This window comes from Variovorax sp. IB41 (assembly GCF_016405905.1).
Lineage (GTDB): Bacteria > Pseudomonadota > Gammaproteobacteria > Burkholderiales > Burkholderiaceae_C > Variovorax.
The window spans coordinates 1-53,193 of the sequence record NZ_JAEFCB010000032.1; the positions used below are offsets into that span (position 1 = coordinate 1).

General features: G+C 60.6%; 38 protein-coding genes, 2 tRNA genes and 1 pseudogene. 31 read left to right on the forward strand and 10 right to left on the reverse strand.

The features are described from left to right. The first annotated feature begins 72 nt into the window (after positions 1-72). From JC881_RS31000 to JC881_RS31100, 21 genes and pseudogenes are all read left to right on the forward strand, one after another. A tRNA-Trp gene (locus JC881_RS31000) sits at positions 73-148 on the forward strand. A gap of 104 nt (positions 149-252) precedes the next feature. After that, the gene (secE, locus tag JC881_RS31005) at positions 253-636 is read left to right on the forward strand and encodes a preprotein translocase subunit SecE (RefSeq protein ID WP_007831049.1); all 384 of its coding nucleotides are present in this window, start codon (positions 253-255) and stop codon (positions 634-636) included. Between the two features lie 3 nt (positions 637-639). Continuing rightward, positions 640-1,242: a transcription termination/antitermination protein NusG gene (gene nusG, locus JC881_RS31010; RefSeq protein WP_042579443.1), complete on the forward strand. Its 603-nt coding sequence runs from the start codon at positions 640-642 to the stop codon at positions 1,240-1,242. Positions 1,243-1,377: 135 nt separating this feature from the next. Next, a complete protein-coding gene (gene rplK, locus JC881_RS31015; RefSeq protein ID WP_013539105.1) occupies positions 1,378-1,809 on the forward strand; it encodes a 50S ribosomal protein L11 in 432 nt (143 codons plus the stop codon). Continuing rightward, positions 1,810-2,508, forward strand: coding sequence for a 50S ribosomal protein L1 (gene rplA, locus JC881_RS31020; RefSeq protein ID WP_198789612.1), 699 nt, complete (start codon positions 1,810-1,812; stop codon positions 2,506-2,508). A 251-nt stretch (positions 2,509-2,759) separates the two neighbouring features. Beyond that, positions 2,760-3,302, forward strand: coding sequence for a 50S ribosomal protein L10 (gene rplJ / locus JC881_RS31025; RefSeq protein WP_198789613.1), 543 nt, complete (start codon positions 2,760-2,762; stop codon positions 3,300-3,302). Positions 3,303-3,348: 46 nt separating this feature from the next. Beyond that, entirely contained in the window at positions 3,349-3,720 is a 372-nt protein-coding gene (rplL, locus tag JC881_RS31030; RefSeq protein ID WP_198789614.1) for a 50S ribosomal protein L7/L12, read from the forward strand. Positions 3,721-3,976: 256 nt separating this feature from the next. After that, a complete protein-coding gene (gene rpoB, locus JC881_RS31035; RefSeq protein WP_198789615.1) occupies positions 3,977-8,101 on the forward strand; it encodes a DNA-directed RNA polymerase subunit beta in 4,125 nt (1,374 codons plus the stop codon). 21 nt (positions 8,102-8,122) lie between these two features. Then, entirely contained in the window at positions 8,123-12,352 is a 4,230-nt protein-coding gene (gene rpoC / locus JC881_RS31040) for a DNA-directed RNA polymerase subunit beta' (protein WP_198789616.1), read from the forward strand. Between the two features lie 98 nt (positions 12,353-12,450). Then, positions 12,451-13,053 carry a lema family protein gene (locus JC881_RS31045; RefSeq protein ID WP_198789617.1) on the forward strand — a complete coding sequence of 201 codons (603 nt, stop codon included), beginning with the start codon at positions 12,451-12,453 and terminating at the stop codon, positions 13,051-13,053. 124 nt (positions 13,054-13,177) lie between these two features. Beyond that, entirely contained in the window at positions 13,178-14,503 is a 1,326-nt protein-coding gene (gene rsmB, locus JC881_RS31050) for a 16S rRNA (cytosine(967)-C(5))-methyltransferase RsmB (RefSeq protein ID WP_198789642.1), read from the forward strand. A gap of 28 nt (positions 14,504-14,531) precedes the next feature. Further along, a complete protein-coding gene (locus tag JC881_RS31055; protein ID WP_198789618.1) occupies positions 14,532-15,131 on the forward strand; it encodes a DUF4390 domain-containing protein in 600 nt (199 codons plus the stop codon). Continuing rightward, the gene (locus tag JC881_RS31060) at positions 15,128-17,458 is read left to right on the forward strand and encodes a sensor histidine kinase (protein WP_198789619.1); all 2,331 of its coding nucleotides are present in this window, start codon (positions 15,128-15,130) and stop codon (positions 17,456-17,458) included. Before JC881_RS31055 ends, JC881_RS31060 begins: the two co-directional genes overlap by 4 nt. 79 nt (positions 17,459-17,537) lie before the next feature. Then, entirely contained in the window at positions 17,538-18,239 is a 702-nt protein-coding gene (locus tag JC881_RS31065) for a response regulator (RefSeq protein WP_093441973.1), read from the forward strand. Between the two features lie 18 nt (positions 18,240-18,257). Further along, positions 18,258-18,333: transfer RNA gene (locus tag JC881_RS31070), tRNA-Phe, on the forward strand. Between the two features lie 172 nt (positions 18,334-18,505). Continuing rightward, complete coding sequence (locus JC881_RS31075) at positions 18,506-19,924, forward strand: tyrosine-type recombinase/integrase (protein WP_198789620.1); 1,419 nt, start codon at positions 18,506-18,508, stop codon at positions 19,922-19,924. Then, positions 19,921-21,125: pseudogene (locus JC881_RS31080) on the forward strand (PDDEXK nuclease domain-containing protein). The gene JC881_RS31075 and the pseudogene JC881_RS31080 overlap by 4 nt, the downstream one beginning before the upstream one ends. Positions 21,126-21,137: 12 nt before the next feature. After that, positions 21,138-21,392, forward strand: coding sequence for a type II toxin-antitoxin system Phd/YefM family antitoxin (locus JC881_RS31085; RefSeq protein ID WP_198789621.1), 255 nt, complete (start codon positions 21,138-21,140; stop codon positions 21,390-21,392). Between the two features lie 446 nt (positions 21,393-21,838). After that, entirely contained in the window at positions 21,839-25,498 is a 3,660-nt protein-coding gene (locus JC881_RS31090; protein WP_198789622.1) for a Druantia anti-phage system protein DruA, read from the forward strand. Between the two features lie 8 nt (positions 25,499-25,506). Next, positions 25,507-26,994 carry a hypothetical protein gene (locus JC881_RS31095; protein WP_198789623.1) on the forward strand — a complete coding sequence of 496 codons (1,488 nt, stop codon included), beginning with the start codon at positions 25,507-25,509 and terminating at the stop codon, positions 26,992-26,994. Further along, positions 26,987-31,678: an ATP-binding protein gene (locus JC881_RS31100; RefSeq protein WP_198789624.1), complete on the forward strand. Its 4,692-nt coding sequence runs from the start codon at positions 26,987-26,989 to the stop codon at positions 31,676-31,678. The genes JC881_RS31095 and JC881_RS31100 overlap by 8 nt, the downstream gene beginning before the upstream one ends. Positions 31,679-32,191: 513 nt before the next feature. Here the strand turns inward: JC881_RS31100 and JC881_RS31105 are convergent. Beyond that, positions 32,192-32,887, reverse strand: a complete 696-nt coding sequence (locus JC881_RS31105; RefSeq protein WP_198789625.1) for a hypothetical protein — start codon at positions 32,885-32,887, stop codon at positions 32,192-32,194. After that, positions 32,884-34,215: an FAD-dependent oxidoreductase gene (locus JC881_RS31110; RefSeq protein ID WP_198789626.1), complete on the reverse strand. Its 1,332-nt coding sequence runs from the start codon at positions 34,213-34,215 to the stop codon at positions 32,884-32,886. The genes JC881_RS31105 and JC881_RS31110 overlap by 4 nt, the downstream gene beginning before the upstream one ends. A gap of 104 nt (positions 34,216-34,319) precedes the next feature. On the opposite strand from JC881_RS31110, the gene JC881_RS31115 reads away from it, so the two are divergent. Then, positions 34,320-34,760, forward strand: a complete 441-nt coding sequence (locus JC881_RS31115; protein WP_198789627.1) for a YunG family protein — start codon at positions 34,320-34,322, stop codon at positions 34,758-34,760. A gap of 598 nt (positions 34,761-35,358) precedes the next feature. Continuing rightward, complete coding sequence (locus JC881_RS31120; RefSeq protein WP_198789628.1) at positions 35,359-36,462, forward strand: restriction endonuclease; 1,104 nt, start codon at positions 35,359-35,361, stop codon at positions 36,460-36,462. A gap of 282 nt (positions 36,463-36,744) precedes the next feature. Here JC881_RS31120 and JC881_RS31125 read toward each other — a convergent pair whose 3' ends face one another. Both JC881_RS31125 and JC881_RS31130 read right to left on the reverse strand, forming a co-directional pair. Then, positions 36,745-36,987: a hypothetical protein gene (locus JC881_RS31125; protein ID WP_198789629.1), complete on the reverse strand. Its 243-nt coding sequence runs from the start codon at positions 36,985-36,987 to the stop codon at positions 36,745-36,747. Between the two features lie 37 nt (positions 36,988-37,024). After that, complete coding sequence (locus JC881_RS31130; RefSeq protein WP_198789643.1) at positions 37,025-37,387, reverse strand: helix-turn-helix domain-containing protein; 363 nt, start codon at positions 37,385-37,387, stop codon at positions 37,025-37,027. A 278-nt stretch (positions 37,388-37,665) separates the two neighbouring features. Between JC881_RS31130 and JC881_RS31135 the strand changes: the two genes are divergently transcribed. The 4 genes from JC881_RS31135 (at position 37,666) to JC881_RS31150 (ending at position 42,139) form a co-directional block, all read left to right on the forward strand. Continuing rightward, positions 37,666-38,238 carry a helix-turn-helix domain-containing protein gene (locus JC881_RS31135; RefSeq protein ID WP_332875319.1) on the forward strand — a complete coding sequence of 191 codons (573 nt, stop codon included), beginning with the start codon at positions 37,666-37,668 and terminating at the stop codon, positions 38,236-38,238. 425 nt (positions 38,239-38,663) lie between these two features. After that, the gene (locus JC881_RS32505; RefSeq protein WP_233102146.1) at positions 38,664-39,245 is read left to right on the forward strand and encodes a hypothetical protein; all 582 of its coding nucleotides are present in this window, start codon (positions 38,664-38,666) and stop codon (positions 39,243-39,245) included. Between the two features lie 55 nt (positions 39,246-39,300). Beyond that, on the forward strand, positions 39,301-40,344 hold the full coding sequence (locus tag JC881_RS31145; protein ID WP_198789631.1) for a relaxase/mobilization nuclease domain-containing protein: 1,044 nt from the start codon (positions 39,301-39,303) through the stop codon (positions 40,342-40,344). 799 nt (positions 40,345-41,143) lie between these two features. Next, positions 41,144-42,139: an HNH endonuclease signature motif containing protein gene (locus tag JC881_RS31150; protein ID WP_198789632.1), complete on the forward strand. Its 996-nt coding sequence runs from the start codon at positions 41,144-41,146 to the stop codon at positions 42,137-42,139. A gap of 202 nt (positions 42,140-42,341) precedes the next feature. Here the strand turns inward: JC881_RS31150 and JC881_RS31155 are convergent, their stop codons facing one another. From JC881_RS31155 to JC881_RS31170, 4 genes are all read right to left on the reverse strand, one after another. Next, positions 42,342-43,508, reverse strand: a complete 1,167-nt coding sequence (locus JC881_RS31155) for a Shedu immune nuclease family protein (RefSeq protein ID WP_198789633.1) — start codon at positions 43,506-43,508, stop codon at positions 42,342-42,344. 9 nt (positions 43,509-43,517) lie between these two features. Next, the gene (locus tag JC881_RS31160) at positions 43,518-44,099 is read right to left on the reverse strand and encodes an RDD family protein (protein ID WP_198789634.1); all 582 of its coding nucleotides are present in this window, start codon (positions 44,097-44,099) and stop codon (positions 43,518-43,520) included. 328 nt (positions 44,100-44,427) lie between these two features. Then, positions 44,428-45,309, reverse strand: coding sequence for a DUF4238 domain-containing protein (locus JC881_RS31165; protein WP_198789635.1), 882 nt, complete (start codon positions 45,307-45,309; stop codon positions 44,428-44,430). Positions 45,310-46,117: 808 nt separating this feature from the next. After that, complete coding sequence (locus tag JC881_RS31170; protein WP_198789636.1) at positions 46,118-47,173, reverse strand: alpha/beta fold hydrolase; 1,056 nt, start codon at positions 47,171-47,173, stop codon at positions 46,118-46,120. 417 nt (positions 47,174-47,590) lie between these two features. Here JC881_RS31170 and JC881_RS31175 point away from each other — a divergent pair, with 417 nt between their 5' ends. The 3 genes from JC881_RS31175 to JC881_RS31185 all read left to right on the forward strand — a co-directional run bounded on the left by JC881_RS31175 (position 47,591) and on the right by JC881_RS31185 (position 51,076). Beyond that, entirely contained in the window at positions 47,591-49,474 is a 1,884-nt protein-coding gene (locus tag JC881_RS31175; protein ID WP_198789637.1) for a CocE/NonD family hydrolase, read from the forward strand. Positions 49,475-49,484: 10 nt separating this feature from the next. Beyond that, positions 49,485-50,486, forward strand: a complete 1,002-nt coding sequence (locus JC881_RS31180) for an acyltransferase family protein (protein ID WP_198789638.1) — start codon at positions 49,485-49,487, stop codon at positions 50,484-50,486. A gap of 161 nt (positions 50,487-50,647) precedes the next feature. Then, the gene (locus JC881_RS31185) at positions 50,648-51,076 is read left to right on the forward strand and encodes a hypothetical protein (RefSeq protein WP_198789639.1); all 429 of its coding nucleotides are present in this window, start codon (positions 50,648-50,650) and stop codon (positions 51,074-51,076) included. A 35-nt stretch (positions 51,077-51,111) separates the two neighbouring features. On the opposite strand, the gene JC881_RS31190 is transcribed toward JC881_RS31185, so the two are convergent. After that, the gene (locus JC881_RS31190) at positions 51,112-51,861 is read right to left on the reverse strand and encodes an SDR family NAD(P)-dependent oxidoreductase (protein ID WP_198789640.1); all 750 of its coding nucleotides are present in this window, start codon (positions 51,859-51,861) and stop codon (positions 51,112-51,114) included. Positions 51,862-51,965: 104 nt separating this feature from the next. On the opposite strand from JC881_RS31190, the gene JC881_RS31195 reads away from it, so the two are divergent. Further along, entirely contained in the window at positions 51,966-52,853 is an 888-nt protein-coding gene (locus JC881_RS31195; protein ID WP_198789641.1) for a LysR family transcriptional regulator, read from the forward strand. A gap of 18 nt (positions 52,854-52,871) precedes the next feature. On the opposite strand, the gene JC881_RS31200 is transcribed toward JC881_RS31195, so the two are convergent. Continuing rightward, positions 52,872-53,193: catalase-related domain-containing protein (locus JC881_RS31200; protein WP_332875318.1), on the reverse strand; the 322-nt coding region annotated here is incomplete at its 5' end.

Genomic DNA, 53,193 nt, shown 5'->3' on the forward strand with positions numbered 1-53,193 from the left:
GGCGGCCGTACCGTGGGTTCGGGCGTCGTGGCAAAGATCCTCGACATCTAAGCCGAGCGAAAAGAGTACCGGAGGGGTATAGCTCAATTGGCAGAGCGTCGGTCTCCAAAACCGAAGGTTGTAGGTTCGATTCCTACTGCCCCTGCCACCTAGGTGGCACTCCGAAAAAAGCCCGTCGTGTCCCGACGGGCTTCGGCGTCTCAAGAGACGCATTGAATTGAAGGTCGAAAGACCACAGGAAATCAGCCAAACATGGCCACTTCTCAAATCGAAACCGTGAGCACGGGCGCCGACAAGGCCAAATTGGCCGCGGCCGTGGTGCTGGCAGTGGGCGCCATCGTGGCGTTCTACCTGCTGTCGCGCCAGGGCTCGCTGGTGCAATGGGCTGCGCTGCTGGTCGGCCTGGCCGCGGCCGTGGGTGCCTTCGGCAGCTCGGAGAATGGCCGTCAGTTGTGGGCCTTCGGCCGCGACTCGTGGCGCGAGGTCAAGAAGGTCGTCTGGCCGACCCGCAAGGAAGCGATGCAGATGACGGCTTATGTGTTCGCTTTCGTGGCGATCATGTCCGTCTTCCTCTGGCTCACCGACAAGACGCTCGAATGGGTGTTTTTCGACCTCATTCTGGGCTGGAGAAAATAAGCAATGACCGACGACGTAGTTGAAACCACGCCGGAAGAGGAGAACACTCCGATCCTGGCTCCCGCCGCCAACCCCGATCTGCGTTGGTACGTGGTGCATGCCTATTCGGGCATGGAGAAGGCCGTCGAGCGCAACATCACCGAGCGCATCAACCGCGCCGGCATGCAGGACAAGTTCGGCCGCATCCTGGTCCCGACCGAAGAAGTGGTCGAGATCAAGAATGGCCAGAAGCGCACCACCGAGCGCCGCTTCTTCCCCGGTTACGTGCTGGTCGAAATGATCATGGACGACGAGAGCTGGCACCTGGTGAAGCACACCAACAAGGTGACGGGTTTCGTGGGCGGCGCCAAGAACCGTCCGGCCCCGATCTCGCAGAAAGAGGTCGAGGACATCGTCAGCCAGATGCAGCAGGGCACCGAGAAGCCGCGTCACAAGGTCGAGTTCACCGTCGGCGAATTCGTGCGCGTCAAGGAAGGCCCGTTCACCGACTTCAATGGCACGGTGGAAGACGTCAACTACGAGAAGAGCAAGGTCAGTGTGTCGGTCATGATTTTCGGCCGCTCCACGCCCGTCGAACTCGAATTCAGCCAGGTCGAGAAGACCTGAGCCCCAGGCCGAAAGGCCTGAACGATTTCCGGCTGCGCGCTATCCGACTCGGTGCGCGGCCTTGAGCAGAAGAGTCGTCTAACCCCGGGGAGCTGCGGCGAAAGCCAAGGCGATATCACCCGCAAGGAGCAAAAAATGGCGAAAAAAATCGTCGGCTTCGTCAAGCTGCAAGTGCCAGCTGGTAAGGCCAACCCATCACCACCGATCGGTCCCGCATTGGGCCAACGTGGTTTGAACATCATGGAGTTCTGCAAGGCGTTCAATGCGCAGACGCAGAGCTACGAGCCGGGTCTGGCGCTGCCGGTGGTCATCACCGCGTTCGCCGACAAGAGCTTCACCTTCATCATCAAGTCGCCGCCCGCCGGCGTGCTGATCAAGAAGGCAATCAAGCTGGACAAGGGTTCGGCCCGTCCGCACCTGGACAAGGTCGGCAAGATCACGCGCGCTCAGCTCGAAGAAATCGCCAAGACCAAGATGAAGGACCTGACGGCCGCCGACATGGACGCCGCGGTTCGCACCATCGCCGGTACTGCCCGCTCGATGGGCGTGAATGTGGAGGGCGTGTAAATGTCCAAGATCACCAAGAAGCAAAAAGCGCTCGAAGGCAAGGTCGACAGCAACAAGCTGTACGCCCTGGCTGAAGCCATCGGCCTCGTCAAGGAAGCCGCCACTGCCAAGTTCGACGAATCGATCGACGTGGCCGTGCAGTTGGGCATCGACGCGAAGAAGTCGGACCAGGTCGTGCGTGGCGCCGTCGTGCTGCCCAACGGCACGGGCAAGACCAAGCGCGTGGCTGTGTTCGCCCAAGGCGCCAAGGCTGAAGAAGCCAAGGCCGCCGGCGCCGACATCGTCGGCATGGACGACCTCGCCGCGATGGTCAAGGCTGGCGACATGCCTTTCGACGTCGTGATCGCTGCCCCCGATGCCATGCGCGTCGTCGGTACGCTCGGCCAGATCCTCGGCCCGCGCGGTCTGATGCCCAACCCCAAGGTTGGCACCGTGACCCCGGACGTCGCCACGGCCGTGAAGAACGCCAAGGCTGGCCAGGTCCAGTTCCGCGTCGACAAGGCCGGCATCATCCACGGCACGATCGGCCGTCGTTCGTTCGACACCGACAAGCTGCAAGGCAATCTGGTTGCGCTGATCGACGCGCTGGTCAAGGCCAAGCCGGCCACCAGCAAGGGCGTGTTCCTGCGCAAGGTGGCAGTTTCGTCGACGATGGGTCTGGGTGTCCGCGTGGACACGCAAACCATCTCGGCAAGCTAAGAGAAGAGATTGGCCCGGCGCCGAAAGGCGCAGGGCGAATGTGGTGGGTCGCGGCAGCTTCGGTTGCCGTGAGCCATCCAAGACCGCTGGTGTGCAGGGTGCCTGCACTTAATTGCCGGACCTTTTGTCCGGCCATCAGCGCAGATGGCGACCCCGCTGCAAGGAATTTGTTTTTGTTCCGAAACAGTTGGTCGCTGCATGAAAGCGCGATCCGAGGCCCCGGCCGACGGTCGCATTAAAAGGAGTAGACCTTGAGTCTGAATCGCAGTGAGAAAGAAGCGGTCATCAGTGATGTGACCAGCCTCGCCGCAAAAGCTCAAACGCTCGTGCTGGCGGAATACCGTGGCATCACGGTTGCCGATATGACCAAACTGCGTACTGAAGCACGCAGCAAGGGTGTGACTCTCAGCGTGTTCAAGAACACGCTGGCACGCCGTGCTGTGGTTGGTAGCGCATTCGAAGTCATTGGCGACCAGATGACCGGCCCGCTGATCTACGGCTTTTCCGAAGACGCAGTGGCCGCCGCCAAGGTGGTGGCCGACTTCGCGAAGACCAACGACAAGTTGGTGATTCGCGGCGGTGCGTTTGGCGGCAAGGTCCTGGACGTGAACGGCGTGAAGCAACTCGCAAGCATCCCTTCGAAGGAAGTGCTGCTGGCGCAATTGCTGGGCTTGATGCAATCCCCGATTTCCCGTACGGCACGCGTTCTCGCGGCGCTGGCCGCGAAGCGTGGCGAAGGCGAAGCAGCACCCGCAGCCGATGCACCGGCAGAAGCCGAGGCGCAGCCCGCATAAGCCGGCTTGCGTTTGAAATATTCAACCCAATTGTTAGGAAACAAAAATGGCATTCGATAAAGACGCATTTCTGACCGCGCTCGACAGCATGACGGTCCTGGAACTCAACGAACTGGTGAAAGCCATCGAAGAGAAGTTTGGCGTGAGCGCTGCCGCCATGGCAGGTCCCGCAGCTGCCGGCCCCGCCGCCGCAGTGGCCGAAGAACAAACCGAATTCAACGTCGTGCTGGCCGATGTCGGCGCGAACAAGGTGTCGGTCATCAAGGCCGTGCGCGAAATCACCGGCCTGGGCCTCAAGGAAGCCAAGGACCTGGTGGAAGCCGCTCCCAAGGCTGTCAAGGAAGCCCTGTCCAAGGCTGACGCTGAAGCCGCCAAGAAGAAGCTGGAAGAAGCCGGCGCCAAGGTGGAACTGAAGTAATTCAGACCCCCTAGAGGGCTGGAGGCGCCTGAAAAGGCCCTCCAGCCTTTGCCGCTTTCAGAGCGCACCCGAAAGACGCCATGCCGATGCGTTTTTCGAGTGTCTTCTGACCCCGACTGCAGAAGACCCCTTGGTTCGGGCGATGTGCAACGCATCGCTGTCCGCCAACGGCTGGTAGTGGCCAGCCGCCAAGCAGTGGTGCCGTTCGTCCGGCATTGCTGACAAGTCGCTGAAGATCTCAAGCTCCGGAGCTCTCATGGCCCAATCGTCCGCGTACAGTTACACCGAACGCAAGCGCATCCGAAAAAGTTTCGGTAATCGCGACAGCGTCGTCGAAATCCCCTACCTGCTGCAGATGCAGAAAGACGCGTACACCGCGTTCCTGCAAGCCGGCATCGCCCCCAAACAACGCACCGTCGAAGGCCTGCAGGCCGCGTTCGACGCCGCCTTCCCGATCGTCTCGCACAACGGTTTCGTCGAGATGAAGTTCCTCGAGTACAACCTGGCGAAGCCGGCGTTCGACGTGCGCGAGTGCCAGACCCGCGGTCTGACCTTCGCCTCGGCCGTGCGCGCCAAGGTGCAGCTCATCATCTATGACCGCGAGTCGTCGACGTCGCAGTCCAAGGTGGTCAAGGAAGTGAAGGAACAAGAGGTCTACATGGGCGAAGTGCCGCTCATGACCGAGAAGGGTTCGTTCATCATCAACGGCACCGAACGCGTGATCGTGTCCCAGCTGCACCGCTCGCCCGGCGTGTTCTTCGAACACGACAAGGGCAAGACGCACAGCTCGGGCAAGCTCCTGTTCTCGGCCCGCGTGATTCCTTACCGCGGCTCGTGGCTGGACTTCGAGTTCGACCCGAAGGACATGCTGTACTTCCGCGTGGACCGTCGCCGCAAGATGCCGGTCACGATCCTGCTCAAGGCCATCGGCCTGAACCCGGAATCGATCCTCGCGAACTTCTTCGTGAACGACAACTTCCGCCTGATGGACAGCGGCGCGCAGATGGAGTTCGTCTCCGAGCGCCTGCGCGGCGAAGTCGCGCGCTTCGACATCACCGACAAGTCGGGCAAGGTCGTGGTCGCCAAGGACAAGCGCGTCACCGCGCGCCACACGCGTGAACTGGAGCAGTCGAACACCACGCACATCAGCGTGCCGGAAGACTTCCTGGTCGGCCGCGTGATCGCCCGCAACATCGTGGACGCCGACTCCGGCGAAATCCTGGCCAAGGCCAACGACGAGCTGACCGAAGCGCTGCTCAAGAAGCTGCGCACGGCCGGCGTGCAGGACATCCAGGTCATCTACACGAACGAACTGGACCAGGGCGCGTACATCTCGCAGACGCTGCGCATCGACGAAACCGTCGACGAATTCGCAGCCCGCGTGGCCATCTACCGCATGATGCGCCCCGGCGAGCCGCCGACGGAAGACGCGGTGCAGGCTCTGTTCCAACGCCTGTTCTACAACCCAGACACGTACGACCTGTCGCGCGTGGGCCGCATGAAGTTCAACGCCAAGGTCGGCCGCGACGAATCCACCGGCCCGATGGTGCTGACCAACGAAGACATCCTGGCTGTCGTCAAGATCCTCGTGGACCTGCGCAACGGCAACGGCGAAGTCGACGACATCGACCACCTGGGCAACCGCCGCGTGCGTTGCGTGGGCGAACTGGCCGAGAACCAGTACCGCACGGGTCTCGCACGTATCGAGAAGGCCGTGAAGGAACGTCTGGGCCAGGCCGAGCAAGAGCCGTTGATGCCGCACGACCTGATCAACAGCAAGCCGATCTCGGCCGCGCTGAAGGAATTCTTCGGCGCCTCGCAGCTGTCGCAGTTCATGGACCAGACGAACCCGCTGTCCGAAATCACCCACAAGCGCCGCGTGTCGGCCCTTGGCCCGGGTGGTCTGACGCGTGAACGTGCAGGCTTCGAAGTGCGCGACGTGCACGTGACCCATTACGGCCGCGTGTGCCCGATCGAAACGCCTGAAGGCCCGAACATCGGCCTGATCAACTCGCTGGCCCTGTACGCCCGCCTCAACGAATACGGCTTCATCGAGACGCCGTACCGTCGTGTGGCCGACAGCAAGGTCACCAACGAGATCGACTACCTCTCGGCCATCGAGGAAGGCAAGTACGTCATCGCCCAGGCCAATGCGGCCCTGGACAAGGACGGCGTGCTGACCGGCGACCTGGTCTCGGCGCGTGAAGCCGGCGAATCGATCTTGGTCGGTGCCGAACGCATCCAGTACATGGACGTGTCGCCCGCGCAGATCGTGTCGGTGGCTGCCTCGCTCGTGCCGTTCCTGGAGCACGACGATGCGAACCGCGCGCTGATGGGCGCCAACATGCAGCGTCAGGCCGTGCCCGTGCTGCGCCCCGAAAAGCCGATGGTCGGTACCGGTATCGAGCGCGTCTCCGCGGTCGACTCGGGCACCGTGGTCACGGCCACCCGCGGCGGCATCGTCGACTACGTCGATGCAACGCGCGTCGTGGTGCGCGTGAACGACGCCGAAGCGGCTGCCGGTGAAGTCGGTGTGGACATCTACAACCTGATCAAGTATCAGCGTTCGAACCAGAACACCAACATCCACCAGCGTCCGATCGTCAAGCGCGGCGACAAGATCGCCAAGGGCGACGTGATCGCCGACGGCGCATCGACCGACCTGGGTGAGCTGGCCCTCGGCCAGAACATGCTGATCGCGTTCATGCCCTGGAACGGCTACAACTTCGAAGACTCGATCCTGATCTCCGAACGCGTCGTTGCCGAAGACCGCTACACCTCGATCCACATCGAGGAACTGGTGGTGATGGCCCGCGACACGAAGCTGGGCGCCGAAGAAATCACGCGCGACATCCCGAACCTGGCCGAGCAGCAGCTCAACCGCCTGGACGAATCCGGCATCATTTATGTCGGCGCCGAAGTGCAACCGGGCGACACGCTGGTGGGCAAGGTCACGCCGAAGGGCGAGACCACCCTCACGCCTGAAGAGAAGCTGCTTCGCGCCATCTTCGGCGAGAAGGCTTCCGACGTGAAGGACACGTCGCTGCGCGTGGACCAGGGCTCGCAAGGCACCGTGATCGACGTGCAGGTGTTCACCCGCGAAGGCATCACGCGCGACAAGCGCGCGCAGCAGATCATCGACGATGAACTCAAGCGCTTCCGCCTCGACCTGAACGACCAGCTGCGCATCGTCGAAGCCGACGCGTTCGACCGTATCGAGAAGCTCCTGACCGGCAAGGTCGCCAACGGCGGCCCCAACAAGCTGGCCAAGGGCACCAAGCTGGACAAGGCTTATCTCGCGTCGGTCGAGAAGTTCCACTGGTTCGACATCCGCCCGGCGGACGACGAAGTGGCCACGCAGCTCGAGTCGATCAAGAACTCGCTGGAGCAGACGCGCCACAGCTTCGACCTCGCGTTCGAAGAAAAGCGCAAGAAGCTCACGCAGGGCGACGAGCTGCCCGCGGGCGTGCTCAAGATGGTCAAGGTCTACCTGGCCGTCAAGCGCCGCCTGCAGCCGGGCGACAAGATGGCCGGCCGTCACGGCAACAAGGGCGTGGTGTCCAAGATCGTTCCGGTCGAAGACATGCCCCACATGGCCGACGGCACGCCGTGCGACATCTGCCTGAACCCGCTGGGCGTGCCTTCGCGGATGAACGTGGGCCAGGTGCTCGAAGTGCATCTGGGCTGGGCCGGCAAGGGCATCGGCCAGCGCATCGGCGACCTGCTGCAGCAAGAGGCCAAGGTGGCCGAAGTGCGCAAGTTCATGGAGCAGCTGTACAACGGCTCGGGCCGTCCGGAAGACCTCGCCCAGCTGAGCGACAGCGACGTGCTCGCCATGGCGGCCAACCTGCAAAGCGGCGCGACCTTCGCCACGCCGGTGTTCGACGGTGCCTCGGAAGAAGAAATCCGCGGCATGTTGAAGCTCGCCTACCCGGACGACATCGCCAAGCTCAAGGGCCTGACCGATACGCGCACCCAGGCGTACCTGTACGACGGCCGCAGCGGCGACCAGTTCGAGCGTCCCGTCACCATCGGCTACATGCACTTCTTGAAGCTGCACCACCTGGTCGACGACAAGATGCACGCCCGTTCGACCGGCCCGTACTCGCTCGTCACGCAGCAACCGCTGGGCGGCAAGGCGCAGTTCGGCGGCCAGCGTTTCGGGGAAATGGAAGTGTGGGCGCTGGAAGCTTACGGCGCCGCCTACGTCCTGCAGGAAATGCTGACCGTGAAGTCCGACGACGTGCAAGGCCGTACCAAGGTGTACGAAAGCATCGTCAAGGGCGAACACTCGATCGAAGCCGGCATGCCGGAATCGTTCAACGTGCTGGTCAAGGAAATTCGTTCGCTGGGGCTCGACATCGAGCTCGAGCGTTCTTAATTTGAAAAGGGAAAGAGTCTTATGAAATCGCTACTCGACCTGTTCAAGCAATTCACGCCCGATGAGCATTTCGATGCCATCAAGATCGGCATGGCTTCGCCCGAGAAGATCCGCTCGTGGTCTTTCGGTGAAGTGAAGAAGCCCGAGACGATCAACTACCGCACGTTCAAGCCCGAGCGCGACGGTCTCTTCTGCGCCAAGATCTTCGGCCCCATCAAGGACTACGAGTGCCTGTGCGGCAAGTACAAGCGCCTGAAGCACCGCGGCGTGATCTGCGAGAAGTGCGGCGTTGAAGTCACGCAGACCAAGGTGCGTCGCGAGCGCATGGGTCACATCGACCTGGCCGCGCCCTGCGCCCACATCTGGTTCCTGAAGTCGCTGCCGTCGCGCCTGGGCCTCGTGCTCGACATGACGCTGCGCGACATCGAACGCGTGCTGTACTTCGAAGCCTACGTGATCACCGACCCCGGCATGACCCCGCTGAAGAAGTTCGGCATCATGTCCGAGGACGACTACGACGCCAAGCGCAAGGAATTCGGCGACGAATTCGTGGCCAAGATGGGCGCCGAAGGCATCAAGGACCTGCTGGAAGGCATCGAGCTCGACAGCGAGATCGAGCGCCTGCGCGGTGACCTGACCGGCTCCGAAGTCAAGGTCAAGAAGAACTCCAAGCGCCTGAAGGTGCTGGAAGCCTTCCGCAAGTCGGGCATCAAGCCCCAGTGGATGGTGCTCGAGGTGCTGCCCGTGCTGCCGCCGGACCTGCGTCCGCTGGTGCCGCTGGACGGCGGCCGCTTCGCGACCTCCGATCTGAACGACCTGTACCGCCGCGTCATCAACCGCAATTCGCGTCTGCGCCGCCTGCTGGAGCTGAAGGCTCCGGAAATCATCGCGCGCAACGAAAAGCGGATGCTGCAGGAAGCGGTCGACTCGCTGCTGGACAACGGCCGTCGCGGCAAGGCCATGACGGGCGCCAACAAGCGCGCGCTCAAGTCGCTGGCCGACATGATCAAGGGCAAGAGCGGTCGTTTCCGCCAGAACTTGCTGGGCAAGCGCGTGGACTACTCGGGCCGTTCGGTCATCGTGGTGGGCCCGACGCTCAAGCTGCACCAGTGCGGCCTGCCCAAGCTGATGGCGCTCGAGCTGTTCAAGCCCTTCATCTTCTCGCGCCTGGAAGCCATGGGCATCGCGACGACGATCAAGGCTGCCAAGAAGGAAGTCGAATCGGGCACGCCGGTGGTCTGGGACATCCTGGAAGAAGTGATCAAGGAACACCCGGTCATGCTGAACCGTGCGCCCACGCTGCACCGGTTGGGCATCCAGGCGTTCGAGCCGATCCTGATCGAAGGCAAGGCGATCCAGCTGCACCCGCTGGTTTGCGCGGCCTTCAACGCCGACTTCGACGGCGACCAGATGGCCGTTCACGTGCCGCTGTCGGTGGAAGCGCAGATGGAAGCCCGCACGCTGATGCTGGCCTCCAACAACGTGCTGTTCCCGGCGTCGGGCGAACCGTCGATCGTTCCTTCGCAGGACGTGGTGCTGGGTCTGTACTACACGACCCGCGACCGCATCAACGGCAAGGGCGAGGGCCTGATCTTCTCCGACATCGGTGAAGTGCAGCGCGCGCTGGACGCCAACGAGGTCGAGCTCACCGCCAAGGTGGCAGTGCGCATCACGGAATACACCAAGGACAAGGAAACCGGCGTCTTCACGCCGTCGACCTCGCTCGTGGACACCACCGTGGGCCGCGCGCTGCTGTCCGAGATCCTGCCCAAGGGCCTGCCGTTCTCGAACATCAACAAGGCGCTGAAGAAGAAGGAAATTTCCAAGCTCATCAACGTCTCGTTCCGCAAGTGCGGCCTGAAAGAGACCGTCGTGTTCGCCGACAAGCTGCTGCAAAACGGCTTCCGCCTGGCGACCAAGGCCGGTATCTCGATCGCGATCGACGACATGCTGGTGCCCGCCGAGAAGCACGGCATCATCGAGCGCTCGGCCAAGGAAGTGAAGGAGATCGAACAGCAGTACGTCTCCGGTCTCGTGACCTCCGGCGAGCGCTACAACAAGGTGGTGGACATCTGGGGCAAGGCCGGCGACGAAGTGTCCAAGGTCATGATGGCCAAGCTGTCCAAGCAGAAGGTCATCGACCGTCACGGCAAGGAAGTCGAGCAGGAGTCGTTCAACTCCATCTACATGATGGCCGACTCCGGCGCCCGCGGTTCCGCAGCGCAGATTCGCCAGGTGGCCGGTATGCGGGGCCTGATGGCCAAGCCGGACGGCTCGATCATCGAGACGCCCATTACCGCGAACTTCCGCGAAGGCCTGAACGTGCTGGAGTACTTCATCTCCACCCACGGTGCCCGCAAGGGTCTGGCCGACACGGCGCTGAAGACGGCGAACTCGGGTTACCTCACCCGTCGTCTGGTCGACGTGACGCAAGACTTGGTCGTGACCGAGCAGGACTGCGGCACGCACGGCGGCTACCTGATGCGCGCCATCGTCGAAGGCGGTGAAGTGATCGAGTCGCTGCGCGACCGAATCCTGGGCCGCTCGGCTGCGGACGACGTGCTGCATCCGGAAAACCGTTCGGTGCTGCTGAAGGCCGGCGAGATGTTCGACGAAGACAACATCGAAGTCCTGGAAGCCCAGGGCGTCGACGAAGTCAAGGTCCGCACCGCGCTGACCTGCGAAACCCGCTTCGGCATCTGCGCGACCTGCTACGGCCGCGACCTGGGCCGCGGCGGCCTGATCAACATCGGCGAAGCCGTCGGTGTGATCGCGGCGCAGTCGATCGGCGAACCCGGCACGCAGCTGACGATGCGTACGTTCCACATCGGTGGCGCGGCATCGCGTGCAGCGGTGGCCTCGAGCGTCGAAGCCAAGTCCAACGGCGTGATCGGCTTCAACGCCACGATGCGCTATGTGACCAACAGCAAGAACGAGCTGGTGGTGATTGCACGTTCGGGCGAGATCGTCATCCATGACGAACACGGCCGCGAGCGCGAACGCCACAAGGTGCCGTACGGCGCGATCCTGGCGGTCAAGGCCGACCAGCAGATCAAGGCCGGCCACGTGCTCGCCAACTGGGATCCGCTGACGCGCCCGATCATCACCGAGTTCGCCGGCAAGACGCAGTTCGAGAACGTCGAGGAAGGCCTCACGGTTGCCAAGCAGGTGGACGAAGTGACCGGTCTGTCGACCCTGGTCGTGATCGACCCGAAGCGCCGCGGCGCTGCCAAGGTCGTGCGCCCGCAGGTCAAGCTCATCGACGCCTCGGGCGCCGAAGTGAAGATCCCGGGCACCGACCACTCGGTGACGATCGGCTTCCCGATCGGCTCGCTGGTGCAGATCCGCGACGGCCAGGACGTGGGCCCCGGCGAAGTGCTGGCGCGTATTCCGGTCGAAGGCCAGAAGACCCGCGACATCACCGGCGGTCTGCCGCGTGTTGCCGAGCTGTTCGAAGCCCGTTCGCCGAAGGACAAGGGCATGCTGGCCGAAATGACCGGTACCGTGTCGTTCGGCAAGGAGACCAAGGGCAAGATCCGCCTGCAGATCACCGATCCCGAAGGCGGCGTCTACGAAGACCTCGTGCCGAAGGAAAAGAACATCCTGGTGCACGAAGGCCAGGTGGTGAACAAGGGCGAGTCCGTGGTCGACGGTCCGGCGGACCCGCAGGACATCCTGCGCCTCCTGGGTTCGGAAGAACTGGCGCGCTACATCGTGGACGAAGTGCAGGACGTGTACCGCTTGCAGGGTGTGAAGATCAACGACAAGCACATCGAGGTGATCGTTCGCCAGATGCTGCGCCGCGTCGTGGTCGACAACATCGGCGAGACCAGCTACATCTCCGGCGAACAGGTCGAACGCAGCGAAATGCTCAACACCAACGACGCCCTGCGCGCCGAAGGCAAGATCCCCGCGACGTTCACGAACCTGCTGCTGGGTATCACGAAGGCGTCGCTGTCGACCGACTCGTTCATCTCGGCTGCTTCGTTCCAGGAAACGACGCGCGTGCTGACCGAAGCCGCGATCATGGGCAAGCGCGACGAGCTGCGCGGTCTGAAGGAAAACGTCATCGTCGGCCGCCTGATTCCCGCAGGCACCGGCATGGCCTACCACCAGGCACGCAGGGCCAAGGACGCGATGGACGACGCCGAGCGCCGCGCCATTGCCGAATCCGAAGCCGCCGAACTGGCGGGTTCCTCGAGCGATGCGACGAGCACGGCCGACGCCAGCGAAGGCGCAGCGACCGAATAAGCGGCTAGCATCACCGGCCATGACCGGTACCCCACGCCCCCCGACCGCCCCCGGTTGGGGGGCGTTTTTCTTTGTGCTTGGATGAGGTGTCGTTTCCGATGAGCGTGTTGCCCGAATCGCTGGCCAGCTGGATCGTCATTGCGGTGCTGCTGTTCTGGTTTGTCGGCGCCTACAACCGGCTGGTGCGCCTGCGCGCGGCGGTGCTGCAGGCCTATGCGACGCTGGACGCGGCGCTGGGCAGGCAGTTGGATTTCGTGCAGGCCAGCATCACCGCGGCGCCGCAAGCCAATCCACCGTCGCAGGAGCTCCTGTCGTCAATCGCGCCGCTGCAGGCGGCCACCACCCAGCTGGCGACCCTTTTGGGCGCAACACGGCTGCACCCGCTCGATGCCGGCGGCATGGCCGCGCTGGGCACCGCGCTGCAGGTTCTGGTCTCCGCCTGGCAGCGCCAGCATCCGGATGCGGTGACGGTCTTCGATGCCGACGGGACGCTGTCGCGCCCGATGCCGGCGCAGCCCGGTGCCGTTGCCGCGCCGAACGCGGCCGAGCCGATCGCCTGGCCCGAACCCTCGGCGGCCGCGGAAATCGCGCGCAGCCAGTTCAACATGGCGGTGGGGCACTACAACGACGCGATCGTCCAGTTTCCGGCGCTGCTGGTGGCATGGGCCGTGCGTCTGCGTCCCGCCGCGCCCCTGCGCTGACAGGACGCCTGGACGCCTTTTCCTTCTTTACATTGCACGGCGTAGTGCCTTTGGCCCGCCCGTTACCATCCGCCCCAACTTGTCAGAACTACCTTCCGTTTCCCCCGGCAACGCAGCGCCCTCGCTGCAGCCGCCGCTCTGGCGCCAGCTGCAACTGACGGCGGGCGCGCTCGCGTCGATCCGCGCCGGCACCTCGGGCTCCGTCGCATTCGAGGCCGTCGAGCCCGCGCTGCGGCCCGGCGTGCAGGCGCTCGGCTTCCAGGTGCTGCGCTGGCTCGGCCGCGCCGAGGCGCTGCGCCGCCATCTGGCCAAGCGCACGCCGCCGCCGTTGCCCGACGCCTTGCTCTGCACCGCGCTGGGTCTCGCCTGGGACGCCGAACGCGCGCCCTACGAACCCTTCACGCTGGTCGACCAGGCCGTCGAGGCGGCCAAGCGCAATCCGGCGACCCGGGCGCAGGCCAGCTTCATCAACGCGTGCCTGCGCCGGTTCCTGCGCGAGCGCGACGAACTCGTCGCCATCACTGACCAGGAGCCGGTCGCGCAATGGAACCATCCGCGCTGGTGGATCGAGAAGCTCAAGCGCGACCACCCCCGCGACTGGCAGCGGATCCTGAACGCGGACAACGCGCAGGCGCCGATGACTTTGCGCGTCAACACCCAGAAATCCACGGCCGCTGCTTATCTGCTGGCGCTGGAAGCCGCAGGGCTCCCGGCCACGCGCGTCGGCGCCAGCGGCCTCCAGCTCGGACGCGCGCGGCCCGTGCAGCAGTTGCCCGGTTTCGCGGAGGGCGCCTCTTCGGTGCAGGACGCGGCCGCGCAGATGGCGGCGCCCCTGCTGCTGGATGGCCTGCTCCCGGTGAAGCCCGGCGCCGCGCCGCTGCGCGTGCTCGACGCCTGCGCCGCCCCCGGCGGCAAGACCGCGCACCTGCTCGAACTGGCCGGCCCCGGCGCCGCCGAGGTGATCGCCCTGGAGGTCGACGCCTTGCGCAGCCGCCGGATCGACGAAACCCTGAGCCGTCTCGGCCTGCAGGCCAAGGTGGTGGTGGCCGATGCGGCGCGCCCCGCCGACTGGTGGGACGGCACGCCGTTCGACGCCATCCTGCTCGATGCACCGTGCACCGCTTCGGGGATCGTGCGCCGCCATCCCGACGTTCGCTGGCTGCGCCGCGAGAGCGACACCGCCCAGTTGGCGGCCCAGCAGGCCGCGCTCCTGGCGGCGCTCTGGCCGCTCGTGCGGCCCGGCGGTCGGCTCCTTTACTGCACCTGTTCCGTCTTCCGGGAAGAGGGCTCGCAACAAATTGATGCGTTCCTTGCACACAACACTGACGCACGATTGCAACCGTCCCCGGGCCATTTGCTGCCCCAAAGCGGGGGGAATGTCCGTGGCGTCCCGGACAATCCCTCAGGTGACCACGACGGCTTCTTCTACGCCCTGCTTGAAAAACGCTGAGTCCGCTCGGCCGCGCCGAACGGTCCTGATGGCCGTGTTCCTGCTGGTCTGGGCGCTGCTGCTGGCGTGGCTTCCGGCCCCGGCGGCTGCGCAGAACCGGCCGGGCGCGGCGATCACCCAGATGCGACTGGAGCAGGCCGACGACGGCGTGTATCTCAGCGCCGGCGTGCAGTTCGAGCTGCCCTCGCTGGTCGAGGAGGTGCTCGACAAGGGCATCGCCATCTACTTCGTGGCCGAGGCCGAGATGTACCAGGAGCGCTGGTACTGGACCGACCGCAAGGTCGCCCAGGTCACGCGCCACATGCGGCTCGCCTACCAGCCGCTCACCCGCCGCTGGCGCCTGAACGTGTCGCCGGTGCCGATCACCGGCGCCGCGGGCTTCGGCATCTCCCTGAACCAGAATTTCGACAGCCTGGGCGACGCGCTCGAAGCCATCAAGCGCATCGGCCGCCTGCGCATGGGCGACGCCGCCGAGATCGGCGACGACCCGCTGCACCAGGTGACGTTCCGCTTCCGCCTGGACACCTCGCAGCTGCCGCGGCCGTTCCAGATCGGCGTGGTCGGGCAGGCCGACTGGAACATCTCGGCCGAGCGCACCGCCAAGCTCGCGCTGGAGAAGCAGCGGTGAGCAGCAAACCGCGCAGCGGCGCAGCGGCCACACCCGCCGCACGCCGCTCGCGCGCGATGCGCTGGGCCGTGGGTGTCGGCGCGGCGATGGTCACGGCCATCGGCCTGGTGCTGATGTTCCTGCTGGCCCAGGCCACCAACAACCGGGAGCTGTACGAGCGCTATTACGTGCGCCTGTTCGGCATCAACGTCGTGGTGGCGGTGCTGCTGGTGCTGGTGATCGGCTGGGTCGCCTTCCGGCTGCTGCGGCGGTTGCGCCAGGGCAAGTTCGGCAGCCGCCTGCTGATCAAGCTGGCGGCCATCTTCGCGCTGGTGGGCGTGGTGCCGGGCGCGCTGGTGTACGTCGTGTCCTATCAGTTCGTCGAGCGCTCCATCGAGAGCTGGTTCGACGTCAAGGTCGAGGGCGCGCTGGACGCCGGCCTGAACCTGGGGCGCGCCACGCTCGATTCGCTGTCCGACGACCTCGCGGCCAAGACCCGCGTGGCGAGCGCGCAGCTGTCGTCGGTGTCCGATGCGAGCGCCGGTCTCGCGCTGGAGCGCATCCGCGACCAGCTCGAGGCGAGCGACGTGGTGCTGTGGACGGGCACCGGACAGCTCATCGCCGGCGCGGGCACCTCGCGCTTCCAGCTCAACCCCGATCGGCCGACCGCGCAGCAGTTCCGCCAGGTGCGCCCGGACCGGCCGCTCGCGCACGTCGAGGGCCTGGACGAAACCGCCGCGCCCGGCGCGACGCCGCCCGTGGCGAGCGTGCGCGCGCTGGCCATGGTGCAGCGGCCCGGCTTCGACTTCGACACCGCGCCGCGCTACCTGCAGGTCACGCGGCCGCTGCCGCCGGCCGTGGTCAAGAACGCGCTGGACGTGCAGGAAGCCAATCGCGAATACCAGGAGCGGGCGCTTGCGCGCGGCGGCCTTCGCCGCATGTACATCGGCACGCTCACGCTGAGCCTGTTCCTCGCGGTGTTCGGCGCGGTGCTGCTGGCCGTGCTGTTCGGCAACCAGCTCGCGCGTCCGCTGCTCGTGCTGGCCGACGGCGTGCGCCAGGTGGCCGCCGGCGACCTGCGGCCCACCGCCGTGCTGCAGGGCAAGGACGAGCTGGGCGGCCTCACGCGCTCGTTCGCCGTCATGACGCAGCAGCTGGCCGACGCGCGCGGCGCGGTCGAAAAGACCATGGGCCAGCTCGACGCGGCCCGCGCCAACCTGCAGACCATCCTGGACAACCTGACCTCGGGCGTGATCGTGCTCGACGCCAAGGGCACCGTGCTCTCGACCAACCCGGGCGCCACCCGCGTGCTGCGCGCGCCGCTGGCCGCCTACGAAGGCCAGGCGCTCATCGACGTGCCGGGCCTGGCCGACTTCGGCGCCAAGGTGCAGCAGCAGTTCGACGAGTTCCAGGTCGAGCGCATGCAGCACGGCCTGGACCACTGGCAGCACGCCTTCGAGCTGCACGCCACCGGCATGGACCTGCCGCAGCAGGACGGCGCGATCAACATCGTGGCGCGCGGCGCGGAGCTGCCCGGCGCGGCGCGCCTCCTGGTGTTCGACGACATCTCCGAGATCGTCTCGGCCCAGCGCGCGCAGGCCTGGGGCGAGGTGGCGCGGCGCCTGGCGCACGAGATCAAGAACCCGCTCACGCCGATCCAGCTTTCGGCCGAGCGCCTGGAGATGAAGCTCTCGGGCAAGGTGGCGGCGCCCGAGCAGGCGATCCTGGTGAAGTCGGTCAAGACCATCGTTGACCAGGTCGATGCGATGAAGCGGCTGGTGAACGAATTCCGCGACTACGCGCGGCTGCCCGCGGCCGACCTGAAGCCCGTCGACCTGAACGCGCTGCTGGCCGACGTGCTGCAGCTCTATCACGCGGAGAACCTGCCGATCGTGCTGCGCTCGGAGCTCGACGTGCGCTGCCCGCCCATCCGCGGCGACGAGCAGCAGATCCGCCAGGTCATCCACAACCTGCTGCAGAACGCGCAGGACGCCGCCGAGGCCGCCGCCAGCAGCACGGGGCGGGCGGGCGAGGTCGTCATCCGCACCCGGCTGGGCGATTCGGGCCAGCGCGTGCGCCTCACGGTGCAGGACAGCGGCCCGGGCTTTGCAGAAAATATCCTGAAGCGCGCGTTCGAGCCCTACGTCACGACGAAAACAAAAGGTACCGGTTTGGGGCTCGCGGTGGTGAAGAAGATCGCCGATGAGCACGGCGCGCGCATCGAGCTTTCCAACCGCGTTGTCGACGGGGCTGTGGCAGGGGCGCAAGTCTCGCTATCATTCGCGCTGGCAGGCGAGCCGCGGGCAGCGGCCGCTCACACCGAAGACTCGAAGTCTTCCACCGCCTGAGCGCCAACAAAATCCAGCGCGAGGGCGCTGGACGGGCCAGCGGACCAACACCTACCAGCGCATACAACAAGCAGCACTCATGGCAAACATTCTCGTGGTCGATGACGAGCTGGGCATCCGGGACCTGCTCTTCGAAATTCTCAATGACGAAGGCCACAACGTGGAGCTCGCGGAAAACGCCGCCGAGGCACGCGCCGCGCGGCAACGCGCGCGGCCCGATCTCGTATTGCTCGACATCTGGATGCCCGACACCGACGGCGTCACGCTGCTCAAGGAGTGGTCCACCGCCGGCCTCCTGAGCATGCCCGTCATCATGATGAGCGGCCACGCCACCATCGACACCGCGGTCGACGCGACGCGCATCGGCGCCTTCGCCTTCCTCGAAAAACCGATCACGTTGCAGAAGCTGCTCAAGGCCGTGGAGCAGGGCCTGGCGCGCGAGAGCGCACGGCGCGCCGCGGCGGGCGTGGTGCCCGCGCCGGCCGGCGGCCACCAGGCAGCGGCGATTACCACCACGGGCGACAGCCTGCTGATGGCATCGCTGGCCTCGGTGCCGGTGCCCGATGCCGGTCCGCAATCGACCCAGAGCTTCGACCTCGACCGCCCGCTGCGCGACGCACGCGACGGCTTCGAGAAAGCGTACTTCGAATTCCACCTGGCGATGGAGAACGGCTCGATGACCCGCGTCGCCGAGAAAACCGGGCTGGAACGCACCCATCTTTATCGCAAGCTCAAACAACTTGGCGTCGATCTTTCAAGAGGGCGCAGAAGCGCTGTATAATCTAGGGCTGCACACAATGGCCCGGTAGCTCAGTTGGTAGAGCAGCGGATTGAAAATCCGCGTGTCGGTGGTTCGATTCCGCCCCAGGCCACCATTTTTCTTTCTCGGTAGATCCCAAGACAGCTCAAAAGCCCTTGTACATCAAGGACTTAGCCTCAAAAAGGCGGCTCAAGCGGCATCACCGAATCTCACAAAGTCCCGTTCTTGCGCGTACCCCACGGTGTACCCCAGACTGCTTTTCAATTGCAGTCGATTTTGGGTACACCATGGGGCAACTCAACGAGCTTCTGATCAAGGCGGCAGCGCCGCGGGACAAGGAATATTTGCTGGCGGACGGCGACGGTCTGTACCTTCGCGTACGGCCGACCGGCAAGGCGTGGGTCTATCGCTACAAACGGCATGGCAAGGAAGCCAAGCTCAGCATCGGGCACTACCCGGTGGTGACGCTTGCGGCGGCGCGCAGGAAGGCGCGTGCCGAGGCCGAGAAGCGCGCCGAAGGCGTCGATCCCCGCGAGGCACGGCGGGTGGAGGGAGAGCGTGTTCGCGTTGCCCGCCTCAATACCTTTGAACGAACTGCCCGTGCATGGCACGCGCAGGCGTGGAAAGACCGCACATGGTCCGCCGGCTATGCCGAGAAGGTGATGCGCCACCTGGAATTGCACATCTTCCCTTGGATCGGTGCGCTGGCCATGGAGGCCATCTTGCCGACTGAGGTGGTCCGATGCCTTCACCGCATCAAGGAGCGCGGCAATCTGGAGACGGCGCAGCGCGTTCGCGAGGCCGTACAGCACGTGTTTCAGTACGCCGTCGATGTGGGGGCGCTGGAGCCGGCAAAGAACTTCGTGAATAGCCGTACTGCCGGGCTGCCGCCACCTCGCACGCGCCACTATGCAGCCATCACGGACCCGCAGAAACTCGGCCAGTTGCTGCGCGACATGCGTGCCTACAACGGCAACGTCATCACACGCGCGGCCCTGCAGCTCTCGCCCTTGCTCTTCCAGCGGCCTGGTCAGTTGCGGCTGGCGCACTGGGAAGATGTGGATCTTGACCAGGCGCTGTGGCGTTGCCCGCCCGAGAAGATGAAGCTGCGGGAGTGGAAGAAGCGCGATGTACGCACGCCGGCTCACCTCGTGCCGCTACCGACGCAGGCGGTCGAGATCCTGCGCGACATCTATCCGCTGACCGGTCCCCGTGGGCCGATCTTTCGCAGCATGTCGAAGCGCTCCGAGAAGACGCGGTACATGAGCGACAACACCATCAACAGTGCGTTGCGCACGTTGGGGTACGACACAAAGGAACAGATCACAGGCCACGGGTTCCGCGCCACGGCGCGGACCTTGATTCGCGAACTGCTTGGGGCGGACCGTGAGGTGATCGAGCGGCACCTGGCGCATGGCTCCGATGAAGAGCTGGGTAGCGCCTATGACCGCGCCACTTTCCTGAATCAGCGGCGCAAGATGATCCAGTTGTGGGCGGATCTGCTCGATGACCTGGCTGCGGGGAAGACGTTGGAAATGCTTTCAGATACGGAGTTCGCGACAGCAAGGGGAGGCGAGATGAGCGTGGTGCAGGCGCGCTCTTTTGCCGGAACGTTGCCGATCTTGATTACCGATTCCGGGAACAGTGTGGGCACGTTGCAATCGCACACCCCCGCTGGATCTCGATCGGACGACATCAAGTCATGAGGAAAGAAATTTCTTCCTCCAAGGAGAGCGCTGCGACCTTGCCGAGCGGGTATGCCGGTATCCGAGGTGGCATCGTCGAGTTGCTCGATGCCGGAAGGCACGCAGCTGCTCGGAGCGTCAATTCATTGACGACGTCGAGCTATTGGGTGCTCGGTCGCCGCATCCTCCAGGCCGAGCAGAAAGGCAGGCGGCGAGCGGGCTATGGCGAGCAACTGATCGAGCGGCTTTCGTTGGACCTGATAGGGCAATTCGGCCGAGGGTGCAGCCGTTAGAACTTGCAGCAGATGCGCTTGTTCTTTCTCGCTTGGCCAATTCGCCAGACGGTGTCTGGCGAATCTCCCGGATTGTTGGCGCAAGAACCCGCCTCCGGGAGGCAGTCGCCGGACACACGTCCCGCAACCGAGATCAGTTTTGCCGATCCAACTCGGCCATAGCGACTTGAGGAGTTGACGCCGCTTTTCGCACTGCCTTGGTCTGCTTATGTTCGCCTGCTCTCGGTCAGGGACAGTAACGCCCGCCAGTTCTGTGAATCTGAGGCTTTGCGCGGAGGTTGGAGCGTGCGCCAACTTGATCGCCATATCGGTAGCCAGTTTTGCGGGCGTACGGCACTTGTCACGAAACAAGGCCGCGATGCTGGAAAAGGGGGCGATGCCGGCCAAGGAGGATACGGTATTGCCCGACGAGGCGGTCAGGATCCCTATGTGTTGGAATTCTTGAAACTCAAGGACGAATACTCGGAATCCGAGTTGGAAGCCCCTGATCCACCGGCTGGAAGACTTCCTGCTCAAACTTGGCGGGGACTTCAACTTCGTCGGGCGGCAGCGGAGGCTACGCATCGACCGGACTTGGTATCGGGTGGATCTGCTGTTCTTTCATCGCCGCCTGCGCTGTCTCGTCATCATCGGCCTGAAACTTGGCGGTCTACCCATGCGGACGTGAGACAAATGCATTTGTACTGCAACTACGCCAGAGAGAACCGGACATTGCCCGACGAAAACTCGCCACTCGGTCTGATCCTCTGCGCCCACAAGGGCACGCACTGGCGAGGTACACCCCTGAAATTCAAAGTTCACCTCCTCGGCTCGACGGACACAGGGTCATTAGTAGGATGCAAGTGCGAAATGACACGCAGTTTGCCGTCGCAAGACCGTCGTATCTAAATGTACATGCCTATGGTAGGCTAGTCAGCGAACTAGTCTAGGAGCAGCGCGCTATGAAGATTTGGCCTGTCCAGGATGCCAAAGCGAGACTAAGCGAGTTCCTAGAGGCTTGCGCTACGACCGGCCCTCAGATGGCCAAGCGCGGGGTGGAAGCAATTGTGCTGGTGCCTGCTGCTGAGGGGCGGCGGCGTCAAGCCTTAGCGAAACCATTACTCAAAGAATTATTGCTGTCTCATGTAGCGCGTACAGAATGCTTGATTTCGACGCGTAACGCCGTTCGCGTTCGACTTATTCCGTCCACACGGTGAGCAGGCCCGTGTACCTGCTTGATACGGACATGGTGTCCGAACTTCGTCGGCCCGGTCCGGCCGCGTGTTTGGTCCGATGGCTTGACTCGGTCGCTGATGCTGATCTGCATTTGTCAGCCGCCACGCTCGGTGAAATCCAGGCAACCATCGAACTTGTCCAAGATCAGGATGCCGCTGAGGCAACTGAGATGGACAGGTGGATCGATTTTTGACCGGCGCCTATAACGGTCTATCAATGGATGCAGAGACGTTTCGAGTGTGGTCCCGCCTCATGCATAGAGATCCGGATGCGGCGTCCGAAGATGCCGTGATTGCAGCGACCGAAAAGCGGCATGACCTCACGGTCATCACGCGCAATGTGCCTGAGTTCGAACGGTTCCAAGTGCCTCTTCTCAACCCCTTCGAGAACGCGTAAGGCAAAGCGACAGGCCGTACAGAAAAACAAAATGGAGCGCATTATTTCTAACCGACTCAAACCAAACGAGCGGTCTTTCATTGCCGTGACAAAAGACGAAGATTGGCGGCTATTCAATCCGAAGATCGATGATGACGGTTCGGTCTATGCGGCTCTTCGCCGTTTTTCCAAGCTACCGGTGGCTGGAGCCATTAGCAAACTGACAGAGTTCGCGCAAACCCTCGGTGTTTCGACGTTACCAACTCTCAAGGCCAAGGTGGCTGCGACCCTGCTCCGCGATCTGTTGATGATCGGATGGGAAGCCCATACCTCAGCTCATCACATCCACGTCAGGCCTTCGAAGCACTCGGACCCGATTTCAAGAAAAGCTCTCATTCGTCAACAACTGCTTTTTGGTCGGGATGACCAACTATCGGAGGATTCTCACCGCCGCTTCATCTACTCCATGGAGCGGCCCTCGAAGCACTCCTCAAGCAGGCCAGTAACAGACCTTATTGCCGACGGTCGCCGATTGTCTGAACAACTCAGGCCCATCGTTGCCGCCCCTCTGGAGAAACGGGCCGAATTACTTCACAGCGTTTGCCAGCCGTACGCGCAGTTGGTCAGCGATGAACGCGATGAATTCACAAATCTGCGATTGATCGATATCTGGCGATACTTCCGCCATAGTTGGAGCACCCGCTATCGTTCAAGTCCGGGTCGGAACCTTTTTTATCTCATCCGCGACGCCGCGCAACCAAGCCATCCTGTCATCGGGATCACAGCCCTAGGGAACACTGTGATGCAACTGACGCCGCGAGACAAGGCACTTGGGTGGACGGTCGATGGTTTGCTCGACCTTGTGGAACAAGGCGTGATTTCGGATGTCGAGGTCCTTCGTGCCTTTCGAGCACGTCTTGAAGAAGACTTCGATCAGATATATCGTGATGATCTGCCGGTCGATCGACGGATCGATCACAGCGTGGATGACGAAACGCTGAGCAGGTTGTCTGTGATTGAACAGGATGCGCTGAAGGACCGCGAAGACGCTTTGAGAAGCGACGAAGACAACGCGCCCAAAAGACCGGACGACCTGACGCCAAAGCGTTTGCTGGAACTCACCAAGACGCCGCTCTACCGCTCAAAGCGTGCGCGGGCGGCAAGGGAGATCTTGCGCGCCTACCGGACCATCGCGATCTGGCATTCGGGGCTCCGTGACCTGGCGGCGACTGATCACGGTGCTTGGGCGCTCAACTTGGTTATCAAACAACTGAAGAAGCGCTTTTCTGCAACCAGCATGATGGAGTTGACGGTTTGCGGCGCTGTCGCACCCTATAACCATCTGCTTGGTGGAAAGTTGGTGTGCCTTCTGATGATGAGCCCGCGTGTGGTGAACGACTACCGTGAACGATACGGGGGTACGGTCAGCATCATCGCTAGCCAGATGGCTGGTCGGCCGATTACCAAGGAACCACATCTGGCGTTTCTCGGAACCACCAGCCTGTATACCGACCATTCATCGCAGTACAACCGAGTCAAACTTCCTCGGAACACGGTGGAGGGGCAGACTGCTGAGATTGCGTATGAGCAACTCGGAAGAACAGAGGGGTTCGGCTCACCGAATCTGTCCGCAACTACGGAACTAGGGTTGGCTCAGATCGCTGAAGCGGCAAGTGGTTTCCGGAACGTCAATTTCGTATTTGGTGAGGGGCAGAGCCCCAAACTGCGGCAACTGCGCGAAGGCTTCACTCACCTGGGGTTGAATCAAACGAACCTTCTTCAGCACGGGGCGCCTCGCATCATCTACGGCGTTCCTTTGGTGACCAATCTAAAGCGCGTGTTGCTCGGTGTTGATACAGAACCTCGGTACGGCATCGATCCTTCACTGGCGTCCGCGGAGCGCACGATCGCGAATTATTGGACAGCGAGATGGCTCGCCTCTCGTCTCGACTATCTGCCGGCCTTCGAAGCGGTAACTCGTTCGACCCCGCTCACCGAGCGGGTGTCGCGTCTCGTTCCCGAGCGGCCAGCAGAAGGCGGGCCACAAAAACAACTATCGCTGAAGTCGGCCATCGGAGAGAGGAAAGAAATGCAAAGCGACACCAAGGCGGACGAACGTCTGCAATTTATCCGTTTGCTGTATCGCAACGAAAGCGCGTTCAGCGATCACGTGAGCATTAGCAGACTGAAGGAACTGAACATCAAGACCAACCTTGAAGAGGTCGTTCGCAAAGTGGTCCGCAGCGGCGGTTCTGTCGTAATCACAGGCAACGCCGGTGATGGAAAAACGCACGCGATTCTTCTCATGAAGAAAGAGCTCAAGGATGCGGAGGTGGTCACTGATGCAAGCGAACTCTCGTCCGCGGAGATCGTGCGTCGCTGGCAGGCAGCTCGCGACGAGAAGAGGCCCTTCTGCATCGCGATCAACGAGGGGCCGCTGGTTGATTTGGTACGCGAATTCAGGGGCAAGCATCAATGGCTTGAGGATATTCGGGCGCAGTTGCTGCGGTTAGTCAACTACAAGCCGTTGGAAGCAGCCACAGTGGATGACGGCGAAGCCTGGAAGCCGCAAAAGGGTGAGACGGTCATACTTGATTTAAGTCACCGCCGCGTACTGTCGCCTGACCTAGCGGGGGAGATCATCGACAAACTGACCGACGATCATTGGTACGACGCCTGCTCGGCTTGCACAGGCCAAGAAAACTGCGTTATCACTTACAACCGGACCACACTTCGTTCGCCCCTGCCGCGCGAGCGCATGGTGAAACTGTTAACTACGGTTGGGCGCTCTGGCGCAAAGATCACTTTCCGCGAGGCGCTTGCGTTCGTTTCGTACTGCATTTTCAGCGGCAAGTCATGCGAAGAGTTAAGAGAGTCCGGAACCAGTGAGTTCGCCCGGTATTACTGGAACGCTTTCGAAGGAGAAGGTGCGATCTTCGAACTGTTAAATCGCGGGATCGATCCGATGAAGCAGACCAATCCGCAAGTCGACGAGCACTTGTGGAGAGGGACTGTCGATCCGACCGATTTTGTTGGACATGGTCAGTTGCCGGTACTTCAGCGAAATTTGGACGAAGTCGCCGAAAAAGAGCAGCGCAACCTTGCTGATGAGTTCACGGCGTTGAAGCGCCGCTGGTATTTCGAGCACACGAATGGACAACTTTTCGACTTCTCAGATGCGAACAAATTATTCGTTGAACTGCAGGACACTTCGATTGCCATGGCGATTCGTCTGAGCCGCCTTATTACACTCATCAATCGCTGGTGGAACAGAGGCGGAGAAATGAAGTCGGACGCGCTTCGGCTTTGGACCAGGCTGTCCTATCAGCCGCGCGCACGCAGCCAAGCAATGGTATCGGGCTTGGCTGTGAATCGGAATCGTCTGCGACTCTACAAGCCGGAACTGGCTCCGGTCCTACGCAAGGCTTTTGGCGAGCAACCCACAAACCATCTTCTTCTCGCATCTGCGGATGATCCGCGGTTTGCGCGGCTCGTAGTGGATCCGGAATTGCTGGAAGGGCTGATTCATGGCTCACTCGCCGATGGGCAGAGTGAAGTTGCTCGGCGGTTGAGTCAGTTCAATGACACGCTCTCCCAGTACGGTGAAAAGAGTCCCGATGTGCGAACAGTGGATGTTGTGGATCCGCAAAGCGAACTGCGTACGACAGTTGTCGTCGACCTTATCAATCGCCGGTTCGACTCTGCCACCTGAAAGCAATTATGAGCACTCAACTTCGCAAGGTGATCACTGAGGAAGTTCAGCGCCGGCATGGCTACAAAGTGATGGAAGCCAAAATTAAGCCGGTTCACATTGCTAACGCACTGATGCGTGCGGAACATCAGGGTGTCGGACGAATGTCGGTCTTAGAACAACTTTTCGAGGCGACGCTGACGAAGAACAGCCTCGACAAACGCGTAGCAGCGGTACGCTCTTTGGTAGATGGGCAACGTGATCGTTGGGGCGCGCTTGGTGAGGCGGCGGATCTGAAATCATCTGCTTTGATGACTAAGGTACTGCCGTTGATTCGCACGCTGCTTGGCGCAGACGGTGCGGTGTTCGGGAGATCCCCGGAGTTCTCGTCGTTCTCTTCTCCAACTGCGCTGACTGTGACCGGGGACCCATCCGATGATGGCGCCGGCCTGTTCATCCATCGCTTGTGGGGAGGACATGACCCGGCGCTGCGTCTGGATATCCTCAAACTCTTGTCGGATCTGACGAATCCGGAGAAGAGTCCCGCTGACATGGACGACTTGTCGGCCCTGCTGTCTCCTTTGGTGGATTCGACACGGAAAAGGGTTATTTCCGCAGTAGACAGCGAGGACCTGCGGGATGGCTATTCCCCGGTCGAGACGGCCCTACGCGACGCGGCCAACAATCTCGATGCGTACGAACGGAAACTCAATCCCAATCCAATTGCCAGTTTGCAGCGCGTGGTTCTTTTGGCTGCCTTGTCTGTTTTCATGCACGCTGCCAGCCGACCACGGGAGCGCGCCGGTATGCCCGAGCGGGTGTTGTTGCTGGATGCTTCGGGCGACCACTCATCGCCCACGGTTCTCGCAAGCACCCGGTGCATTGCGCAACTGATCAGCGATGCCAGGACTTACATGGCACTAGTGGTCGGTGATCTGCTTTCGGCGCAACTACCAGATTGGCATGCGGACCCCGTCAGTGCGCTTAACGGCATTCTCCAAAATTCAGGAATCGCTCCGCTGGAGGATTCGAACGTGATCGCACGCCGGCTGCAGGACATCGTGAAAGAGCACGACGATCCAAATGAGATTGTTCAAGAGGTTACGGAAGAAATTATTCGGCAAGCCGAGGGTTCTTCGAGCCGCGGCTTGGACGGATATCTCCGCTTGCTTGGGATTCGTGCGGGCTTTCTCTATCCTGCCCAGAAGAATCCAAACAAGCGCTTGAACCCAGCGGATCGCACGCTAGAGGTCTTGGTCGCGTCGACGATCGATGTCAATCAACCTCCATTGGAGTATCGCGATTTTCTTGAGTTGCTTCGACAGAAGTGGTCTATCGTGGTAGGCGGTCGCGTCGATGACGGGGTGTTGCTTGCGGAAATCGGGGCGACGGTTCCTGCTCGTGCGTTGAGCGAGAACAGCGAGCGCTTCTTGAGTCGCTTGGAGTCGATCGGGCTTGCACGTCGCTTGGCCGACAGTGTTGCAGTGGTTGGCTTGTTGGAGGCAAACCATGAGTGAGGTCGCAGTGAACGTTAATCGGCATATTGCGGATTTGCTGCTCGCCGAATTTGAAGCCGCTGCATCGCGAGAAGATTTTGGTGTTGTGGCTCAAGACACAGCGGGATTTGATCGGGATCATTTCCTAGCACTGCTACCTGATCTTTTAGGGCAGAAGAAGGGGAGACTGCGAGTATCACTGGTGGGACAGCGCAGCGCCGTCCAGCAATTCCAGTCAGCCTACCCTAAGTACGCGGAATTGGTGGCGTACGATGAAGAGACGGCGGTGCAATGGCGGAACCAGAAACTCAAGACCATTGTGGTGATTGCGGACGGCCCACTCAATAAGCAGGCATCGTTGAAGGATTTCCGTGTCCTAGGCGAAAACACCTTGATTGGTCGCTTGTGTGACGAACAGCGTGACAAGGCAGAGGTGCTTTGGCTGCGAACGCTGTGGGATGCGTTGAAGTCCACCCGAGGTCCGAGTTTGTCGCTGCGGGCTATTGCCAACTATGCCGATGTACTGAAGGGATTCAACCCGCTGGATCGGTCTGTCCGAGCACCCGCTGCGCTGCACGCACTGGGCCTGTTTCCAGATTCGCATCTTGCTGATGAATCGACCGAGGGACGGGTGGTTCGGCGCCTGAAATCGAACGCAGAGACTCTTGCCACCGTGAGCAATGGTGCACCTGACGACTGGGATCGGATTGCGATCTTCTGCCGTGCATTGCCCAAAGCAGAGAAAGCGAAGTTCAACGCCATTCGAAAGCGTCTAAGGTCCATCAACGATCGAAGTGCAGATACCTTAACTGGGGTAGAACTTTCGGACGTTATGACCTTGTGGCGCGGAAAACTCACGCCAGCAAATCCCGATGCCGAACTTGGCGGCGTGAAGAAGGATGGAGGACGGATCCCGGTGGAGTCAGTAGTCGCCGAACTGCTGTTGGATGGCGGCGAAGAGAGGTTGGCGGACATTGCCGAGCAGGTGTCGGTGTTGACCGAGCAAGCGGAGAATGAGCAAACCGTCGGTGAAGATGAACCGCTCGGTGGAGTTGAGGGGAAAGGCAACGATGGCACATTGCTCACCCAAACCGTGACCAGCGTGAATGCCAATGTCATCGCGCTGGTGAAGTCGCGCTCCACTCATTCCGACTGGGGAGGCGTAATCGACATCGAGTCCGACCGTGTTGATGCGCTAACCGAGGTTGCCGCGTTCAAGGCTTGGCGGCCGTTCGTTTTCCAGGAGTTTCGTCAATGGCTTGAGGAGTTTGTAGAGGCCGAATTGGCGCCGTCTGCTTGCCTCGATCTGGCGACCTCTCTAGCGAGTGCGAGGGGGCGATTGCTGGCTCATGCCGCGGAACTCACGGTATCACCCGTTGCTGTCCTGGCCGGGCGTCCAGACGCTCTTAGTGCGGCGAATGAATATCTGCAAGCCTATGATCAACTACTCAAGCAACTTCAGTCAGCGTTCCAGGAGATGTATTCGCAGGCCATGGACGAAGCCGAACGCGTGGTGCATTGGCTTCTCTCGATGGAACTGTATGTCTACCGCAGAGAAGGTGTTCCAGAGGTTCTTCTGTCCCCGCTGCATCCGCTGAATCTCTGGCGTAGCGTCGCGATTGTTCGCGATCTGCAAGCCCTCGGCGGCCGGCTATCAGAAGCCGAGAGGCACACGCTCATCGCGGCGTCCGCAGAGGACTTGCAATTGCTCAACGTCCTTATTCTTCCGAAGATCGAATCCGTGACTGGGCAACCTTCGCTGTTGGGGCATGCTGGTACCGTGGCGCATTTGCCGCTCTTCAAAGAGGCTCCGCGTGGGGTGCTGGAACCCGACGGCTTGAAGTCAGTTAGTTTCCTGGCGGCGTTGGCGGCACAACTTCGACCGTTTGCGAGGCCGGGTTTGCAGATTCTCTTCGTCAATGTTCCTCGACCTGCTCGCTTTGTTGAGGCGATCCTTGATGTGCTCGATCTCGACAATCAAGGAACCGAAGACACGTTCTGGGGTGTGCATATCCGCTTGCGCTACACCTCGGAGGACACGCGTGGGTGGACGGGTGAATTGGAAGATATGGACGATCAACTCAAGGATCGCATCAAGGCTGGGCAGGAACGCGGCTTAATTAGCCTGTCGGTGGACCCCGAAGTGAGGAAGTGGCCACAAGTCATCGAGGAGATCCGCAGACTGCCAGCCCATCTAAGTGTTGTCTTCGATCCCTTCGAGGTGCGCACTGCGCTGGTCGCGCGAGCTGGCCTGCATGCCCTGAGTCCATGGATGCCGAGTTGCGAGTACCGTTACAACAAACTCAAGAAGCAGATCACCATCATTCCGGTGGCGGAAGAGGAGGTTTTCGCAACCTACTTTGCGACGGCAACGCTTGTGCACCGTGAACTGCGCCAGAGCACCGTGACGCATCAACCACAGGTTGCCTCGGTGAAGAGTTGGCTGGATCAACTTGCGGAGAGCAGCACCTGGACATTAATAGCCGACCCCCATCGAGTGCTGGTTCCGCGGCTTGGGGATGCCGAAGTCGTCGATAGAAGAGTCGAGGGGACTCGCCAACTCACGACCTTTGGCCGCGACTTGAGCCCATTCATACGTCGTTTGGATCAACAGTTGCGTAGAACTCACTTTGTTGCGGACCCAAACACATTGGAGGAACTGGTTCGCGACTTGGTGGCAATGGAACCAAACGGCATTCTCGGTTTGGTGGGTGGCGAGAAAACCAAGCATGTCAAGGGTGCGCTTGGCAAGCTTATTGCCATGCGGTGGTACCGGCGCCGAGATCCGAGCGGTTTGGCGGTCAGTTTGGATACGCAGAACGCCAGGAGATGGTTGACCGCAGGAGGGCACTCGAACGAGAAGGCCGATCTGATCGGGCTGCGCGAGGAAAACGGTGAATTAATCATCGACGTCATCGAGGTGAAGACGCACGATGAAGGCACGCCATACACCGTGAGAGAGGGCATTGTGACCGGGCACGCGGTGGACCAGGTGGTTGCGACCCTGCATGCCCTCGCAGAAGTGTTCGGCGGCCCCAATCTGTCGCCGCTCGCGAAGCCGCGCAGGGAGGTTGTCCGCGAGCATCTGTACACGGCCCTCCTGAGAGACCTCGATGCACAGTACATCGAGCGGTGGCATGGTTTGCTGCAGGATTTGTTTAACGGGAGTATTTCCGTCAAATTAGCTGCGCGCATCGTGCATGTCCAACTTGCTAGCGTCGTTACCACGGAGTCTTTGAGCGTCATGACCAACCTCGGCATCCCCGTCGAGATCAACACCCTCGCAGCAACGGATGTCGGTCTCGCGTTGACCGCGACACGCATTGCCAAGGAGGAACTTCCACTTTCTGGCCGCGGCCATGGGAGCGGCGGGGGTAACGCCTCAAAGGGTTTGGAACCTAGTGTCGTTTTCCGGCGGTTGACGAGGCCAGCCGCATCCACCGCAGACCACGATCAAGATGCGAGCGATTCAATCTCGCCAAATGAAGGCCTTGGTGCGCGAACTGTTGATAGTCTTCCCCGTGCAGGGCAAACCCATTCGCGCGATCTGGAAGCGGCCACGCCGACTTCTCCCCCCGGATTGCTGGAAATTGAACTGGGTGCCGAAACTGCGAATGCCAAATCCGTAGTTCGCTGGAGTCCGGGAAAGCAAAGCAATGGCTTCTTCTTGATACTAGGTTCATCGGGTTCGGGGAAGACGGAGGCACTGAAAGTTGTTGGCAAGAGCATCGGTGACTTCGGAGTGCCCGTACTGGTACTGGACTTCCACGGGGATGTGAAATTCCCCGGGCTGCGGTCGGTTTTGCTGTCCTCGGGAACGTCGAGTACCGCAGGGGTCAATCCCATGGAGTTAGATTCTCAAAGCGCGGAAGAGACTGGGTTGTACGACCAGCGAAAAGTTTTGCGAGACATGATCCGCAATGCTGTGCCTGCGCTTGGCCACCGGCAGAATGCCATCCTGCGCGAAGCTTTAGAAGACGCCTACACCGGCGCTGGTTTCGATGACTCCGATCCGAGTACTTGGCGCAATGCCCCGCCGACTTTTGCCGACGTTGAAAGGATCTTGGAGGGGTGGGTTGCTGACGACGGCCGAAAGAGTCAGCGTTCGGCGATCGAGGGGTGTTTGGCGGCGGTACGAGAGATCTTCGAACATCCGATTTTTCACCGAACTGAGCATGTTTCGACAGACGAAATTTTGTCATCGAACATTCGCCTGGATTTAAGCAAGCTGACGGATGAGGTGCGTTACATCACGGCAGAAACACTACTCCGAAAACTATTTCGCGTGTTGCGTTTGAAAGGGCCGATTCCAGTCCAGCCAACTGACGACGGGCAACGCTTCCGGTTATTCGTAATCATTGACGAAGCCAAAATATTGAGCACAGGTGCAGGCGATCCTGACGCGCCGGACCGGATTTTGAACTTGCTATTCACCGAGGCGCGAAAATTCGGGTTGGGAATGATATTGGCATCGCAAATGAGTGATCATTTCGGCTCCGAGGTAAAAGCCAATGCAGCAACTTGGTTGGTTTTGAAGCCCATGGACATTAAAGAAGCGAAAAAGAACGCGCCCAACGTACATATGGACCCGGACGCGCTCACCAGTCTCAAAGGGCGGGGCGACGGCTATTTAAGAGACCGGTCATCGTCAAGAGCTCGTCGCATACAGATTCGGCCATTGCCACCAACTTCATCCGACAGTTGACCAAAGACGTCGAGGTCGCAGGAAAAGTTTATTATTTCGCGCATCCCCCAAACCGTTATCGATCGCCGAGCATCGTCAGAACCGATCCCGCTCGGCATTTGTGAATTGGAGCAAAGGATTTTGAAAAATGAAGTACACGACAGGTGGCTTCGCGGTCGATGAGCTTGATTTTTTGCAACATATAGCCACTCGCTTGTTGGTCGCGTGCTCGCGCGGTGATCTAGATCTCAACAGGCTCGCTAGAGAGGAACTCGCCCAGCGAGGACTAGATCAAAGCGGAATATGGGTAGGACCGGCGAGGGCCAAATTAGCACTTGAGGAAGTCCAGGCCGGCATTCTGCGTTCGTCGGCAGTATTTTTCGATTCTACTTAGCCCATCACCCCTTCTCTTTATCTATTTGGACAAGCCGGCCCAACGACGTTGGGTTCAATCTGTAGCGGAGGCGTGCACGACCCTCTCGATTAGTTGCTTGTGAAAGTCGGCAGGTCTTCAAAGGCGGAATCAAATCTGTCCTAGGCAGGCGCACATTCAACGTTGAAAAAGCCAGCCTCCATTAGGGACGCGGCACTATTTCCAAAATCTTCGTGGATTCTTCTGTAGGCATCGGCGTTTTCGTATGTGAACGGAGTTCTTTCCACGGAAAAGTTCTTGACTCTCTCCATTAAGCTTGTTTCCATCCTCGCATTCATATTTCCAAAAGCTGTCACCATATTTTGAATTGCAACTACTCTGCCGTCATCTGCGAAAAAATTAAAGTGCTTCGATTCGCCGAAAACGATGAGAACTACTTCATTTTTTATATTGAGTAATGGCACGGCGAGCCAGGATCGCGGTAAGTCTTCGATGGCATGAAAATCTCCGCTATCTGTGATGTCTAGAACCAAATCTTGCTCAAGAAGTGCTTGCGAAGCATAACGTCTTGTCCGCCAAGTTTTTTTCTCCATCAAAGCTTTTCCGGTTATTCCGTGGTTTCCTTTGAATATCCGGCCAGCCATAGTTGGTTGATATTCGCTTGGGGACAAATATCCACAGGCCTGCTGTAGGAAGGCGGTCTCTGCGTGGACGACAATGCGGTGGATGGTTAATTTAAAATCGCTATATTGGGGCGTGTCGGAGTGAAGATACCCAACGAGTGCCGATAAAAAAGCCAATAGAGAAAATTGAGTTACTTCGGGTACGGGTTCCTCGCCGAGCAAACTTGGATTCACTTGTTTCTCCAATCATCTGGTTGAAAAAATCCGGGTTTAAACCATGGTATGGGGCTTTGGTGCTGATTAATTTTCATTTGTTCTAATGCGCTCATTCGGTTACTCACGTCACTTCCGCCTAGAAGATTTTCAAATTCCTGCGTCGTGGAGGTTCCATGTCGACACAGTACGTTGCTTGGCAAAATGTTTAAATCTATAACCCGATGTTCGAGTTCTCCGAAGACAGGAACAAACGCGCCGCATTTGTAAAGCAAAAACAGCATAAAGCGATTGAGAAATGAACTGGTAGCCCCAAAGGCGTCTCTTATGCTTCTATTTGTGCCGTTAGGTCCGCCCAGATGTAGATACACTTTTGTGTCTTTTCGCAGCCGATAAGATAATTGTTTTGCAACCTCGGAAACATCGCCAAATTCTTGCTCAAAGGTGTTGAATAGCTCCGCGATGCCCGTTTTATTCGACTTAATAGACAACAAGTTTAATTCGGCTGCTCTTAGCTCGTTGACGTTTTTGAAAATTTCTTTTAGGATTGTTTCTTGTCTAAATCGCTCGATTGTGAGACGAAATAGATCGGTCAGCGCGCCGTCGCCATAACCAGAGAGCAAAATCCTATTTGCTGAATTCCCTAGGATTGGTTGAGACACCTGTTCATTGCGCCAGTAAGAAATACTCGACTTCCCTTCAGGTGCTTTTTCTAACCCGAAGCCGGTCGCGATGACGATCTCATCAAACGTTTCGGTGGTGCCAATGCCGTGGAGAACCGTATAGAAACCGTCAACTTCTTTGGTCTTCTTCCCAACCCACTCTATTCTGCGGTCGGACACTGAAAGTTTAGTGTGTTCGACGCCTACGATTACATCAAGTCGCGCACTGTGATTTTTATGGACAATGCGGAATTGTGCGAGAATTTTCCCCACTACGTCCGATGCCCTGCCGGCTTCCCATCGCATTAATGGAAGGCCAGTGCTTGGCTGATCACTTCCTTTATCTGGCCATTCGTATATATGTGGATGTATCCAACGATGGTCTGCGCCTTGCTGAATGGGACACAGGTCCAATCTTTTTTCAAACAAAACTATCTTTGTTTTGCTCGGAAATTTATTTAGCAGACACGCTGCAGTGGTTAGGCCCGTGATGCCGCCGCCAAGAATTGCGATTTTGGATGGAAATTCTCCTTCCATTTCGCATTTTTGGTGTAGAGCCCACGCAAAGTTGTGAGCGCGGACCTGTTGATTATATATAGTGACTCCTTTTTCCATTAATCCAATAACATGCACGCCCGGTGCGAGGTTGAAGGTGGATAAGCCGTCGATGGGGCTGAGTGTTTTCATGAGAACTTCGTTATTTCGCAGCCAAGCATTTGGTGTGTTAATACTGAAATCACTTCGCTGACTGCAGTTTGTAGAAAATTCTAATAAGTGTAAAATCATACCGCATGTCTACCGAACTCCCATCCCATTTAGTGCAAGGTCTAACTCTCTTGCGAGACGCTTTGGCCGTGGTGTTCCGTCCAGACACTGCGGTGCCGGGTTCCGGTGGCGAGACGCCTAGCGCAGGGCACTGCGCCGCCGTCGCCGTCATTGTTCGAGCGGAATTCGGCGGCGATTTTGTCAGCGCGAACGTACACGGGCAAAGTCATTGGTTCAATCGAATTTATTTCGAGTCTCAGTTGTTTGACGTTGACTTGACCGGAGATCAATTTGGATTTCCTTCAGTTCGCTTTGGTCCGAGTGGGTCGATTTTTGCAGAAGTGCGCACGCGCGGTGAACGCCAACTCAGTTCTGAAACTTTGCAACGAGCGTTGGTGTTGGCGCGCAGGGCAAATCGATTTCTCGCAGCTGAAAAGATAGCACTGTTTATTTCGGGGCGGACTTAAAATTTGATTGTTATTGCGCGGATTTTGGTACTCGGTCGGGTCGGTTGCCTGCATTTAGCTGCTCGGGTGAAGCGAGGCGTATGGGATTACTTTTTGAGAGGAAAAACATTTATTCCGAAAACTTGTGCTGACTTGTTTCAATGCAATTTAGACTTTGGGGTCGATAAGTAGATGTTGAATGCAGCGGACGTCTCGAGGAGACCCCTGGCCATCACCGGCGCTTCCCGATTCCCTGGCGCACGCGTGGCGGACGGGCGAGGGAGGAATCGGAGATTTCTTGGCCTTCGCTAGCCCTTGTCCCCAGTTGGATCTCCGCTTACTTCGTGACTGCGCCCCTCGCGAGTAAGCCCACTCGGTCGAGCCGACAAAACGAAGATCTTGGTCGACCCTTTCCGAGGTCTACGTAAGTCCCGCCATGTTGCTCTTCCGACAACTGATCTGCGGGTCAGTCATTCCTTGAAGAAGAGTAGTTGCCCGGGTTGGAGGCTAGACTTCTATTTTTCGGCTAGGAGCCAACACCGGCAGGTAGTCCGATTCGATCCTCTACAGTAGCCTCCGGCTTCCATCTGACATTTTCTTTGGCGCTGGGCTTTACACCATGGACTGGTCCGCATACGCAGTCGATCGTCGGTTCACCGGCCGCAGACGCGAACTTGATCTGCTTGCGCAGGAATTTTTCAACGCTGGGTCGAGAGTAGTCGCGATCACGGGAGGCCTCGGCATCGGAAAGACGGCGTTGGCGATGATGTTTGCGCAAACCCATATCAAGGCGTTTCCTGCGGGCACATATCACATACATACCTCTCCTTTCGAGCCGCTCAGAAACACCGTTGACTCTCATGTCTCACATCCTTCGTCTCCGTATCTTTTGATACTTGATGAAATGGCGGGCCAACGGGCGCACCAGCAATACCAAGAACTTGCTGAACTTCGTCGAACTCGACCGTCAGCCCGATTCATCTGCATTGCAAGAGGATTGGATTGGTCCGATCAAGCAGATCTCACTTTACGACTGGGAGGCCTGATCGATTCCGATCTCCATGAGTTGCTGGAAAAGCTCGGCTTTCCGTCAGACGTTGCTCGCGGAACGACTGATCGCTTCGGAGGCAGTCCACTTTTTGCGCAGATGGTTGCAGACAGTTTTAAGACGACAACAATGAGCCCGCGTGAGGTGATCGAGCGCCTGACTGCCTTCTACTACTCTGGCTTGCTTGGGCCGGATGGTCGGTCCCTCGGTGAGGGAACTAGTGGAGAGATCCAGATCGTCTCCGACCTTCGATCTGTCTCGGGCGACCTTCTTGCGAGAGCACATGCCAATCCCAAATTGCTGTACGATATTTCGCCGCGGCGATTTGAGGAGTTCGTTGCAGACCTGCTTGAACGTTTGGGATACAAGGTGACGCTCACCCCGGCCTCAAAGGATGGCGGCAAAGACATCTTTGCTGCGAAAAAGGACGACCTCGGCACGTTCTTGTACTTTGTTGAATGCAAAAAGTACGCGCCGGACAATAGGGTGGGCGTCAAACTGATCCGAGAACTCAACGGAGTAGTGCAGGCGGAGCGTGCAACAGCTGGAATTCTTGCGACAACCTCTTTCTTCACCCGGGGAGCGAAAGCGTTTCAAGAGCGCCTCTCAAATCAGATCAGTTTGAAGGACTACCTCGGGCTTCAGGAATGGATGTCGAAGGCGACCAAGCAGTAAAGTGCCGGGTTGCGAGACTCACAGAAAAAGCCGATTCGGCCGCACAGCACCCAACCACGAACTGCGTCTGGTTTGGGGCCTGCTGACCATAGAGCACTTCGCGAGACAGAGGGCGCCTCGCACATCATTGCCAATGGCAAGGTTCCCTCGGTGATCGCAACGAATCTGAACTTCACACCGACTCCGTTGGCCAAGCAGTCTGCCGCCTCTTTCAACAGGTCACGCTCCATGCGCGGCTTTGCGTTCTTCTTCCTCAAACACTGCAACGCAGTTGTTAGGGCTTCACACGCTCCGTCCAGCAAAGGCCTGCTGTGGCTCGACCGCAGCCTCGAGCACCCACTTGCGTAACATGTTCTCGTGCACATCGAGGTCGCGTGCAGACTGCGTCACCGGCACGCCCCCGTTCCCTTCACCACTTGAGTGCTTCAAGCTTGAACTTTCGGCTGAATTGCCCTCTCCTTCATGAGCCGCGTCCGATTTAATTTCACTACTTGACAAAGTGTCCTTGAGATCAGCGAAGCCCATTGCAGCACCGGCAGCATGTTGCGGAGGCCTCTGCGCGTTATTGGTGGCTACGGGGTTTTTCCGACGAGGCGCCAAGAACTGCCTGATTTGAGCGTCGCAACTCGCCGCCTTTCCACGAGGGCGCCAACGTCTCCTTGATTCCTTCGAACAGAGTGGGGAGAGTGATTTTCAAGCAAAAGCACAGCGTGGCCAGCGTCAACAGCGAAGGGTTGATGTGTCCTCGTTCTATCTTGGAGATGCGCGAGCGCTCCACCTCCGCATCGAAGGCCAGTTCAACTTGCGTGAGTCCCGCCTGTTCGCGGAAATACCTCAGGTTTCGCCCGAGAGCCAGGGTCACTGCGTTGGGCAACGTGCCCCGCGCAATGCCAGATGGCGTCTTGGTTCGTATGCCTGCAGTCATGCTCACTGCAGGCTCGCCGAATGTGCTTATGGAGGAAACGTCTTAAACGACACATAATCTTGCTGTGCATGTTTTTAAGAACACAGTGCAGCAACTATGTGGAACCAGATCAGCAACCTTCCCATTCAACGTCACCAGCGACGTCTTAACGGCGGTCTGCGCGTGACCAGCGGGGGCGTATGACGCGCAAACAGGCCGCCTCGCCCTTGCCCACGGCCCGCCCCCTGCGGTTGCCGATCTCGGTGACGCGCAGTCGGCCGAGGAAACCCGCACCTGTCGTGCGCAGCCTGTCCGCCGCGCGCATTGGCGTGCAGGTGAGGGCGCTGCGCATGGCGGCCGACGTGTCCGCCGGCCAACTGGCAAAGGTCTCGGGGATTTCCCCCTCGCTGCTCTCGCGTATCGAGCGAGGTTTGGTTTCACCTTCGGTGGAGACCTTGGAGCGTCTCGCGCAGGGCTTGCATGTGCCGACGTCGCGTTTCTTCAGTGACCAAGCGCGCCGCGCGGACTTCTGCCACGTGCGCGCAGGGCGGGGGGCGGTGGTCGACCGCATCGGTGCGGTGGCGGACTACCGCTACGAGTTGCTGGGCCACTTGCTGTCGGGCAATTTGTTCGTCGAGCCCTACATGGTTACGCTGCTGCCCGGGGCTGATCCCTACGTGACCTTTCAGCATCCGGGCCTCAAGTTCCTGTACTTCCTGTCCGGCGAGGTTACCTACCGCTACGGCGCAAAGACAGTCGCGGTGGCGGCTGGGGATTCGTTGCTGTTCGATGCGACTGCGCTTCACGGCATCGAGACGATTCGGGTGCGTCCAGTGTCCTACCTGTCAGTGGTGTTTACGCTGCGGGAGTGAGTGCTGAAGCCGGCGTTTCAGTCGAAGCTCAATGGTCATGCGGCACCCTTTGACGACTGACACCGACGAGCCAGGTAGAGATTTCGCACCCGCCCACCGCAGCAAGATCTGCGCGCATCGTACAAGTCCCGCGGCGCTGTTCAGGGCAATCTGCGAAGTTTTGACGCTTTCGCGTTCGGGCGAGACTGGGGTTTGGTTGGATGATCGCTCGTGAATTCGCTGCACTTGGTCCGCTTTGCCTGCCTCATCAATGTTCGGCGTGCCGAACATCGATGGAGATCTCGGAACTGCAAATCGGCGGCAGCTTTTGGGGCGACAACAGGATGCGTCGAGCTAGACGCCGAAATTCCCGGGGTAGAGTCCTTGTGCGGTGATGAGGGCAGGATAGACTGACGTCAGACATTGTTTACTGCAACGGAGTTGCAATGACCAAGACCTCTCTATCAAGCCGTGTGATAGCCACCCGGGTACCACCCGAGACGAGGGCGGGCTTCGCCGCACTGGCGGCGCGGCATCATCTCAGTGCGTCGACTCTGCTCGCGAAGATGGTCGACGAGGTACTCAAGACCAACGCCGAAATCTCGCTGGGCTCGGGTGTCCAACGCTCCCTACGCGAAACCGAAAGCGGCATTGGCGTGGCGGATCGCATCACGCTGCGGCTTCGCAGGGGCGATAGAGCGCTTGCGGCCGGACGAGCCCGTTCGCGTGGAATGAAGACAGGCAGCTACCTGGCCCTGCTGATCCACAACCATGTGCGTGACGCCGCAGTGCTGCCCCCGAACGAACTGGATCACATCAAAGTGACCAACGCCCGGCTGGCTGCGCTGGGACGGCAGCTTCGAACGTTCGGCATGCCGAACACTCTGCCGGAGCCGGTGGCACCGGACCTGGGCGAAGCCATCGCGACGGTCCGGCGGGAAGTCGAGAAGGCACGCGAAGCCATGGCAGCTGTCTTGCGCCGCAACCTCATCAGTTGGGAGACCGGCGGTGGGAGTTCTCATGTCTGAACATATAGCGCGCGCAGGCCAAAGCAGCCGTGGCCCCGCCGGTGTGCCGCGCGACATGGCGCTGGACATCGTGAGCTACGGTCGGCGGGGCCCCGGCGGCAGGTTGCGCCTCGGAGCCGACCAGATCGCGCAGATCCAGCGCACGGTGGGCCGTACGCCCGAGGTGATGGTGAAGGTCTCCGGCGGCGGACGGGACGTTGGCGGCGTCGAGGCCCATCTGCGCTACATCGGCCGGCACGGCAAGCTGGAGTTGGAGACCGACGAGGGGTTGGCGCAACAGGGCCGAGGGGCGGCCAGGGAAATCGTGACCGACTGGCAGCTCGAACTTTGCAGAAGCCAGTACAAGCCGAAACCCGCTCAGGGGCAGAAGGACACGCGCGCGAAGCTGGTCCACAACATCGTCATGTCCATGCCCGCCGGTACGCCGCCGGACAAGGTGCTGGCGGCGGCGCGCGTGTTCGCGCGCGAGAACTTCGCGCTGCAATATCGCTACGCCATGGTGCTGCACACCGATCAGCCGCACCCGCATGTGCATCTGGTGGTCAAGTGCGAGCACGAGTTCGAGCCCGACAAGCGCCTCTACATCCGAAAAGAAACGCTGCGCCAGTGGCGCGAGCAATTCGCCGCGCTGATGCGTGAGCAGGGCGTGGCGGCCAATGCCACACCGCGCCAAGTGCGAGGGCAGACCCGCAAGCCGTACAGGGACGCGATCCACCATCGGCTTAGAGAACTGCGGGCGTTCGGGCAACTGCCGGCCAGCGACCGGGCCAAGCTTCGGCCGCCGAAGACTTCGACCTTCATGCGCGCCAAGCTGGACAACGTGCTTCAGGAATTAAAGACAAAGCAAGGCACCCTGGATGCCGGCAAAGAGACCATGCAGCGCACGCGGCAGGAGGTGATGGCGGGCTGGCACGCAGTTACGGATGCGCTTCGAAGTCAGGGCCAGGCCGAGTTGGCCGACCGGGTGAAGCGCTTCGTCGCGCGCATGCCGGCTGTGCAGACTGATGCGCAGCGATTGGCGGATCGATGGAGGGAGACAGAGAGAAGTCGAACGCCGGAGCGCGCGGATGCCGACTCGTTTAGACCACGTGTCCGATGATGGGTGGAGTCGTCGAGCCATAGCGGGTCGCGATCCAGTGGTGTGTGGGCCGCCGGGTGCGGGGCGGTCAACTTCACTGCATGTCGAACGAGGATCATGCGGAACGCATGCGAATAATGCGATGTCCGGGCTTATTGAGCACCCCGTAGTCGATATCGTCTTGCGTCGAGCGACCTTGGACGTTCTCGAAGCATTTGCGCGCAGGATGGTGAGCTTGGATGCCTGCTTCTCGTCCGCGTATCGCTGCGATTGGCCGGGCGGTGATGTGGCTCACAACAGCGACGTATGTCGTTCGGCGATCTTCTGCAGGGTTGCCGCATTGATACTGTGACGGTGTTGTCGTCTGAGCGTGGTCGTCGACGGGCCCGGGCCAGGCTGTTGACTCCTGTCAAAACTGCCAGTTGTCAGAAGCTCTGAGTCGTCGCACGCTCCGCGCAAATCCATGCGGAAGACGAGTCTAGAGGGCGCCGGGTTGGCTGTGATTGCCGGGCACTCAGGCGAATGGCGAAGTGGTTGATGCCATCTGAAGCGGGTACGGCAATGAAGACGGCGTGAGGTGAGCCTGCAACGCTTGCCACGTGCCCTTGCATCGCCAACTCGATCACAAATCCTGTGGGATCGCCAGTGCAGGCTAGATTCAAGGCGAGTTTTTCAACACAATCGGCTGATTGCGGTCACTCGTCTCGCAAAACTGTAAGCCGCCCTGAAACTGGCCTAGCAATCGAAGCGTGATCTAGTCACCGGATGCGGCGTCGCCGCATGCCTATGCCACACAACATACAAAACTGAGGAGACCAACATGGCAGATGGGAAGAGGCCGTTTCGGAAACCAGAGAGCTATGAGGCGGAGCGATTCACTCGAAATTGCATCAAGAATCTTCTCGAAAGCCGAGGCTTCGCCAATGTGATCGATGAACGAAGGGCTGTTGGCGGTGAGGGGCAATCACAGTTGGTCACCGCCACCGATCCTTCAGGCCAACAGATCAAAATGCGCGTGCGCCTTTGCTGGAAGTGGGCACATGTGCCGATTGCGAAGAGAAAGACCTCGGCCTCGCAGATCACCGCACGAGTGAATGGGGATTGGGTTGGTGGCCTGGATCGAATCACCGCACGTGACGCCGCCGAAGGTGTCACTCACAGCCTTGTTGTGCAAGGCGATGAGGTCGAGATTTTGATGGCCGCACTTATACCCATCAATCAATTGCGGCCCATCTGGCTCAAGCAGCGCGATGTCAGCATCGAGGGCATCGCGCGTGGGAAGATGGGGCGCCTCAAGCAGAATCATTCCGAGAATGGCGACAGTCCGACGATATGGCTAAAGGACGAGCGATCGCCTGGTGGGAAGTCAGTTACCGATGTTCTTTGGTCCTGGCCTGGCGTCGAGGACGTTGTCAAGCTAACTGTCGTGCATATTCAAGAGGTTGACGATACCTTTGACGACTTGCCCACCATTGACTTCTCCCTGTACGGGTCCGACGGCGCACCACGGATCCCAACAACTCGGTCTGAGGTAAAAAGGGACCGCAACGTGCGGCGCGAGGTAATCAAGCGGGCCTCAAACGGCTGCGAGCGCGCTTCCTGTACTGACACGCGGCGATACCCAGGTTTCCTCGACGTCCACCACATTCTTGGCATAGAAAAAAGTGACCGCGTATGGAACTGCGTTGCACTTTGCCCGAACTGTCATCGTGAGGCGCACTTCGCAGTCGATCGCGACGACATAAATCACCGCCTTCTTGTATACGCGAAGGCCTTCAAGCGTTCAAACGTTGACCAGCAAGAGGCGGCCATCTAGCACATCGGCGTTTCTTCAGGCTTTTCCACTTTTGCACGAATGCCCGCTTCCGCTGGTATTCCTGTCGTCGAGCGATCGAGGGCGACGGAACGCAGTGGGCCCATACCGACTGTACGTACCGCTCGCAAGCAGCCGTTGACTGAACGTCTGGCGTTCAGGATTGCAGGGAAATACTGCCCCGAAAAGCACGAGGAAATGCTATTCACTTCGCAGATGCGGCGGCATCGACAATGAACTTGGTCCGCTCGAAAAGCTCATCGAACGTCAGTATGTCAATACCGGCCAAGCTGTTGCGATACAACTCGAAGGACCGAACCTTGTCGTGGTTGACGCCGTGCTCGGCCACGAACTGGGAGAGGGAGCCGACCACCAGGAACGACTTGGGCCTGTAGTTGAACACCTCTTCGCCGGTCGGATCCCCTGCCTCATCCTGTGGGCGGACCAGTCCGTACAGGTTGTGCATGGCGGACGCCACCGTCGCTTGGACCTGTGCCACCGCCCCTGCAAGCTCACTGGACGGTGCCCAGCATCCCGGCCGGTAAGAACCTGACTCGAGTAGCGGTGTGTCGTGCTTCTTGATTTCGACAAAGCACATAGCATTGATAATGCCCCGCGTCTTCATGACGCCATCGGCTCGCTTCCCTCGGTTGAGCAGATCGTGGCCTTGCACCACTTGTTCGAGCTTGCGGTTGTCGAAGCCCGTCACGAAGAAGTAGCTCAGGCCGTACCCGAACACCCATTGGTTTTTTTCGAAAAACATTTGCCACAAGGCCTCAGTCCCTCGCGCGCCTTTCTTCTCCCTGATCTGCTCAAAGTAGTCCGGCTCATTGAGCATTCGCTCAAAGGTGCGAAGCTGATGCTTGCGGTATCCCAAAGCAACGACATCCTCCTTAGTCACCTCTGACTGCAGGACATCCAAGAAGATGTCTTGGTTGTCTTTGACCAGGCCGGCTGCCTGTTCCTTGGATAGCGCAAGGCGACGGAACTCGGCGTCCGTGATGTTCACCTTGTCCATGCTCGTCAAGTCGATCGTGGCGATGTCCTGAAAGAACGCCAAGAGCTTGTGGATTTGTGTCCCGACGAAGGAGAAGTGCGTACGCTGCGGCTTGCCTGTCTCGCCGTTGAACGACTGGATCGTCACCACTCGAAGCGCTCGCCCGTCGTCGAAGAATTTGGCCACGACTTCCGTCCGGCGAGTGGGGGTAGTCTTGAGGACGACTTCCTTCTTGACTACAGCGTTGTGCAGCCCTTCTGCATCGAACACCTTGGAGGCAATGCGCAATAGACCACCCACGGCAGGCAGGGCACGGCTGATGTAGGTCTTGTCGGACCGCTTGTTTCGATGGATTTCTTCTTCGTCCGGCGGCATGACACCTCCTCATCGAGTGTAAGCACGGCGAAATCGTTGGGCAACCAGTGAAAAAAAATGCTTGCGTGGTTTGGGTCCGAATTCGGCATCACCCGAACTAAACATCGGACCAGCCGGCGCGCGGTGAGGTTGTAGCGGCGGCGAATTCACCACCGTTGTACTGCACACTATGTCCGTCACGGTCTGCCGCAGCGGGTGAAAAGACAGAAGGACCGTGTCGATGACAAGGGGAAGGAAGAGAAACATAGGCTGGCGAGTGAAGCCAGCTACTAGCCCTCCTGTCAAAAGCCAGAGCAGTCTTATGCTGGGTCTTGCTATGCGCTGCAGGGCGGAGAGTTCCGGACCAGACTTCAAAGAGATCACGGTGATGGAAGTGATCACTCGGCCAATTGCGTAGTTTCTATTGGAGAGTCCGACCCAGTGATATGCGACAAAGAGCAAGAGGGACACCGTCATCGTGATAATGGCTGCGTATGAATGACCTTCTATGGCCACGGTCAAAACAAGTACCACCGCAAGCAGTATCAAGAAGCCGACGGCAAACGCAATCACACGACGCTCCATCGAGGCTAGATGTGTCCGAACGGTCATTGGAACGTGCTGCTCTTGGTGAAGGGAAATCGATGCCGCACGAGATTGATCTTGATGCTGTTCGTCTACTCGTGAACGACTGGTTTCGGATGGATTCCGAAGGATCCTCGAACAACTGGTTCTGGCCGACTTTAGCCGGTCGCACCGCCGTCGTGAACGGACCCGGTGCAGAAGTTGGTCTTGCTTGGAACCGGCCGTTCAGTAGGGGTGACGTATGCCTCAAGTCTGATCGAACGCTTGTAGGGCCTCGCGGACCGGCGCACATCTTGCGGGAAAGCTTTGGCGGCGGCTACCCCGCAGTTGCCGTTCTTCCGAGGCCGTACGGCTGTCAAAGTCCCTTAGCCTCGCGTGCTGGACCTGCAGCATTGCGTCTCTGCGTTTCTTCCTGAATCGCCTTGGTGATCCATGCCTCGGCATCGCGGGCAAAGATGAATCGGCTCGCTTGGACGATCGTGTTCGCGTTGTGGTTCCGAACCGTTGGCGCAGGCAGCGTCTGCCTCAATGCAGCAGCTCGTTGATAGGAAACCGAAAGGAGTCGGTCGGAGGCAATCGGCATGAGCCACATGGCCTCCTTCTCCTTCAATCCCACGCGGCGATTCCAGATCACAGGCACATCTCCGATCAGCAATTGCTTGCCTGCGGGCGCAGCATGCACAAACCAAGTCATCACAGAGAGCGCGCGGATGGTCCGCTCAAAATGCTCGGGAAGCAACGTCTTCTTCCACAGCCATTGGACCGGCTCGGTAAGGACTTTTTCAAAGGCCGCGTCCAGCTTCTTTTCAAACGCATCTGCCTGTTCGACACGGTCGGGAAACTGCCGATGTTGGTCAAGCTGCTCGGCATAGCTCTGCCGTACCGATGCCGCCACTGCGGGCAATGAAGCAACCGTTCGAGCGCGACCGTCCGGCACTCTGCGAATCGCCGTCAGGACGTAGCGTGCGAGAACGGAATGGTCCGCTGCGGGCACGGGCCCCAGGTGCCGTCGCAACCTCTCGATGATGGGATTGGCTGGCTGCTCGATCTCGCTCTGGAGAACGGGCTCCATGTCGCCGTACATTCCTGTCTCGTTCGCCACGGTGGCGACAGTAAGGTTCTGAGCGGCACCAGCCGAAGGAACCTCGTACCTGAAAATAGCTGCAGAGCGCCTCGACTGAATCGCAGGCTTGGCGAAGCCGTTGAGCAAATGGCGCGGGAGGTAGTGGTCGCCCATGATTCACGCAGCCACCCTCGCATACCGGAACCTGATGGCTCCCGACTCGTATGGAATCTCGGCAATGTTGAGGTCAGCTTCGATGGTCATGCTGTTGGCGTCAATGGGCAAATTGGCAAGCAGGCGGCAATGTCCGGAACTGGCCGATAGTACCTATTCGCGCTAGGCCGGGGGATGTCGGCAATCGCTGCAAAGCCAACATCGCTATCGAAAAAATGCGAACTAGGCTAGCGTCCTCGCCGCCGAATCGCGCAATAATCTCTCCAGACCAATCAAGTGCGCTACCTGCAAATTTGCATTGCACAGGTCTTAGATGGTCTGGGTGTACCCGAAGTTGTACCCATAGAACCGGAACAGAGACTGAAAGCGAGTACTGGCGCAGGTCGCGAACGATTTTTCGATTCCGCCCCAGCTTTGTTGCGGCTTTGGACGCTCGGCCGGTCTCCAAGAATCAATGGCTTACCGCTGCGAGTCACGGTTTGTGATTCGATTCCAAGTTTCCTTAAGAAGGGCTTGCTTCCATTTCTCGCCTTCAAAGCGGCCTCTCTTGCAAGCAGAAACTTCTGATGGAGATGGTTGCTTGGCCTCGCGGCGAAGCGGGAACTCGCGTTCGATGACCAAGTCGGCGTGTGCGGCCGGGATGTGCTTTATGACTTGCCTTTCTGCTCGGCCAGATAGGCAATTGGTCGAACTTCGCGTGGAGCAGCGTCTTGCGCTTTGCGACCTACGCTTCCATGGTATCGAGCGCCCTGGGCTCTGCCGTGTAAGTGCGCACGCGGCCGCTCTTTTGGGAGGCAACGAACCCGCTTCAACGAGTACGGCCAGGTGCTTGACGGTCCGCACGAACGAGCTCGAGCACTGCGTCCGCAAACGCGCTCGGCGCCTCTTGCGGGAGGTTGTGCCCCGCCCCGGGGATCACGCGGTGTGTGCGTGGCCCCGTGAACTTCGCCGCCTGGGCCGAACCGTCGGTCGGTGCATGGGCTGCATCATCGCCGCCGTCCAGCGTCACCGTTCGCACGGGGATCGCGGGCAGCGACGCAAGCTTGCGATCGATCTCGGCGTAGGCGGGGTCTCCCTGAGCCGCGCCGAATCGGTGGCGGAATGAATGTATGGAGACTTCGACATGGTCGGGGTTGTCGAACGATGCGGCGGTGCGTGCAAAGGTCGCATCGTCGAAGCGCCAGGTCGGCGACCATTGCCTCCAGAAAAGCCGGTTGAACTCGCGGCGGTACTTTGTGTAGCCGGCGCGTCCTCTCTCGGTCTGGAAGTAGAACTGCCACCAGAGCGGGATCTCGTTTTCGGGCTTCGCCGGAGTCAATGTCGCAGCCGGATCCGCGAACGCATAGCCGTTGCCCGACACCAACCCCGCGCAGCGTTCGGGCCAGAGCGCTGCGACAGCGCTGGCCGCCTTGCCGCCCCAGTCGTATCCCGCCAGCACAGCGCGCGGCAATGCCAGCGCGTCGAGCAGCGCCAGCAGATCCGCACCGAACGCCGCAAATTCGCCCGAACGAAGCGTGCCCGCGTTCAGGAAGCGCGTGGGGCCAAAGCCGCGCAGATAGGGAACGATCACCCGGCAACCCGCGGCCGTCAGGATGGGGGCGACTTCTGCGTACGCCTCGATGTCGTACGGGAACCCGTGCAGAAGCACCACGGTGGGCCCATCCACCGGGCCTGCTTCGTAGTAAGCGATGTTCAAGACACCGGCATCGACGTTCTTCAAGTGCGCCAGCGCCAATTCGGGTGATCCGATGCCACTGGCGGACGCCAACTTGCCATACAGCGCCAGGTTCAGTCCGGCGATGCCCGCACCCGCCACGGTGCCGCGCAGCAGGCCGCGCCGCAGGAAATCCACACGATCGTTCATACCGAGTTCATCCCGCCGCTGCCGCAGTGAAACGCAATGGCGCATCCAACCTCCCGGCCTGAGTCTTTCAATGGGGTCGCTGAATCCATGATCTGAATCTTTCCATCGTCGAGTCGCACATGAAGTCGATGGCCTTGACCTTCGATCGGGTGCGTGTGTGGGGATATTGAAGGCCGAGTCGATCGTAGGTTCGGGCGCGGCCTGCCACTAGCCACGCGTAAGGCCGCACCATGTTGAGCGATGGACATCAATGGGTTCGTTGCGTGATACGCAGTCGCCGGTCGAGGTCGCAAGACAGCGTCGGCCGGTGTGTACTTTCTGGCGCCAGGGTTTGTCGTGCGCAGGACTGCCGACAACGCAGCGATGCCCTAACATCGCCAGCCGCCGCCGATCCAGCAAGTCCCGAGTACAGGAACCATGAAGAAGTTCATCGTCGCCGTCATCACGCTCATTACGGCGTTCTCCACGTCGCTCGTAGCACACGGGCAGGATGCCCCACTGGACCCCGATACAGGTCTGCCGGCGTCGCAGCCTTTTGATTTCCCCGCGCAGGGGCCGGCCGTACCGTTCTGGGCCAAGCGCCTCACCGGTTACCTCACAACTTCGGACGGGGTCAGACTGCGCTACAGCGTGCTGCTGCCGAAGGCATCGGGCAGGTTCCCCGTCATCTTGAGCATCAACGGCTATGACGCCGGATCGATCGGCGGAACGCCCTATCTCCAATACAAGACGTCGATGTCGGTCGAGCTCGACAAACGCCTCGTCGAGGCTGGCTACGCGGTGATGGGCGTCAACGCCGCAGGCAGCGGATGCTCCACAGGCCCGCTCGAGTACACGCGGCCGCAGTTCGGAAGGCACGGTGCCGAAGCCGTCGAATTCGCGGCGTCGCAAGCCTGGTCCGACGCCAGGGTCGGCATGGTCAACTGGTCATACGGTGGCGCTTCGCAACTGGCGACGGCGCAGCACCGGCCGCCGCATCTCCGGGCCATCGTGCCCGGCATGGTGCTGACGGACTTCCGCGACGCCTTGATGCCCGGTGGCGTGCCGGCGCCCGGCTTCATCACGCCCCTGCGCGGCTCCATGCGCGCCTACTGGGAGAAGGTGGTCGCGCAGACCGCAACCGAAGAGGGAGACGCTGCCTGCCTGGCGCAGATCCCGAAGAACCTCGCGGCTGAAGACACGAACTCGGTGATGCACCTGTTCCTGTCGCATCCCTTGCGGGACGATCACATGAAGAGCTTCGACCTGGCGCAGCATGCCGATCGCGTGCAGGTTCCCGTGCTGTCGCTCGAAGCCTTCCAGGACCAGGCCATCACACCGCGCAGCGGCTACTACCAGTCCCGGCTCGATCCGGCCAAGCTGTGGTCGGTGCAGACCAACGGCCGGCACGACATGTACCTGGCCGCGGATTTCCAGGCATTGGCCGTGCGTTTTCTCGACCGCTTCGTCAAAGGCGAGAACAACGGATTCGAGCGCGACACACCACGCACCACCGTATGGATGGAAACCGCCGAAGCGAGCGCAAGCGGCAATGCGCTGGAGCGGCGCGTTTCTCCCCAACCTCGCTGGGTCGTGCAAAGGGGGCCGATCCGCAGCGACGACCTGGCCGTCAAGGCGTTCCACCTGGATGCGGGCCGGACGCTCGCCGATGCGCCTGGCTCCGGAGCCGCCGATGGCTTCGACTATCCCGGCGCCGGTGTGGTCGTCAACGACATTGCGGGAAGGGGCTTCTGGGGCCCGTTGCCCGGCGACTGGAAGACCGCGGGCGTCTCCTACACATCGCCGCCGTTGGGCGAAGACATGATGGTCTACGGGCCGGGCAGCGCCGACCTCTGGGTCACGGCCGGCGCCGGCGACGCCGACCTGCAGGTTACCGTCACGGAACTCCGCCCGGATGGGCAGGAAACCTATGTCCAGCGTGGCTGGCTGCGCTTGTCGAACCGTGCCCTGGACACCGCGCACTCGACGCCGTTGTTGCCCATTCGGCTCGAACGGCCAGAGCAGCCGATGCCACTGCTGCCGGGCCGGCCGGTCCTCGCCCGCGTCGAGATCCACAAGATGGGCCACTACTTTCGCAGCGGCTCGCGGCTGCGAATCTGGATCGATACACCCGCCCAAACCGGCGGCCTGGTGTTCGACACCTTCACGCAGAAGCAGCGCCTCCATGTGCTGCACAACGCCAGGTACGACTCCGTGGTGCGCCTCGGCGTGCTGAAGGACGTCAAGGGGCCGGCAGGCTATCCTGTATGCGGTGCGACGATCCTGCAGCCGTGCCGGCCGGACCCGCTGGCGATCCGTTGAGCGCGGACGGATGTCCTTGCCCTACAACCCCGCGCTCGACGGCGTTCGCGCGCTGTCCATCCTCGCGGTGGTCCTGTTCCACTGCGAAGTCCCCGGCGCGCATGGCGGCTTCATGGGACTGGACATCTTCTTCGTTCTTTCCGGCTATCTCATCACGTCGCTGCTGACGGAGCAGTACCGTCATGGCGGCATCGAGATCGGTCGCTTCTACGCCCGCCGGGCGCTGCGGTTGTACCCGACGCTGCTGCTCATGGTTGCGGCCTATGTGGGGCTGGCTCCCATCCTCTGGCCGGCAGACGACCGCTGGCTGTCCGCCGTTCTCGCCGCGCTCTACGTCTACGACTATGCGCTGGCCTTCAGGGAACTGGCCTACACCATCGGCCACACATGGTCCCTGGGCGTGGAAGAAAAGTTCTACCTGCTGTGGCCTCTCGTGCTGCCGTTGTTTCTGCGAGCGCGGCATCCCGTCCGATGGCTGGTATCGGTCTTCCTGGCAGTGACTGCTTGGCGATACTTCGTGGCCATGAACTGGACCTGGCCGCAGGCGTATTTCCGTTTCGACACGCGAATGAGCGGCATCCTGCTCGGAGCCATTGCGGCGCTGACCCATTTCAAGGTATCGAAGCGCGCGCTTGCCGTGGCTTGCATGACACTGCTGGTCCTCATGGCCCTGCCTTCGCTGCCGACGAGCCACCAGACCGAAGCGGTAACGCTGCGGATCACGTTGGCTGAGCTGTCAGCCTTCGTGCTGATCTGCTTTGCCGCGGAGCACGGAAGAGCGAAGATCCTCGCGTCGCGACCCCTGGTCTACATCGGCAGACTGTCCTACGGCGTCTATCTCTGGCACTTTCCGTTGGTGCTGCTGCTTCGTGATACGCAGCCGTTGTGGATCACGCTGAGCGTGACCCTTGCGTTCTCGTTCACGATGGCGGCGATCTGCCTGCATCTGGTGGACATGCCGCTCAGGAGATGGCGCCAGAAGGCGTGGCCGGAGGCACGCAGCGCCGTCTGAGCACGCGGCATTGATGCCGAATCGGAACCGGCGCGCGTCCTTTTGCGGATCTACCGAAACGAGGGTCCCCTGCCTACGATTAAAGCCCGAGCTTCCATCGCAGGAACGCATTCGTTGCGTGCGCTGAGGCTCTTTCCGCATCCCAGCCCCAGGAGCTTCACATGCCTCAGTCTCACAACCCCGAAATCATTGCCTTCATCGACGTGCTCGCCGACACCGGAAGCCACTACCGGATGGATGAAATGGAAGCGCTCTACACCGAAGACCTCGGGTTCCTGGTACTGACGCCGCAAGGAGACGTTGCACGCTTTTCGAAGCCGGAAATGATGGCCGAGTTCAGAAGCCGCCGCGACGCGGGCGAAGCACCGCTGTCGACGGAAAAGCGCATCCTGCACATCGAGGAGCAGGGCGATGAGGCCACGGCGATCCTGTTTCGGCGCATGAGCCAGAACGCCGACCCCGCGCTCTACGAACTGCGGCTTCGCCGGACAAATGGCAAGTGGCTGGTCGCCGGCGAAACCGTGCTGCCGTGGCCCGACCTGGCCAACGCGAAGGGGTTCCTTCCTCCGCGCACAGTGGCTCAGGCCTGACGGCCAAGGCCACAGATCGAGGCGTGGTGTGGCCTTCAGGTCAGCGCCATGCCACCGTCGACCTTCAGGTTGACGCCGGTGACGAACACGCTGTCGTCGCTCGCCAGGAACAGCGCCGCCTGCGCCAGATCATTCGGCTGGCCGAGGCGCCCCAAGGGGATCGCTGCCGCCATGCTCTTGTCGAACTCGGGTCGCGCAGATTCCGTGATGCCCAGCTTCGCCAGGATCGGCGTATCCACTGGCCCTGGGCTCAACACATTGACCCGGATGTGGCGTTCCTTGAGCTCGAGTGCCCAGTTGCGTGCGAAGGCCTCGATGGCGGCCTTGCTGCCTGCGTAGACCGCGTGGTTGTCCATCACCTTGCTGCCGGCGATCGAACTCGTGAGGATGATCGAGCCGCCATCGCGCATGAACGCGAGCGCCTTGGTCACGCCGAAGAACACCGCGCGCGTGTTGGTGGCGAACTGCGCGTCGTAGGTGTCCACGGTGACGGCGGAGGATGGTTCGAGAATGGCCGTTCCCGCATTCGCCACGTAGATGTCGATGGCGCCGAATCGCGCTTTCACCGCAGCGAGCAGGCGGTCGTGCACGGCCAGGTCGGCCACATCGCCGACGAAGCCCATCGCGTCCGTGCCGATGCTCGCCAATGCCGTGTCCACGGCGTCCTGGCGGCGTCCCACGATGACGACGCGAGCGCCTTGCGCCGCGAAAGCCTGTGCGCATGCCAGGCCGATGCCGCTGTTGCCGCCGGTGATCACGGCCACTTTGCCGGAGAGTTTTTGCATGATGCTTTTCCTTGTTCAACGAAGAGAGAAGTCTTCAATCTAGGTCGTCCACCTGCACTTCGGTAGTGGGGAAAAATGGAAACACTTGTGCCCCGGAGTCTTCAATGAATGTTCTCGACCACGCACCCGGATTGGTGGCCTTTGCCAGCGCCGTTGAGGCAGGCTCGTTCAGTGCGGCCGCGCGCACGCTCGGGACATCGCCATCGGCAGTCTCCAAAAGTGTGGCGCGACTGGAGAAACGTTTCGGAGTGCGGCTCTTCCAGCGTTCGACGCGGGTGCTGTCGCTCACGCAGGAGGGCGCCGCGTACTACGAACGCGTCGCGCCGCTGCTGCGCGCGCTCGACGAGGCCAGCGACGTGATGCAGCCCGCCGGCGTCGCGCAGGGCGTGCTGCGCATCACGGCACCCGGCGATCTTGGGCGCATCCTCTTGGAGCCGGTGGTCGGCAAGTTTCTGCCCTCGCATCCTGAGCTGAAGCTGGAGATGAGCCTTGCCGACCGTCATGTCGATCTGATCCGCGAGGGCTACGACATCTCCGTTCGCGCGGGGCAGGTGGCCGACTCCGACCTCACTGCGCGACGCCTCGCCGACCTGCCGCTCGTGCTGGTGGCGTCGCCCGGCTATCTGGCGCGTCGCGGCACGCCCGCGTCGATCGACGCCCTGCACAGCCACGCGCATGTGCGCTACATGCTGGGCGGCAAGGCCTTTCCGATCCGCTTTGCGGATGGCACGGTGTTGAACCCCGCCGGCGTGTTCGACACGGACAACAGCGTCGCGCTACGCATCGCGGCGCTCGGCGACCTGGGCATCGTGCAGATCCTGCGGCTGTTCGTGCAGGACGACATCGACGTCGGCCGGCTGGTGCCCGTGCTGCCGTCCCAGCCGTTGCCGCTCGTGGCGATCTCGGCCCTGCACGCCTTCGGGCGTCAGGCGCCGGCGCGTGCGCGGCTTTTCATCGAGTTCCTCGCGGTTGAACTCGGGCGGCTGTCCTGAGCTGCAAACCGTGCGGCCTCAGAGACCCAGCGCCTTCGCAACGCCCGCGCCGTATGCCAGATCGGCCCGGGTGCAGTTGTCGATGTGGCGGCGCTTGATGAAATCCGGCGCATCGCCCATGGCGCGCGCCGTGTTGTCGAACAGCGCCTGCCGCTGCTCGGGCTTCATCAGCCGGAACAGGTCGCCAGGTTGCTTGTAGTAGTCGGCGTCGTCCTCGCGGAAATTCCAGAAGTCCGCATCGCCGCGCAGCTTGAGCGGCGGCTCGCGAAAGTCTGGCTGCTCCTTCCACTGGCCGAAGCTGTTGGGCTCGTAGTGCGGTATGCCGCCGTAGTTGCCGTCC

What these genes read in the sequence shown, in the direction of transcription:
- secE (WP_007831049.1), top strand. Translation starts at nt 253, where the DNA reads ATGGCCACTTCTCAAATCGAAACCGTGAGCACGGGCGCCGACAAGGCC.
- nusG (WP_042579443.1), top strand. Translation starts at nt 640, where the DNA reads ATGACCGACGACGTAGTTGAAACCACGCCGGAAGAGGAGAACACTCCG.
- rplK (WP_013539105.1), top strand. Translation starts at nt 1,378, where the DNA reads ATGGCGAAAAAAATCGTCGGCTTCGTCAAGCTGCAAGTGCCAGCTGGT.
- rplA (WP_198789612.1), top strand. Translation starts at nt 1,810, where the DNA reads ATGTCCAAGATCACCAAGAAGCAAAAAGCGCTCGAAGGCAAGGTCGAC.
- rplL (WP_198789614.1), top strand. Translation starts at nt 3,349, where the DNA reads ATGGCATTCGATAAAGACGCATTTCTGACCGCGCTCGACAGCATGACG.
- rpoB (WP_198789615.1), top strand. Translation starts at nt 3,977, where the DNA reads ATGGCCCAATCGTCCGCGTACAGTTACACCGAACGCAAGCGCATCCGA.
- rpoC (WP_198789616.1), top strand. Translation starts at nt 8,123, where the DNA reads ATGAAATCGCTACTCGACCTGTTCAAGCAATTCACGCCCGATGAGCAT.
- JC881_RS31045 (WP_198789617.1), top strand. Translation starts at nt 12,451, where the DNA reads ATGAGCGTGTTGCCCGAATCGCTGGCCAGCTGGATCGTCATTGCGGTG.
- JC881_RS31055 (WP_198789618.1), top strand. Translation starts at nt 14,532, where the DNA reads ATGGCCGTGTTCCTGCTGGTCTGGGCGCTGCTGCTGGCGTGGCTTCCG.
- JC881_RS31065 (WP_093441973.1), top strand. Translation starts at nt 17,538, where the DNA reads ATGGCAAACATTCTCGTGGTCGATGACGAGCTGGGCATCCGGGACCTG.
- JC881_RS31075 (WP_198789620.1), top strand. Translation starts at nt 18,506, where the DNA reads ATGGGGCAACTCAACGAGCTTCTGATCAAGGCGGCAGCGCCGCGGGAC.
- JC881_RS31085 (WP_198789621.1), top strand. Translation starts at nt 21,138, where the DNA reads ATGAAGATTTGGCCTGTCCAGGATGCCAAAGCGAGACTAAGCGAGTTC.
- JC881_RS31090 (WP_198789622.1), top strand. Translation starts at nt 21,839, where the DNA reads ATGGAGCGCATTATTTCTAACCGACTCAAACCAAACGAGCGGTCTTTC.
- JC881_RS31095 (WP_198789623.1), top strand. Translation starts at nt 25,507, where the DNA reads ATGAGCACTCAACTTCGCAAGGTGATCACTGAGGAAGTTCAGCGCCGG.
- JC881_RS31100 (WP_198789624.1), top strand. Translation starts at nt 26,987, where the DNA reads ATGAGTGAGGTCGCAGTGAACGTTAATCGGCATATTGCGGATTTGCTG.
- JC881_RS31110 (WP_198789626.1), bottom strand. Translation starts at nt 34,215, where the DNA reads ATGAAAACACTCAGCCCCATCGACGGCTTATCCACCTTCAACCTCGCA.
- JC881_RS31115 (WP_198789627.1), top strand. Translation starts at nt 34,320, where the DNA reads ATGTCTACCGAACTCCCATCCCATTTAGTGCAAGGTCTAACTCTCTTG.
- JC881_RS31120 (WP_198789628.1), top strand. Translation starts at nt 35,359, where the DNA reads ATGGACTGGTCCGCATACGCAGTCGATCGTCGGTTCACCGGCCGCAGA.
- JC881_RS31125 (WP_198789629.1), bottom strand. Translation starts at nt 36,987, where the DNA reads ATGGGCTTCGCTGATCTCAAGGACACTTTGTCAAGTAGTGAAATTAAA.
- JC881_RS31130 (WP_198789643.1), bottom strand. Translation starts at nt 37,387, where the DNA reads ATGACTGCAGGCATACGAACCAAGACGCCATCTGGCATTGCGCGGGGC.
- JC881_RS32505 (WP_233102146.1), top strand. Translation starts at nt 38,664, where the DNA reads ATGACCAAGACCTCTCTATCAAGCCGTGTGATAGCCACCCGGGTACCA.
- JC881_RS31145 (WP_198789631.1), top strand. Translation starts at nt 39,301, where the DNA reads ATGGCGCTGGACATCGTGAGCTACGGTCGGCGGGGCCCCGGCGGCAGG.
- JC881_RS31150 (WP_198789632.1), top strand. Translation starts at nt 41,144, where the DNA reads ATGGCAGATGGGAAGAGGCCGTTTCGGAAACCAGAGAGCTATGAGGCG.
- JC881_RS31155 (WP_198789633.1), bottom strand. Translation starts at nt 43,508, where the DNA reads ATGCCGCCGGACGAAGAAGAAATCCATCGAAACAAGCGGTCCGACAAG.
- JC881_RS31160 (WP_198789634.1), bottom strand. Translation starts at nt 44,099, where the DNA reads ATGACCGTTCGGACACATCTAGCCTCGATGGAGCGTCGTGTGATTGCG.
- JC881_RS31165 (WP_198789635.1), bottom strand. Translation starts at nt 45,309, where the DNA reads ATGGGCGACCACTACCTCCCGCGCCATTTGCTCAACGGCTTCGCCAAG.
- JC881_RS31170 (WP_198789636.1), bottom strand. Translation starts at nt 47,173, where the DNA reads ATGAACGATCGTGTGGATTTCCTGCGGCGCGGCCTGCTGCGCGGCACC.
- JC881_RS31175 (WP_198789637.1), top strand. Translation starts at nt 47,591, where the DNA reads ATGAAGAAGTTCATCGTCGCCGTCATCACGCTCATTACGGCGTTCTCC.
- JC881_RS31180 (WP_198789638.1), top strand. Translation starts at nt 49,485, where the DNA reads ATGTCCTTGCCCTACAACCCCGCGCTCGACGGCGTTCGCGCGCTGTCC.
- JC881_RS31185 (WP_198789639.1), top strand. Translation starts at nt 50,648, where the DNA reads ATGCCTCAGTCTCACAACCCCGAAATCATTGCCTTCATCGACGTGCTC.
- JC881_RS31190 (WP_198789640.1), bottom strand. Translation starts at nt 51,861, where the DNA reads ATGCAAAAACTCTCCGGCAAAGTGGCCGTGATCACCGGCGGCAACAGC.
- JC881_RS31195 (WP_198789641.1), top strand. Translation starts at nt 51,966, where the DNA reads ATGAATGTTCTCGACCACGCACCCGGATTGGTGGCCTTTGCCAGCGCC.